The organism is Sphingobium anseongense (assembly GCF_037725245.1).
Taxonomy (GTDB): Bacteria; Pseudomonadota; Alphaproteobacteria; order Sphingomonadales; family Sphingomonadaceae; genus Sphingobium.
Genome location: NZ_JBBJUL010000010.1, coordinates 57,523 through 113,617 on the forward strand (window position 1 = coordinate 57,523; position 56,095 = coordinate 113,617).

The window sequence follows — 56,095 nt, forward strand, 5'->3', positions numbered from 1 at the left end:
GATATGCTGGGCGTGGTGCTGTTCCGTCGCACCCCCAAGGGGCTGGAACTGACACCCGAAACGCAGGCGGGGCTGAACGCCCTGCGTGCCGGATTTCTGGAGTTCGAGGAAGCGGTGCGGGCGATGCAGGCGGGCCAGTCCAGCCTGTCGCTGACCATCGCCGCGCCGCGCGACATCACCTGCAAATGGCTCCAGCCGCGCCTGGCGGCCTATGCGTCGGGCCACCCCGGCCTGAAGCTGGCGCTGGTCGCGGCGGACGAGGCGATCGATTTCACCGAAGCCAATCTGGACATCGCGATCCGGCTGGCGAGCGATGCGGGCGAGCATGAGGGGGTTGCGCTGGGCGAGCCGCTGTTCGTGACCGTGGAAGCGGCGAATGGCGGGCCGGACCAGCGGATCGACTGGCCTGGATGCCCCTTGGGCGACAGCCCGGCGGTTTTGCGGGTGGCCGACGCAGGCCTTGCGATCGAAGCCGCCGCGACCGGCTTTGGCCGCGCCACCGTGCCGGCGATGCTGGTCGAAGCGGACTTGGCCGATCGCCGCGTCCGGGCCGTGGGCAATCCTGTCGCCGCCAGCCAATCCTATTGGCTGATCGCGCCGCTGCCGCAATGGCGCCAGAAGAAGGTCAAGACGCTGGTGGAGGCACTGACGGCATAAAGCATCGGCAAGGAGGCGTCAGACCGCCGCCACGCCGTCTGCTTCGACGACATCGTCACCGGCATAATAGCCGCGCACCCGCACCCGTTTTTCGACATGATCGACCGGAACGCGCAGCAGCACCAGTCGGAAACGGCCGCCATGGTCGCGCTGAAGGTAGAAGCCGGCGGCATCCCGCTGGAGCCTGCCGGTTTCATCCACTTGCGCGCCAATATCCATAGGCTTCAGTCTAGCCTGTTCTTGATCCCCTTGCCAGCCAGCACGCCTATCACCAGGAACAGGACGAACAGCGCAATGGCGATGAAGAACAGGATTTTGGCGATGCCCACGAACGTGCCCGCCGCGCCGCCGAAGCCGAGCAGCGCCAGCACGGCGGCGATGACAAGGGAAATGATGGCAAGCTTGATCATGACGGCCCCTTTACATTGGACAATAATATCCAAGCGTTTGCCGCGCCGGCTTGTTCCCATGGCGCCGGTGACCCTATGTGACGCAGATGAGTGAAGGACATGAGCGGAACGGCGAGTGGACGGTCAGTCGCCGCCAGTGGATAGCGGGCATGGCGGGCGCGTCGGCGGGGCTGATCCTGCCCGGCATAGCGCCCGGCTGGGCGCGCAGCGGATCAGCAGGTGTCGTGCCGGGCAGCGGCGACGCGCTGTCGGGCGAGGAGATCGCGCTGACCATCGGCCATTCGCCGTTTCGGATCGGCAAGCGTGTCGGCCATGCGGTGACGGTGAACGGATCGCTGCCCGCGCCGCTCATCCGGCTGCGCGAGGGGCAGCGCGCGCGAATCGCGGTGACCAACAGCCTGGCCGAGGACAGTTCGATCCATTGGCACGGCCTGTTGGTGCCATTTCAATATGACGGCGTGCCGGGCGTCAGCTTTCCCGGCATCGCGCCGGGCGCGACATTTACCTACGATTTTCCGGTGCGGCAGGCCGGCACCTACTGGTATCACAGCCACAGCAACATGCAGGAAGCGATGGGCCTGTATGGCGCCATCGTCATCGATCCTGCCGGGGGCGAGCGGGTGAGCGCGCAGCGCGAGCATATCCTGGTGCTGTCCGACTGGAGCTTTGCCCATCCGCACAGGCTGTTGCGGCGGCTCAAGCAGCAGGGCGGCTATTATAATCGCCAGCGGCAGACGGTTGGCGGATTGCTCGAAGGGCGGGACCAGCCGCTGGGGGAGCGGATCGACTGGGCGGCGATGCGGATGGACCCGACCGATATTTCGGACGTCACCGGCGCGGTCTACAGCTTCCTGGTCAACGGCCATGACAGCGCGGGCAACTGGACCGGGCTGTTCGCGCCGGGCGAGCGGGTGCGGCTGCGCATCGTCAATGCAAGCGCGATGACCAATTTCAACATCCGCCTGCCGGGGCTGGCGATGACGGTGGTGCAGGCCGACGGACAGGATGTCGCGCCGGTCGAGACCGACGAATTGCAGATCGCGATCGCCGAAACCTATGACGTCATCGTGCATCCGGTGGAGGATCGCGCCTATGCCCTTGTGGCCGAAGCGGTCGACCGGTCGGGACAGTGCCGCGCGACGCTGGCGCCGCGCATGGGGATGGCCGCGGCGGTGCCGCCGATCCGCAGGCGCCCGCTGTTGACGATGCGCGACATGGGCATGGATCATGCCGCTCCGGCGATGGACGGGATGGATCATGCCGCGATGGGTCACGCCGCCGCCGCGCCGATGGATCATGGCGCGATGACGATGCGCGATCCCGCCGCCGCGCCGCAGGTTCTGCTGGGGCCGGGGGTCGCCATGCTGTCGCCGATGCCGGTGGACCGCACCGGCGACCGGCCCACCGGCCTGGAGCAGGTGTCGCATCGGGTGCTGACCTATCGCGATCTGCGCGCGGCGACGCCCAATCCCGATGTCCGACGCCCCGCGCGAAAGATCGCGCTGCACCTGACGGCGAACATGGAACGCTATATGTGGTCGTTCGACGGCGTCAAATATAGCGACGGGGCAGAGCCGATCGCGATGCGGCTGGGCGAGCGGTTGCGCATGACGTTGATCAACGACACGATGATGCCGCACCCCATCCACCTGCACGGCCATTTTTTCGAACTGGTGACGGGGGCGCAGGACGATGCGGCCAAGCCGCGCAAGCATACGGTCAATGTGCTGCCGGGGGGGAAGGTCAGTTTCGACCTGACCGCCGACGCGCCGGGCGACTGGGCGTTCCACTGCCACATGCTGTTGCACATGCATTCGGGCATGTTCCGGGTCGTAACCGTGCGCGGGGATGCGGCATGAGGCGCGCGCTGATCGCGCTGACGCTGGCGGGCGCGCCGATGCCGGCGGCGGCCCAGCACGACCATGGCGCGCCGCCGGCCGCTCAGCCGGATCATTCGGGCCATCAGGACCATGCCATGCTGCCCGCGCCGCCCGCGCCGCCATCGCCGGGCGATCATGCCGCCGACGCGATATTCGGCGGCGCCGCCATGGCGCGGGCGCGGGCGTCGCTGGCGCGCGAAAGCGGCGGTATGGCCCATGCGATGCTGCTGATCGACCGGCTGGAGTGGCAGGCGCGCAAGGGCGCGGACGGCTATACCTGGGAAGCCGAGATGTGGGTCGGCGGCGATATCGACCGGCTGACGATCAAGAGCGAGGGCGAGGGCATCGCCGGCGGTCCGCTGGACGACGCCGAGGTGCAGGCGCTGTGGAGCCACGCGGTCGACCCCTGGTGGAACCTGCAACTGGGCGTGCGGCAGGATATCCGGCCGGCCCCGGCGCGCAGTTATGTCGCGGCGGGGATCGAGGGGCTGGCGCCCTATTGGTTCAAGGTGACGGCGACCGCTTTCCTGTCCGACAAGGGCGATCTGATGGGCAGGGTAGAGGCGAGCCATGATGTGCGGCTGACGCAGCGGGTGATTGCGACACCGCGCATCGAAGCGCGATTTTCAGCGCAGGATGTGGCCGAACAGGGGATCGGCGCGGGCTTGTCCGAACTGGAGCTGGGGTTGCGGCTCCATTATGCGTTCAGCCCGCGCCTGGCGCCCTATGTCGGGGTCGAATGGGCAGGCGCGCTGGGCGACAGCGCGCGCTATGCCCGCGCGGCGGGGGACGATGCGCGGCGGACGAGCATGGTGACTGGCGTCAGGCTATGGTTTTGAGGACCGGGGTTCTGAGGACTGGGGTTCTGAGGACTGGGGTTCTGAAGATCGGGGTTTTGGGGGCGGCGCTTCGGCGAGCAGGTTGAGCATGCGCGTTACCAGCGCCACGAAACGGCCCTCGTCCACCAGTGCGGCGGGGTTGTTCCAGCTGGCGCTGAGCGCGATCCATTCCCCGTCCTGCCGCTGGCCGAGCAGGTTCATCGCGATCACGCCCGGCTCCGATCCGCCCTTGTAGCCAAGATAGCGCCAGCGCGCCGCATCGGCGGGGGCGATGCCGGGATTGACCGCCATGATCGGCAGCGCCTCGCCGCCCCGAACGCGCAGCCAGTCGAGCAGGCGAACCATGTCCATCGGCGCGGCGAACCATTCGATGCTGTCGATCGCGGTCGGCGTTTCGGCGACCTGGCCGACGTCGATGCTGGCGGCGGTGAGCGTATCGGCGTTGGCGCGGATCAGGTCGGCGCGCGCCTGCGGGGTGGCGGCGGCGTAGGTGGCGCGCAGGGCCGCCTGCGCCGGCATCTTGAGCGCGAACGCTTCGGCGGTGGTTAGCAGCGGCAGAGCAGCGTCTGGCGCGGCATGGCCGGTGGCGCGCAGCATCGCGTCCACCCGGTCGCGCCCCAGCGCGCGCAGCAGCGTATCGCTGGCGCTGTTGTCGCTTTCCGCGATCATCGCCAGCGCCAGGCTGTGCAGCGTCATCGGCGCGCCCTGCGGATAGGTGGACAGCCGCCCGGAAAAGCTTTTGGGGCCAAGCGGCGTCACGTCGCTCCACGCCCGTTCGCCCGCCGCCGTCGCGCGCGCAAGTTCGGCAAGGACATAAAGCTTGAAGGAGGAACCGGTCGCCATCTGCCCGTCGGGCGCGATGACATGGATCGGCACCGGGCCGCTGTCTGTGAGCCGCATCGCCGCCAGCGCCACGCCACCGGGCAGCGCGTTGAGTTCTGCCATGACCTCCCCGGCACTGTCGCCCGACCGCTTCACGCCGACAAGGCGCAGGCCGATGACGCGATGCGGCGCGCGCGGCGCGATGACGAGCTGAAAGCCGAGCGTCGCGCGGGCGTAGCGGACCTCAACCGCGCCGATGGTCGCGCTTTCCATCCGCACATGCGCTAGGCTTTGCGGCGCCCCGTGCGCCGCCCGCCATTGCGCGGCCAGCGCGCGCCATTGCGCGACGGGCACGGCGCTGAGGAATATGGGCGAGAAGAGCTGGTCTTCCCTGCCGGGCGCCGCGAGAACATCCACCAGTTGCGCCGCGCGGGCGCGATAGTCGGGCGGGGGCTGGGCGTGGGCGGGGAGGAAGGTGAGGATTACCGCATAGAGGATCGCGATCAGGGTGAGGGTTTTCCCGAGCTTTCCGAACGCGGGCGGGGACGGCGCGCAAACCACCACCGTCACCCTGACGTCGTTTCAGGGTTCATTTCACCTTTCGGGCCGCCGCTCCCTGAGCACCATGGATGCTGAAGCGCGTTCGGCATGACGGAGTGAAGAGGAACCCGTGCCGCGCACATCATGCGTCGATCGCTTCTTCATCCACCGCCGCCGCATTTTCCTGAATGAAGGCGAAGCGATGCGCGGGGTTGTTGCCCATCAGCCGGTCGACCAGGTCGCGCACGGCCGCGCGATCCTCGACATCGGGGGGCAGGGTGATGCGGATCATGCTGCGGGTCTTGGGATCCATGGTGGTTTCGCGCAGCTGCATCGGGTTCATTTCGCCAAGCCCCTTGAAGCGGCTGACCTCGACCTTCTTGCCCTTGAAATCGGAGGCCATCAGCGCCTCGCGATGCGCATCGTCCCTGGCATAGACGCTCTTGCCGCCCGAAACGATGCGGTAGAGCGGCGGCTGGGCGAGGTAGAGATGGCCGCGCCGCACCAGTTCGGGCATTTCCTGGAAGAAAAAGGTCATGAGCAGCGTCGCGATATGCGCGCCGTCGACATCGGCGTCGGTCATGATGACGATGCGTTCGTAGCGCAGGCTGTCAGGGTTGCAATCCTTGCGCGTGCCACAGCCGAGCGCCAGGATCATGTCGGCAATTTCCTGGTTCGCCAGTATCTTGGCGTTGTTCGCTGAGGCGACGTTGAGGATCTTGCCACGCAGCGGCAGGATCGCCTGGGTCTTGCGGTCGCGCGCCTGCTTGGCCGAGCCGCCGGCGCTGTCGCCTTCGACCAGGAAAATCTCCGTGCCTTCGGGGTCGTCGGTCGAACAGTCGGTTAGCTTGCCCGGCAGCCGCAGCTTGCGCGCGCTGGTCGCGGTCTTGCGCTTGACCTCCTTTTCCTGCTTGCGCTTGAGGCGTTCGTCCATGCGGTCGAGCACATAGGCGAGCAGCGCCTTGCCCCGGTCCATATTGTCCGACAGGAAATGGTCGAAATGGTCGCGCACCGCATTTTCGACGAGGCGCGCGGCTTCGGGGCTGGTCAGCCGATCCTTGGTCTGGCTCTGGAACTGGGGATCGCGGATGAAGACCGACAGCATGATCTCCGAAGAGGTCATGATATCCTCGGCGGTGATGTCCTTGGCCTTTTTCTGGCCGACCAGATCGGCAAAGGCGCGGATGCCCTTGACCAGCGCGGCGCGCATCCCGGCTTCATGGGTGCCGCCGTCGGGGGTGGGGATGGTGTTGCAATACCAGCTATAGCTGCCGTCCGACCATAGCGGCCAGGCGACCGCCCATTCGACCCGCCCGGCGGTGCCGGGAAAATCCTGGGAACCGGTGAAGAATTTGGAGGTGGCGCATTCGCGGGTCCCCACCTGTTCCTTCAGATGATCGGCAAGGCCGCCGGGAAACTGGAACACCGCTTCGGTCGGCGTGTCGTCCGTGATGAGTTCGGCCGCACATTTCCAGCGAATCTCGACGCCCGCGAACAGATAGGCCTTGGACCGGGCGAGGCGATGAAGCCGGGCGGGCTTGAACCTCTGTTCGCCGAAAATCTCCGTGTCGGGGATGAAGGTGACCGAGGTCCCCCGGCGATTGGGTGCGGCGCCCACCCGTTCGAGCGGAGCGAGCGGGAGGCCTTGCGAAAAACCCTGGCGGAACAGGTCCTTGTTGCGCGCGACTTCCACCACCGTACTGCTCGACAGGGCGTTGACGACGCTGATGCCCACGCCATGCAGGCCGCCGGACGTCGCATAGGCCTTGTCGCTGAACTTGCCGCCCGAATGGAGCGTGGTCATGATGACCTCCAGCGCCGACTTGCCCGGAAATTTGGGATGCGGGTCGACCGGGATGCCCCGGCCATTGTCGGTGATCGTCAGGCGATTGCCCGGCTCCAGCGTCACTTCGATCCGCGTCGCATGGCCAGCCACCGCTTCATCCATGCTGTTGTCGAGCACCTCGCTCGCGAGGTGATGCAATGCGCGCTCGTCGGTGCCGCCGATATACATGCCGGGACGACGGCGCACCGGCTCCAGCCCCTCCAGCACCTCGATGGCGGATGCGTCATAGCCGGTGGAAGGGGTTTGCGGGCTGGCGAAAAGGTCGTCGGGCATGGCCCAAGCTATAGGGTCGGCTGTGGCATATAGGCAACCTCAGGTTGAAAACTGCGGCCTCCACCCATCGCGAATGAAACAAAATCGCGCGGCCCATCGTTACCCGCCCGATTTACGTCACCATCCCAGGAGGAGAAGCCCATGAAATCACTCGCTCTCGCATCGTTCGGCGCGATCATTGCCCTGGCCAGCCCGGCCATGGCACAGGACGGCACGGACCATTTCAGCGGTCCCTATGTCGGCGCGTCGCTCGGCTATAACTGGCTGCCCAACAATACGGCCAATGACGTCGAAACGCTGGCATATGACACCAACGGCGACGGCAATTTCAACGACCAGCCGCGCAATGCCGTGACCGGCGCCAATGCGTTCGTGGGATATTGCGACGGCCGACCGCGCCAGCGCCCCAACGGCACGGTCGCCGACGGATGCACCAGCGACAGGGACGGCAAGTTCGCCTATTCGGGCATGCTCGGCTATGACATGCAGATGGGCAATGTCGTGATCGGCGCGGTGGTCGAGGGCGGCCAGTCCTATGGCAGCAACTATGTCACCGGGTTCAGCTCGACCCCGGCGAACTACACTTTTTCGCGCAGGCTCGACTGGGAAGCGGCGGCCCGCCTGCGCGCCGGTTTCGCGTTCGACCGCACGCTGGTCTATGCCACGGGCGGCCTCGCCTATGGCAAGTTCAAGAATAATTTCACCACGAACAACGGCGCAAACACCTTCACCGAAAGCAACCGGACGGAAGATGATTGGGGATACACCTTTGGCGGCGGCATCGAACATAAGGTCGACGACCATTTTTCGGTCGGCGTGCTGTATCGCTATACCCGGTTCAATCCGAACGATTATCGCGTGACCGTAGGCCAGGGCACGGCGCCCGCCGGCAATCCGTTCATCAACGGGCTGACCAACGGGTCGACGGTGATCATGCGGACCAACGAGCAATATACGACGCAGAGCGTCCGCTTCACGGCGGCATATCGCTTCTGACGAAATGCCGTCAGGCAGTGAAAGAAAAGGGCCGGAAGCAAAATGCTTCCGGCCCTTTCTTGTGAAATAACATCAACGCACGCGCGGACCGCCAAAGGGCAGGGGCGGCGGCGGGCGGCGGGTGCCGCGCGGCAATTGCGCCTGATAGGCGCGGCCGCAATGTTCGACGCAATAGGGGAAGCCCGGATTGACGGCGACGCCGCAAAAATGGAAATCCGCTTCGCCCGGATGGCCCATCGGCCATTTGCAGATCCGTTCGGTCAGGTCGAGCAGGCTGGTCTTGCCCGCCATTTCGGGGCTGGGCTTGGCCGGAACCAGCCGGCGCGGCGGCGCGGGCGGGATCGGCGCCTGCTGATCGCCGGGGCCCTGGCGCAGGAAGCCGCCGGGGCCGACCGACACGATGCGCGGCTGGGGCGGCGGGGCAGGGGCTTCGACCGGCGGGGCAGCCGTGGCGGCAGCGGTTGCGGCGACGGGTTCGGGCGCGGGGGGCGCGGGCCGTTGCGGCGCAGGCGTCGCCACCGGCGCGGCGGCGCGAACCGCTTCGGCCTCGGGCGCGGATGGCTTGCGCGGCGCGGCGGCAGCGGGTTTCTTGGCCGTGTCGTTCGCCTTCACCGGCGAGGGGCGCGATTGCAGCCCCAGCCGATGGGCCTTGCCGATCACGGCATTGCGGCTGACCCCGCCCAGTTCATCGGCAATCTGACTGGCGGTCAGGCCCTTTTCCCACATCGCCTTGAGCAGGTCGATACGCTCGTCGGTCCAGGACAATGAATGACTCCTCACAATCGCTAAGATGCACCCCTATATGGGGACGGGGCGGCGCGGGTTCAAATTCGCGACGACGCCCTTGCAGCATGAACCCCCAGCCGATAGTCGATCCCACCATGAACGACCAGTCCAAAATTGCGGCCACCAGCGCGGACCGCGCCTCATTTCCCGAACCGGGGGTCGCCATGATCCGCAACGTCAACTGGCCGGGCACCCGCGCGCTCTATGCCAAGGAAGTGCGCCGCTTCATGAAAGTGCAGTTGCAGACGATCTGGGCGCCGGCGGCGACGACGCTGATGTTCCTCATCATCTTCACCATTGCGCTGGGCGGCGGCGAAGGCGGGGCGGGCCGCCAGGTTCTGGGCGTGCCGTTCGCCGATTTCATCGCGCCGGGCCTGATGGTCATGGGCATGATGAACAGCAGCTTCGCCAACGCCAGCTTTTCGCTGCTGGTGGGCAAGATCCAGGGCACGCTGATCGACTATCTGATGCCGCCGATATCCACGGGCGAAATGCTGTTCGCGCTGGTTGCGGCATCGGTGACGCGGGCGTGCGCCGTGGGCGGAGCGTTGTGGATCGCCATGGCGCTGTGGCCGGGCGTGCATGTCGCGCCGGCCCATCTGTGGGCGATCGTGTGGTTCGGGATGGCCGGGTCGACCTTCGTCGCGTTCATCGGCGTGCTGACGTCGATCTGGGCGGACAAGTTCGATCATGCCGCCGCCGTCACCAATTTCGTCATCGGGCCGATGACGCTGTTGTCGGGCACATTCTATTCGATCGACCGGCTGTCGCCATTTTTCCAGACGATCAGCCATGCCAACCCGTTCTTCTACGCGATTTCGGGTTTTCGCTACGGCTTCGTCGCGGCGGCGGATACCGATGTGGCGACGGGCAGCCTGGTGCTGCTGACGCTCAACGTCGCGCTGGCGATCCTGTGCTATGCGCTGTTGCGCCGGGGCTGGAAGATCAAGGCCTGACCGTTCTCAGGTCAGTCCCGCGACCACCGGTACGACCAGCATCAGCAGGGTCAGCATGCCCGCCGCCAGCAACCAGTGGCGCAGGCGCGGGCGATCCGCACCCATGATCAGCCGGCGCTGCCCGCGCCGCCGACGCGGGTCAGCGCAAAGCCTGCCGCTGCCGCTTCGGCCGGCGGATAGATGTTGCGCAGGTCGACCAGCACCGGCTGCGCCATCGACTGGGCAAGGCGCTTCAAGTCGAGCGCACGGAAAATATCCCATTCGGTGACCAGCACCAGCGCGTCGGCGCCCTGCGCCGCGGCATAGGCGTCGCTTGCCATGGTTACGCCCGCCATCATCGGCGCGGCGACGGCCATGCCTTCGGGATCATAGGCGACGACGTTCGCGCCCGCATCCTCCAGCGCCTGGACGATCGCCAGGCTGGGGGCGTCGCGCATGTCGTCGGTATTGGGCTTGAAGGTCAGGCCAAGCAGCGCGACCGTCCTGCCGCGCGCGTCGCCGCCCATCGCCTTGACGATCTTGCGCCCCATCGCCCGCTTGCGCAGGTCATTGACCTGCACCACCGTTTCGACGATTCGCAGCGGCGCGTCATAATCCTGCCCGGTCTTGACCAGCGCCAGCGTATCCTTGGGAAAGCAGGAGCCGCCATAGCCGGGACCGGCATGGAGGAATTTGGAGCCGATGCGGTTGTCGAGGCCGATGCCGCGCGACACTTCCTGCACCTCCGCGCCGACCGCTTCGCACAGGTCCGCCAGTTCGTTGATGAAGGTGATCTTGGTCGCCAGAAACGCATTGGCGGCATATTTGATCAGCTCGGCGGTGCGCCGCCCGGTGAACAGCAACGGCGCCTGGTTGAGGTAGAGCGGCCGATAGATTTGCCGCATCACCGCCATCGCGCGTTCATCCTCGGTGCCAACGACGATGCGGTCGGGCCGCTTGAAATCGCCGATTGCCGCGCCTTCGCGCAGGAATTCAGGGTTGGATACGACGGCGATGTCGATGTCGGGGCGCGCATGCCGCACGATTCGTTCGACTTCGTCGCCGGTGCCGACCGGCACGGTCGATTTGGTGACGATCACCGCCGGGCCGGCCAGCGCGCCCGCAATCTCCGTCGCGGCGGCATAGACGTAGGACAGGTCGGCATGGCCGTCGCCACGACGCGAAGGCGTGCCGACCGCGATGAAGATGGCGTCCGCGCCCTGCACCCCTTGGGCCAGATCGGTGGTGAAGGTCAGGCGCCCTGCGGCGGCATTGTTGCCCACGAGCTGGTCAAGCCCCGGTTCGAAGATCGGTATCCGTCCCGATTCGATTGCCGCGATCTTGCCCGCATCCTTGTCCACACAGACCACGTCATGGCCGAAATCGGCAAAGCAGGCCCCCGACACCAGGCCAACATAACCTGTGCCGATCATCGTGATCTTCATAACGTTCGTAATGCCTTTGCGCGGATGAAGCCGGGATCGAGCCTCTAGCATAGCCGCATAAGGTTGCAAAAGCGTGCGTAAAGCATGTTCGGGCGTGCGATCGTTCAGGGCATCGTTACCATTTGCTGGCATGTCGGCGGGCAAGAGCGGCAGAAACGAAGGATGACGATGAAGGTTGCGCTGGTGTTCGGGACGCGGCCCGAAGCGATCAAGATGTTCCCTGTCGTCCATGCGCTGCGCGCGCGGGCGGGGGTCGACGCACGCGTCATCGTGACCGCCCAGCATCGCGGCCTGCTCGACCAGGTGCTCAACATGGCCGGGATCGTCCCCGATATCGACCTTGACGTCATGACGCCCGACCAGACGCTCGACGGCCTGACCGCGACGCTGATCGTCGAACTGGGCAAGGCGTTCGACGCCGAACGGCCCGACCGCATCGTCGTCCACGGCGACACGCTGACCACCATGGTCGCGAGCCTTGCCGCCTATTATCGCAAGATTCCGGTCGCCCATGTCGAGGCGGGGCTGCGCAGCGGCGACATCCACCACCCATGGCCCGAAGAGGTCAACCGCCGCGTCGTCGCGTGCATCGCCGACATGAATTTCGCGCCGACGCAGGGGGCGGCCGATGCGCTGCTCGCCGAAAGCCGGGACGCGGCGGGCATCCATGTCACCGGCAACACCGTGATCGACGCGCTGTTGGCGACGCGCGACCGGGTTCGGGCCGACGCCTCGCTGGCGAGCGGGCTTGACGATCTCGCCGCGCGCTTTGCCGGCAAGCGGATCATCGCCGTCACCAGCCACAGGCGCGAAAATTTCGGCGGCGGCATGGAATCGATCGCCCGGTCGATCGCCGACATCGCCGCGCGGCCCGATGTCGCCGTGATCTTTCCGGTCCATCCCAACCCCAATGTCCGCCCGGTCATGGATGCGGTGCTGGGCGGGTTGCCGAACGTCGCGATGATCGACCCGCTCGACTATCCCCATTTCGTGCGGCTGCTCGACATGTGCCACCTGGTGCTGACCGACAGCGGCGGCGTGCAGGAAGAGGCGCCCTCGCTCGGCAAGCCGGTGCTGGTGATGCGCGAAACCACCGAGCGGCCCGAAGGCGTGGCGGCGGGGACGGCGAAGCTGGTCGGCGCGGACAGGGCGCGGATCGTCGCTAAGACGCTGGCGCTGCTGGACGATGACGCGGCCTATGCGGCGATGGCGCGGGCGCACAACCCCTTCGGCGACGGCAAGGCGGCGGAGCGGATCGCCGATATCATCGCGGCGGGCTAGGGCGATTACGAGGGATTAGTCGGGGAGGCGTTCGAAGCCAGGCCGCATGCGAAACATGGGTCCCCGCCTGCGCGGGGACGACGGGGATTACAGCTCGGCGTCCATCAGCTTGGGAAAGAAGCCTTCGTGCGCGGCGCGCAGGTCGGTGAGGGGAACGCCGGCAACGGCAGATCCGCCGACCGTGCCGATGCGGACCGCATGTGCAGGGGCGCTGCCTGCTGGGCCGGTCAGGACGTATCGGCCCTGATCTTCGCCAAAAGCCTTGGCCGCATCCAGCGACGCGGTCAGTTCGCAGCCGATATTGCCGGCCAGAGCCATTTCGGCGAGCGCGACGATCAACCCGCCATCGCTGATGTCATGCACGGCGGTGACGGCGCCCGCCGCCACCAGGGCGCGAACGGCATCTGCATTGGCGCGTTCGGCGGCCAGGTCGACCCTGGGCGCATCGCCGGCTTCGCGGCCCGCGATTTCGCGCAGCCAGATCGACTGGCCAAGATGCGTGCCTTCGCCGCCGATCAGCCAGATGGCGTCGCCTTCATTCCTGAAGGCAACCGTCGCCATCCTGTCCACGTCGGCCAGCAAGCCGATGCCGCCGATTGCCGGGGTCGGCAGAATCGCGCTGCCGCCGCCGGTCGCCTTGCTCTCATTGTAAAGCGACACGTTGCCGCTCACGATCGGGAAGTCGAGCGCGCGGCAGGCGTCGCCCATGCCTTCGAGGCAGCCGGTCAGCTGGGCCATGATTTCGGGCCGCTGGGGATTGGCGAAGTTGAGGCAGTTGGTGACGGCGAGCGGGGTCGCGCCGACGGCGCTCAGGTTGCGATAACATTCGGCGATCGCCTGCTTGCCGCCTTCATAGGGGTCGGCATAGCAATAGCGCGGGGTGCAATCGGTGCTGATCGCCAGTCCCCTGCTCGATCCATGGACCCGGACCACCGCCGCGTCGCCGCCGGGGCGCTGGACGGTGTCGGCGCCGACCATGTGATCATATTGTTCCCAGATCCAGCGGCGGCTGGCGATGTCGGGGCTGCCCATCAGCTTGATGAGGTCCGCGCCAATATCGGTCGATTGGGGGATGTCGCCCAGCGGCGCGACATTGGCCCATGCCCGGTAATCATCCCTGCTGGCGGCGGGTCGATCATAGAGCGGGGCATCGTCGGCAAGCGGGGCGAGGGGAATGTCGCACACGGTTTCGCCATGGTGGACGAGGACCATGCGGCCTGTATCGGTGACTTCGCCGATCACCGCGAAATCCAGTTCCCATTTATGGAAAATGGCCTCGGCAAAGGCTTCGCGGCCGGGCTTGAGAACCATCAACATGCGCTCCTGCGATTCGGAGAGCATCATTTCATAGGCGGTCATGCCGCTTTCGCGCTGGGGCACGGCGTCCATGTTGAGGAGGAGGCCGACGCCGCCCTTGGACGCCATCTCGACGCTGGAGGAGGTCAGGCCCGCCGCGCCCATATCCTGAATCGCGACGATCGCGTCGGACGCCATGAGTTCCAGGCACGCCTCGATCAGCAGCTTTTCGGTGAAGGGATCTCCGACCTGAACCGTGGGGCGCTTGGCGTCGCTGTCCTCGCCGAAATCGGCGCTGGCCATGGTCGCGCCATGGATGCCGTCGCGGCCGGTCTTTGATCCGACATAGACGATGGAGTTGCCAACGCCCGACGCCGCCGAATAGAAAATCTTGTCGGTGTCGGCGATGCCCACGGTCATGGCATTGACCAGGATGTTGCCGTCATAGGCGGGGTGGAAATTCACCTCGCCGCCCACGGTCGGCACGCCGACGCAATTGCCATAGCCGCCGATGCCGCGCACCACGCCGCTGATCAGGTGGCGCATCCTGGGGTGATCGGGCCGGCCAAAGCGCAGTGCGTTCATATTGGCGATGGGACGCGCGCCCATGGTGAACACGTCGCGCAAAATGCCGCCGACGCCGGTTGCCGCACCCTGATAGGGTTCGATATAGCTGGGGTGGTTGTGGCTTTCCATCTTGAAGATCGCCGCCTGCCCGTCACCGATATCGACGACGCCGGCATTTTCGCCGGGGCCGCAAATGACCTGCGGACCGGTGGTCGGCAGCTTCATCAGGTGGATCTTGGAGGATTTATACGAACAATGTTCCGACCACATGACCGAAAATATGCCCAATTCCGTCAAGTTCGGCTCTCGCCCCAAGGCGTGCAGGACGCGGTCATATTCTTCCGTGGAAAGGCCGTGCTCGGCGACGATTTCCGGGGTGATGGGGCTGGTGGTGCTGGACATGCCCGCGCCTTTAGCGAGGCGGCTCGATTTGGGCAATGATCACGTCGATGCGGATATCCTGATCATGCAAGCGGGTTAGACTTTCCCCGTCCGTCGAGGTCCGGCATAGATGCACGCCATGAATCCGCTTCTTGCCGCTGTCCTGCTCCTGTCAACCAGCCTTGCGGCAGGGGGGCAGTTGCTATTTCGGCACGGCGCGCGCGGCAGAATTGAACTGGTCGATTTCGTCAGTTGGACCGTTGTGAGCGGTCTGTTTTGCTACGGATTGAGCACCTTGCTTTGGATATGGGCGCTTTCGCGCGCGTCGCTGGTGACAGTCTATCCCTTCACCATGCTGACTTTCGCTTTCGTCTATCTCGGCTCGGCATTGCTGCTGAAGGAACAGATGCCGCCGCAGGCGATCCTGGGCGCATTGTTGATCGCTGCCGGACTGTTCGCCATCGTGCAGAGCGCGGCGGCGAACTGAGCGCCGCCGCGCCGATCCTCATCGCTTGTTAACCATCCTTCGGCATGTCGGCTGGGCGGGCGAGGGCGTCCGGGAGCAATGCGAATGCAGATGAAGCCGTGCGCCGAATTCAAATCGATCAGCCTGGTCATTCCGGTCTATAACGAGGAAGCGGTGCTGCAACGCCTGTTCGGGCGGCTGGACCGCCTGATGGATCAGATAGAAGGCCCGGTCGAAGTGCTGATGGTGGACGATGGCAGCCGGGATTCATCGGCGGCCATGATCTGCGCCAAGGCAGCCACGGACGCTCGCTATCGCTATATCGGCCTGTCGCGAAATTTCGGGCATCAGAGCGCGATCACGGCAGGCATGGAGCTGGCTGGCGGTAGCGCTGTGATTGTGATGGATGCCGATCTTCAGGATCCGCCGGAACTGGTTCATGATCTGATCGATCAATGGCAGCAGGGTTTCGACATCGTCCATGCCCGCAGGCGGTCACGTCAAGGTGAAACCCGCTTCAAAAGACTATCGGCAAATCTGTTCTACCGATTGCTCAACCGTTTGTCCGACATAGATATTCCCGTCGACGTCGGCGATTTTCGGTTGATCGATCGTCGGGCGATAGAAACGTTCAGGGCTATGCCCGAACAGGATCGCTACGTCAGGGGCATGTTCGGCTGGATGGGCTATCGGCAGACAATCGTCGAATTCATGCGCGACGAGCGGGCCGCGGGCAAGACCAAATATTCGCTGTTCAAAATGCTCCGTCTTGCGCTGGACGGGATCATCGGGTTTTCGGACGCGCCTTTGCGATGGGCGTTATGGGCGGGCGCGGGCGTATCGCTCGCCGCGATTCTCTACGGAACTTATGTTTTGACGATTGCTCTTCTGGGCGTGCGGCTGGTCAGCGGCTGGGCTTCGCTCGCAGTGCTGACATCGCTGCTGTCGGGGCTCAATCTGTTGATGATCGGCACCGTGGGTCTCTATGTTGGCAGGATACACCGGGAAACCAAGGGTCGGCCGCTTTACATCGTGGCGCGTGATACCGGTCGGCCCTTCGCTTCTACACGTGCGGACGATCCAGTCAGCGTCGCCGACGCGTCGCCGCACGCGCGCTTGTGGCCATGACGTCGAAGGTCAGGCGAGAGGAGACGATCGCCGTTGCTCGAACCAGTTTGATCGCGGTCGGCGGCCTGCTGGCTTACCAGCTTATTTTCAACATCGCTGCCGCTTGCCTTGGCTGGCCACGACCCTTCGCCAATTTTCTGTGCTGCCAAGGGGATTATTTTGCCGACTATTTCAAGTTCGTCCTGTCCTATCCTGGCGGCAGCGCCGTGGAACTGCCCGATTGGTGGATCGTGCGCGAACAGATCGCCCCGTACCTGATCGATAATCCCTATCGCGGGGCGCAAGGGCTGGGAGGGCCGTATATTACCCATCTGCATGTGCCCCCTTTGTCGACGCTATATTCGCTGGCCAACCTGTGGGCGATGCGATGGGTCGATCCGCTGCTGCTGTTCTGCATCCAGCTGATCGGTATCCTGTGCTATTGGTGGCATATCGTGCATGGCGCGGTCGCCGTTAGGCGCGCGGCGCTGCTGTGGTTCATATTCGGGCTGATCAGCTATCCAGCACTCATGATGGTGGCTCGAGGCAATTTATTCGCGGCTTTCGCCGGCCTCGCCATCATTCATGCACTGGCGTTGGCCTTGCAGGGACGGGGACGCGTCGCCGGCGCGCTTCTGCTGGCTGTTGCCATCAATATCCGCCCCAATGCCGCAATTTTTGCGCTCATTTTCCTGTTGCTGCATTGGCCAAGGCGCAATCAGGCGATGCTCGTGGGGGCGACCGCCACGATGGGCCTCTTCACGGTATGCATGTTTCTGTCGGGCTGGATTTATCCCGACTATGATTTGCCGCATTTTTTCGGTGGGCTCCAAAATTATTACCAGAGATATGTCGTCGAAGGCGGGGGCGTCGCGTACGGATCTTCGTTGTCCGGCGCATTGGCATTCTTGTTTTCGCATCGACCAGGGCTGGATCGATTGGCTCTGCTTCTGTCGGTTGCGCCCTTTCTGATCGTTCTGGCTGAACATGTTCGCCATCGAGTCGATCCGGCGATCCTGCTGTTCGCGAGCTGTGCGACCTATGCCCTCGCTTCCACCGTTTTCGCCGATTACCATCTGCTACCATTCCTGCTGGTCCCGATCGCAATCACGCTGGCGCCGGCCAACGATGGCGCCATGCTACCCCGACGCGAATTTGACCGGACGGTCGCGCTCGTGGCATCGCTGCTCGTACTCAGCCCCAAAAACTATCTTTTCGACGGCGTTTTGTCCTGGCAGGTCATGCTCAATCCGGCGATACTCCTGACGGCGATGCTCCTTTTATGCGGGTCGGCGCTTTTCCAGTTCCGCGTCGGTCGGCACGCCATGGAAAAAGGGCCGGGCGTCGTGTGACGTCCGGCCCCGGAACAGGAAAGACGGTAGGGATCAGGCCTTGCAGCTCAGGGCCGGCTTGCCTGCGACGGCGGCGGTGATCTGCTTGCCGTTGCCGGTCACTTCATAACCGCCCTCGGCGGTGAAGGGCTTGCCGGGTTCGGCGGCGGTCAGGCGGGTCGGCGTGCCCGACTTTTCGGTCCGCAGCAGCGCCGTCTTGTCATCGCTCATGAAGTCGATGAACAGCAGGCTGTTGTCCTTGCAGCGATACTGGAAGCTGTTCTTGACCGAAGGCGGCAGTTCGACCGCGGCGGCGTTCGCCAGTTCCTTGGCCATCGGGTCGGCGGGGCCGCCCACGACTTCGGGTTCGTCATTGGAAGAGCCGCAGGCGGACAAGAGGCCGAGCGATGCGGCGGCGAGCATGGGGAGACAATATTTCATAGCGGTCCTTCTATGTGCATGTGCAGCATGACGCGTCAATGGTTAACTGCGCCTGACTTTGCCTTGCGGCGTGCCATCAGCGTGTGACGATCCTGTGTCGCACAATCCGCCGTACGCCGCGCGTCCCGGCTTGACCGGGGCAGCCACCGGGGCCAATGCAGGCATTAATGACCGACCAACCGACACCCAGCGCCGATGGTGCCGCTCCCGATCTGGCCACCCTGTCGTTCGAGGATGCGCTGCGCGCGCTCGAAACCATCGTGCGGCGGCTGGAAAGCGGCGATGTGCCGCTCGATGAATCGATCAGCCTCTATGCGGAGGGCGAAGCGCTGCGCAAGCAATGCGCCCAGCGGCTGGCGGATGCCGAGGCGCGGATCGCCAAGCTGACCATCGACGCCAGCGGCGCGATCAGCGGCACGCAGCCGTTCGGCGTGGACTGAGGCGCATGAAGGGACAAGGCACGGCAAGCGCGCTGGTAGGCAAGCGTGCCGGGGCCACCGCGGCGGCGATCGACCGTGCCTTTGCCGACCTGTTGCCGCTTCCCGACGACCCGCGCCGCCGCCTGTATGAAGCGATGCGTCATGCGGCGATGGGCGGCGGCAAGCGGCTGCGCCCCCTGCTGGTCGAAGCGACCGCCGAATTGTTCAACATCGCGGAGGAATCGGCGTTGCGCGTCGGCCTCGCGGTCGAATGCATCCACGTCTATTCGCTGGTGCATGACGACCTACCCGCGATGGACGATGACGACATGCGCCGGGGCAAGCCGACCGTTCACAAGGCGTTCGACGAAGCCACCGCGATCCTGGCCGGCGATTGCCTGCACGACCTGGCGTTCGAGATATTGGTGGACGAAGCGACCCATGGCGACCCGTTCGTCCGATGCGACCTGGTCCGCGCGCTGGCCGCCGCCAGCGGCCCGGCGGGCATGGCCGGCGGGCAGATGATGGACCTGGAAGCAGGAAAGGCGAGCTTCGACCTGGCCACCGTCACGCGGCTGCAACAGCTCAAGACCGGCGCGCTGATCGGCTTTTGCATCGAGGCGGGCGCGATCCTGGCGCGGATCCCGCCCGAGGCGCGCACCGGCCTGCACGGCTATGCCCGCGATATCGGCCTTGCCTTCCAGATCGCCGACGACCTGCTGGACGTGGAGGGGGACGCCGCGCTCGCGGGCAAGGCGCTGGGCAAGGATGCGGACGCGGGCAAGGAAACATTCGTGTCGCTGCTCGGGGCGGAGCGCGCACGCGAACAGGCGCTGCTGCTGGTCGACCAGGCCAAGGCGCACCTGCACGGCTTTGGCGCGGAAGCGGACCTGTTGCGCGCGATCGCCGACTATATCGTGGAGAGGGACCGCTGATCATGGGGGAAGTCAAGGCGCGCATAGGTGTCTATCCAGGCACGTTCGATCCGATAACGCTCGGCCATATGGACATCATCCGGCGCGGCGCGAAGCTGGTCGACAAGCTGGTGATCGGGGTCACCACCAACATCGCCAAATCGCCGATGTTCAGCGATGAAGAGCGGCTGGAGATGGTAAGGCGCGAATGCGCCGGGATCGACGCCGAGATCGTCGTCACCGGCTTCAATTCGCTGTTGATGGATTTTGCCGAGGCGCAGGGGGCCAGCATCATCGTTCGCGGCCTGCGCGCGGTCGCCGACTTCGAATATGAATATCAGATGGCGGGCATGAACCAGCAGATCAACGGCCGGGTCGAAACCGTCTTCCTGATGGCGGACGTGTGCCTGCAACCGATCGCCAGCCGGCTGGTCAAGGAAATCGCCCTGTATGGCGGGCCGATCGACAAGTTCGTCGGGCCTATGGTGCGCGATGAAGTCGTGGCGCGGGTCGAGAAACTGGGCCGCAAGGGCGGTTGACCGCGCCGCTCATCCCCGGTTCAGTTGCCAATCGCGAAGAGCACGCTATCAGGGCATTCCGCTTGTCGGACGACATTTGGTAAAAGGCGATCAGTTTATGGGTTTGACTTCGGCGCTGAAGGCTTTGGCGATCGGTTGCGCGATGATGGCCGCGGCCGGGCCGGCGATGGCCCAGGGCGGCAAGGGCGAAGACCTTAAAAAGGCAGAAGCCGCCGCGCGCGCCGAGGAAACGGCCAAGGCGCTGAGCGGCGACACCGCTGCCAAGCTGCCGCCCGCCACCGTGCCGATCGACCCCGCCAATGTGTGGGACCTGGACCTGTCGACCGGCGGGCGCGTGCGCATCCAGTTGCGTCCCGACGTCGCGCCCGCGCATGTCGACCGGATCAAGGAACTGACGCGCCAGGGATTTTACAATGGCCTGAAATTCCATCGTGTCATCCCCGGTTTCATGGCGCAGGGCGGCGACCCCAAGGGCGATGGCACCGGCGGTTCGCCGCTGCCCGACCTCAAGGCCGAATTCAACCAGTTGCCGCATCTGCGCGGCACGCTGTCGATGGCGCGCGCGGCGGGCGAGGACAGTGCTAACAGCCAGTTCTTCATCGTGCTGTTGCCGCGTATGCAGCTCGACAAGAAATATACCGTGCTGGGCCGGGTGATCGAAGGCATGGCCTATGTCGATGCCATCGCGCCGGGTGAGCCGCCAGCCAACCCGACGACCATCGTGCGCGCGTCGATCGAATCGGACGGCGTGGCCGGCATCGTCCCGCCGGTCGCCGACTCTGCGCCCGTCGCGGAACCCGCGCCGGCGCCCGAATCCGCGCCGGCGCAATAGGACCCGATCCCCGGCGACGGGGCCGCCGTCATGCGCGTTGACCTGTTCGATTTCGACCTGCCGCCCGAGCGGATCGCGTTGCGCCCCGCGTCGCCGCGCGATAGCGCACGGTTGCTGCTGGTCGCGGGCGATGCGCAGCTTGAGGACCGCATCGTCAGCGATCTGCCGTCGCTGCTGCGCGCCGGCGATTGCCTGATATTCAACGACACCCGCGTCATCCCCGCCCAGCTTGAGGGCCGGCGCGGCGACGCGCGCATCGGCGCAACGCTGCACAAGCGGCTTTCGCTGCGCGAATGGCAGGCGTTCCTGCGCAACGCCAAGCGGGTGCGCGCAGGCGACCGCATCGATTTCGGCGCCGACGTGACGGCCATTGCCGGACCGCGCGACGACGAGGGCGGCGTCACGCTGCGTTTCGAAGGCGACGAGCCGGTCGAACTGCTGTTGGAGCGGGCAGGGCGGATGCCGCTGCCGCCCTATATCGCCAGCAAGCGCGCGACCGACGCGCGCGACCGCACCGATTACCAGACGATGTTCGCGCGCGAGGACGGCGCGGTCGCCGCGCCCACCGCCGCGCTGCACTTCACGCCCGGACTGATCGCCGCGCTCGACGCGGCGGGCATCGGGCGCGAAACGCTGACGCTGCATGTCGGCGCGGGCACATTCCTGCCGGTCAAGGCCGAAGACACCGACGCGCACCGGATGCACGCCGAATGGGGCCGGATCGGATCGGCCGCCGCCGCGCGCCTCAACGCCGTGCGCGCCAATGGCGGCCGCCTGATCGCGGTCGGCACCACCAGCCTGCGCCTGCTCGAAAGCGCGGCGCGGGAGGATGGCGTCATCCAGCCGTTCGAGGACGAAACCCGCATCTTCATCACGCCCGGCTACCGCTTTCGCGCCATCGACGGGCTGATGACCAATTTTCACCTGCCCAAATCGACCCTGTTCATGCTGGTCAGCGCGCTGATGGGCACGGAAAAGATGCAGGCGGTCTACGCGCATGCGATCGCGCAGGATTATCGCTTCTACAGCTATGGCGATTCCTCGCTGCTGCTGCCCTGACGCGCCGTCCACCCACTGGCCTTTTGCTCCCGCACACTCTACATGCGCGCCGATGATGAGCCGCTTTTCCAAGATGCATGGGCTGGGCAACGACTTCGTGGTGATCGACGCGCGCGATGGCGCGGTCGAACTCACCAGCGGCCAGGTGCGGGCAATTGCCGATCGCCATGCCGGCATCGGCTGCGACCAGCTCATCCTGATCGGTCCTTCGGATCGCGCCGATGTGTCGATGCGGATTTTCAACGCCGACGGCAGCGAGGTCGAGGCGTGCGGCAACGCCACCCGCTGCGTGCCGCTGTTCGTCGGGCGCGACGTGCTGATCGAAACCCGCGCGGGGCTGCTCGACGCCAGGGCGGTCGATGGCGGGGCGAGCGTCGACATGGGCGCGCCGCGCTTTGGCTGGGACGAGATTCCGCTCGCCTATGCCATGGATACGCTGACGCTGCCGGTGGGTTGGGAAGATCTGCCCGCACCCGCCGCGGTCAATGTCGGCAACCCGCATGTCATCTTTTTCTGCGACGATCTGGATGGCTTCGACGCCGGGCGCCTTGGCCCGATGATCGAGCAGGACGCATTGTTCCCCGCGCGCGTGAACGTCAATTTCGCGCAGATCCTGGGGGACCATCATATCCGCCTGATCGTCTGGGAGCGCGGCGCGGGCCTTACGCGCGCCTGCGGCACCGGGGCATGCGCCACCGCGGTCGCCGCCGTCCGCCGGGGCCTGGTGGCCGGTCCCGTCACCGTCAGCCTGCCCGGAGGCGACCTGCTGATCGACTGGACGCCCGGCGGCCCCATCCGCATGACCGGCCCCGCCACCCATGTGTTCGATGGCGAGGCCGACTGGGCGCGCTTCTGACGATGCCGCCCGAGATCATCACCCTGGGCTGTCGCCTCAACATCGCCGAAAGCGCGGCGATCCGCGAGATGACGATGGACGCGCACGACCTGATCGTCGTCAACAGCTGCGCCGTCACCGCGCAGGCCGTGCGCCAGACCCGCCAGGCGATCCGCCGCGCGCGCCGCGCCCGGCCGGAGGCGCGCATCATGGTGACGGGCTGCGCCGCCCAGACCGACCCCGCCATGTTCGCGGAGATGCCCGAAGTCGATGCCGTGATCGGCAATCGCGAGAAGATGGAAGCGGCCTCCTACGGCGGCGAGGCGCGCGTGCGCGTCGCCGACATCATGGCCGTCCGGGACACAGCGCCCCACATGGCGAGCGCCTTTGCCGATCATGCCCGCGCCTTTGTCGAGGTGCAAAATGGCTGCGACCATCGCTGCACCTTCTGCGTCATTCCCTATGGCCGGGGCAACAGCCGATCGGTGCCCGCAGGAGCGGTGGTGGACAAGGTGCGTGAACTGGTCGATGCGGGGTATCGCGAGGTCGTGCTGACCGGCGTCGACGTCACCAGCTATGGTCCCGATCTGCCCGGCCAGCCCAGCCTGGGCCTGCTGATCCAACGCATATTGAAGGGCGCGCCCGCCCTGCCGCGCCTGCGCCTGTCATCGCTCGACAGTGTCGAGATCGATGAGCGGATGTTCGACCTGATCGCCCACGAACCGCGCCTGATGCCGCATCTGCACCTGTCGCTCCAGTCGGGCGACGACATGATCCTCAAGCGGATGATGCGCCGCCACACCCGCGCCGACGCGGTGCGGATCGTCGAGCGGTTGCGAGCGGCGCGCCCGGACATCAGCATCGGCGCGGACATCATCGCCGGCTTTCCGACCGAGGACGAGGCGATGTTCGCGCGCAGCGTGGCGCTGGTCGCCGACTGCGCGATCGTCCACGGCCATGTCTTTCCCTATTCGCCGCGTGCCGGCACGCCCGCCGCGCGCATGCCGCAGGTCGACAGTGCGACGATCAAGGCCCGCGCCGCCCGCCTGCGTGCCGCCTGCGAAGCGAGCCGTGCCGCCTGGCTCGCCAGCCTGATTGGCACCGTCCAGTCGGTGCTGGTCGAACGCGACGGCATGAACGGCCATGCCGAAAATTTCGCGCCCGTGCGCTTTGCCGCGCCGCAGCGCGCGTCAACCATCGCCTCCGCCCGCATCACGGGCCTTGAGAATGGCACGCTGATCGCGCAAGAGGCTGGCCATGAGTGAAATCTCCTGGCGCGACCGCCTGTTCGGCGGGCTTCGGCGCACATCCGACAAATTGGGCGAAAACCTGACCGGCCTGTTCGGCAAGGCCGCGCTCGACGACCAGACGCTGGACGAGATCGAGGAGGCGTTGATCGTCAGCGACCTTGGCCCCGCCATGGCCGCGCGCATCCGCCAGCGCCTGGCCGAAGGGCGGTTCAACAAGGAACTGACCGAGGAATATCTGCGCGAGATCATCGCCGAGGAGATCGAAAAGACGCTCGCCCCGGTCGCCCGCCCGCTGGAGATCGAAGCCTTTCCCCGGCCCCAGGTGATATTGGTGATCGGCGTCAACGGCTCTGGCAAGACGACGACCATCGCCAAGCTCGCCCATAATTTCCTGGAACAGGATTATGGCGTGATGCTGGCGGCGGGCGACACATTCCGCGCCGCCGCCATCGGCCAGCTCAAGATCTGGGCCGAGCGGCTGGGCGTGCCGATCGTGTCGGGCAAGGAAGGGGGCGATGCCGCCGGCATCGTCTATGAGGCGGTCAAGCAGGCGACCGCCACCGGCATCGACGTGCTGATCGTCGATACCGCCGGGCGCTTGCAGAACCGCACCGAATTGATGGACGAGCTTGCCAAGATCCGCCGCGTGCTTGGGCGATTGAACCCGGCGGCCCCGCACGACGTTGTGCTGGTGCTGGATGCCACCACGGGACAGAATGGCTTGTCGCAGATCGAAGTGTTCAAGGATGTCGCGCAGGTCACCGGCCTTGTCATGACCAAGCTGGACGGCACCGCGCGCGGCGGCGTGCTGGTCGCGGCGGCGGAAAAATACCGCCTGCCGATCCACGCCATCGGCGTTGGCGAAAAGATCGAGGACCTGCGCCCCTTCGACGCGGGCGACATGGCCCGCGCCATCGCCGGAACCGCTTATGCGCGCTGATGCCCGTCGGCCCGCTGTTCCCCGACGCGCGGGCAAGACGGAGTGAACATGGCGCAAACCAAACCCGCCCATAACGGCACGCTCAGCCTGGCGCTCGATTTCGGGCCGCTGCTGGCGTTCTTCCTGTCCTATAAATTCCTTGGCATGATCGCGGGGACCGCGGTGTTCATGGCGGCCATCGCCGTTGCCGTCATCGTGTCGAAAGTGAAGCTTGGCAAGGTGTCGCCGATGCTGTGGCTTTCGGCCATGCTGGTGCTGTTCTTCGGCAGCCTGACCATCTATTTCCGCGACGAAAAATTCATCCAGCTCAAGCCCACGATCATCTACAGCTTCTTCGCGCTGATGCTGTTCGCCGGGCTGCTGCGCGGCAAGTCTTTGCTCAAATATCTGTTGCAGGCCGCCTATGACGGGCTGACCGATGAAGGCTGGCGCAAGCTGTCGCGCAACTGGGCGGTGTTTTTTCTGTTCATGGCCATCGCCAACGAAGCCATGCGCGCCACGATGACCTTCGACACCTGGCTTGCGATCAAGGTGTGGGGTGTAACGATCGTGTCGGTCCTTTTCGCCGCGGCCAATATCCCGATGCTGATGCGTCACGGGCTAGACATCGGCGCAAAGCTCGACAGCGAGGAAATCGGCGAAACCACGCCGCCGCAGGGGTAGGGGGCAAGGCGCGGTCAGGGGCTGTAAAAGGGGCAGCGTTGAGCCACGGCGCGCTTCGCCATTGTCAGCGGCTCGCCTGTCGTTTGCGATAGGCGCCAACTTGCCGTTGGCTTTGGTTCTGACGATAGAATATCATAATAGTCTCAGGAGAATTGGATGACCTGCGAGCCCGACAGTCGGCTGGTCCCGGTCAATGGCATGGTTGCTGATTTGGCACGCATGGCCGGTCAGGCGCCGCCGCGGATGGCAATGCCGCACCGGCTGATGCGAACAGCCTTTGGAGCGGATTCATGAAGCGCTTTATCAATCATGTCGATCATGTCGCGTATATTTCCAGATGGGAAACGGTCGAAGCAAATGCGGCTCGACTGGAGGCGCTCACGGATGCGAAGTTGCAGCGTACCGATCGACCTCATGTGGGGGTCGTATTGTACATTGACTGGTCCGCCGGTCTGGAAATCGTCGCGCCCATGCCCGAGCGGACCGAACAGAATGAAAGCCTGCACGACCTGCTCGACAACCGTGGGGAAGGGGTGCTTGCCGTCATTTACGGTGTGGAGGATCTCGATGCGCATAAAGAAAAACTGGAAGCGAAGGGTTTTGAGATCAGCCCGCTGTGGGAGTCCGTTCATCCGGCCGGCTCATGGTCAGAACGTCTGCTGGTACGGGAGCGCCATGGGCCGGTGTTCATGAACACCTGGCTGATCTATAGCCAGATTGATTATCGCGACGGCGAGATTCGTTTCATCGAGGTGGAGCAGGAAACAGCCCACCCCTGACAGGTACGCACATCCCGTTCGGGTCGGCGGCAGGCGCTTGGGATTTCTGGCGCCGACACGATATCGGCAGCGGTTGCGCGCCGCGCGCGCCCCTATTCCTCGCCGAACTTTTCCTCGACCAGGGCGACCAGCTGGCCGACCGCATGTTCGGCTTCGGGGCCTTTGGCGCTGATGGTGATATGGTCCCCCATTGCCGCGCCCAGCATCATCAGGCCCATGATCGACGTGCCGGTGACTTCCGATCCGTCCTTGCGCACGGTGACCTGCGCGGGCAGGCCGCTTGCCAGCGTAACGAATTTCGCGCTGGCGCGGGCATGCAGGCCGCGCTTGTTGCTGATCCGTACTTCCCGACTGATATCCGTCATGGGGTGCTGCCCAATAATTCCGATGCGACGCTGATATATTTCTGCCCTGCTTCGCGCGCTGCTGCAACCGCCGCACGCACGTCCATCACCTTGCGCGCGCTTTCCAGGCGGATCAGCATCGGCAGGTTGATGCCCGCGATCACTTCGATCTCGCCGGCCTTGAGCAGCGATATGGCAAGGTTGGACGGCGTGCCGCCGAACAGGTCGGTCAGGAGGATCACGCCCGACCCGTCATTGACCCGCTCCACCGCCGCCGCGATGTCGGCGCGGCGCAGTTCCATATCGTCTTCGGGACCGATACAGATGGTCGCGATCGCCTGTTGCGGCCCGACGACATGCTCCATCGCCACGACGAATTCCGTCGCCAGCGACCCATGGGTGACAAGGACTAGTCCGATCATCTGCGTGTCTGGCCCACCTGCTTCATGATATTGCTTTTCGGGCCTCCCGGTCGCGCTTCTCCAGGGCGTCCTGCGGCGCTGATTCCATATTGCGGTGCGATACCGTGGGCGAAAAGCCGGCGCCTTGCAAGCGTTTGGCGACACGTTCGGCAACATGTACCGAACGATGCCGCCCGCCGGTGCAACCGAACGCCACGGTGATATAGGCCTTGCCGGCTTCCGCATAGCGCGGCACCAGCGAAACGAGCAGTTCCTCGATCTTGCCGACCGCGTCCTCATAGGCCGGATCGAGCGCGATATAGGCCGCGACGCGCGGGTCCTGCCCGGTCAGCGGCCGCAGCGCATCGTCCCAGTGCGGATTGCGCAGGAAGCGCATGTCGAACATCAGGTCGGCATTGCGCGGCACCCCGCGCGAAAAGCCGAAGGACAGGATCGTCAGCACCGGATCGGACAGGCGTTCGCGCGAAAAGCGGCCGCGAATTTCCTGTTGCAGCGCATTGCTCGAAAAGCTGGTGGTATCGACGATATGGCTGGCCCAGCGCCGCAACGGTTCGGTCATTTCCCGTTCGCGGGCGATGCCGTCGGCCGCCGGGCGATCCATCGCCAGCGGATGCCGCCGCCGCGTTTCGGCAAAGCGCCGCTCCAGTTCGGCACCCGCGCAATCGAGGAACAGCGTGTCGATATCATGCCCGTGCGTTTCGCGCAGCGCCTTGATCCGCTGAACGATGGCATTGGCGTCGAACCCCCGCGTCCGCGCGTCGATGCCCAGCGCCAGAGGCCGCTCGTCGTCGCCCGCATGCCCGGCCGGCAGGGGGCTGTGCAGCAATCGGTCGAGCAGCATCAGCGGCAGGTTGTCCACCACTTCCCAGCCCATATCCTCCAGCGTCTTGAGCGCCGTCGTCTTGCCAGCGCCCGACAGGCCCGACACCAGCAATATCGTCTTGGGCGCGATCTCGCTCATGACTGGCCGGCAGTCCCGTCGACGACACGCAACGCCAGTTCGACCTTGATCGGCGCGGACGGTTCGCGCGGGGCGAGCTTGATCACCGGCACATCGACCCCCGCCAGCGTGCGCCACAGCGGTTCTTGCGGCATCCGGTCGACGATGTCGAACAGGTCGATCAACAGCGCGACCGGTACGTCGCTGACATGGGCGAGGGTGACAAGGCCGATGCCGCGCACCTCCATCCGCCCGGCGATGGTGTCGGGCGCTGTCGCGACGAGCACGCCGTCCTGCCGCTTGAGCAGGGTATAATCGTCGCTGATCAGTTGCGCGCCCCGATCAATGAGCCGCAGCCCCAGGTCGGACTTGCCAGCGCCGCTCGGACCCGCGAGCAGCACCGCGCGCCCGCCGATCGCCACCGCCGTCGCATGAACCGTCTCCGATGATAGTGCGCGCGCCATGCTCGTTCCCCGAACGCTCTTACTTAGACCTTATCTGGCACAGGTGAAACGATATTACGCGCCCCGCCCCGCCGATCACTCCGACGCGATGCCGGGGTCCTTTTCCACCGCCATCGGCAGGCGGACGACGAAGCAGGCGCCGCTTTGCGCGTCCTGTCGGTCGCCGATGCTGATCCGTCCCTGATGCCCCTCGACGATCGACCGCGCGATCGCGAGGCCAAGACCCGAATGCTTGCCGAACGCCTCGCCCTCGGGCCGGACGCTGTGAAAGCGGCGGAACACATGCTCGCGCTCGGATTCGGGCACGCCTGGCCCTTCATCCTCGACGCTGACCAGCACTTCATTTTGCGCGACGGTCGCCACCACCTGCACCAGTCCGTCGTCGGGCGAGAAAGAAATCGCGTTGTCGATCAGGTTTTCGAGCACGCGCACCAGCCGCTGTTCCTCGCCCAGCACCACCGCCACGTCCTTGCGCGGGCGGGCGAATGCGAGCCGCACCCCGCGCGCCACCCCACGCGCCTCACGCGCGACGATCAGTCGCTCGATCAGCTGGCCAAGGTCGATCGGTTCGAACCGGGTGCGCGAAAGCTGCGCGTCGATGCGCGATGCTTCGGCGATGTCGGTGACCAGCCGGTCGAGCCGGCGCACATCGTCGCGAGCGATGGCCATGAGCTGATCGCGCAGATCGGGCCGGGCGACCGCGTCGATGCGTTCGAGCGAATCGAGCGCCGAGCGGAGCGACGCGATCGGGTTCTTGAGTTCGTGGCTCACATCGGCGGCAAAGGCGTCGGTCGCGTCGATACGCTGGCGCAGCGCATGGCTCATGTCCGACAGCGCCCGCGCCAGCATCCCGATTTCATCGCGCCGTTCGGGCAGGCGCGGCACGGTGACCTCCCGCGCGCGGCCAAGGCGCACGCGCACCGCCGCCCGTGCGAGTCGCTGGAGCGGAAGAACGATGGTGCGGGCCAGGAACAGCGATAGCAGCACCGACGCCATCACCGCCACGCCCAGCACCAGGCCCAGGCGCAGCCGTTCGGCGCGGACGATGCGCGTGATGTCGCGCGCATTTTCGGTCGCCAGCAACATATCGCCATCGGCCAGCGGCGTGGCGGAGGAGATGACCAGCGTGCGATCCGGCGCATAACGGCTCATCGACTGCGGCGCGTTGGTGCGGCGCGCCGCCATGATTTCGGGCCAGGCTTCGGCGCGGTCCACCGTCGGTTCGGCGAAATCGGGTGGACGGTCAGCCGAAACGATGCGGTCGACGGCCTTGTCGAGGAAGCGCGCGACATGCCGCCGCCAGCCTTCTTCCGAAGGCTGGCGCAGCCGGTAACGCGGCGCATCCATGGTGAAACTGTCGCTCATGAGCCGGCCATCGCGGTGATAGCGGCGGACGCGATCGCCGGTGCGCCGCGCATAGGCAGCGATCAGCGCGTCCCGCCCGTCGCTATGGGCGTGCTGGAGGCCAACGGCCAGCAGCGACAATTCGCGTGCCGACTGTTCCAACCGGGCATCGACGATGCGGGTACGATAACTGTCGAGATAGAAGAATCCGCCGGCCAGCAAGGCGAGCGCGAAGACGTTGACCGCCAGGATGCGCGGCGTCAGGCTGACCCGGCCCGACCATTGCAGGCCCGGCTCGTCGCCGCCCTCACGCTTCGGAAAAACGGTAGCCAGCGCCATAGAGCGTATCGATCGCATTGAATTCGGGATCAACCTCGCGGAACTTGCGGCGCAGGCGCTTGATGTGGCTGTCGATGGTGCGATCATCGACATAGACGTCGTCCTGATAGGCGGCGTCCATCAGCTGGTTGCGGCTTTTGACGACATCGGGCCGGATAGCGAGCGTTTCGAGAATCAGGAATTCGGTTACGGTCAGCGTCACGTCCTGCCCGTTCCATTTGACGCGATGGCGCGCCGGGTCCATTTCCAGCCGCCCGCGCAGGATCGGCTCGGCGGCCGGCTCGTCGGCGGTCGCCGGAGTGCGACTCGCTTCGGCGCGACGCAATATCGCGCGGATGCGCGCGATCAGCAGGCGCTGCGAAAATGGCTTGGCGATATAATCGTCCGCGCCCATCGCCAGGCCCAGCGCTTCGTCCAGCTCGTCCGCCTTGGATGTCAGGAAAATGACCGGCATCTGCGTCTTTTCGCGCAGGCGGCGCAGCAGTTCGATGCCGTCCATGCGGGGCATCTTGATATCGAAAACGGCCAGGTCGGCGGGATTGTCGAGCAGCGCCTTCAATGCAGCATCGGGATCGGAATAGATGCGCGTGATGAAGCCTTCGGCCTGAAGCGCGATCGACACCGATGTCAGGATGTTCTTGTCGTCGTCCACCAGCGCGATGGTTGCGGTCATGCGATCATCCATGTCGTCGGAAGCTGTCGTGCCTAGACCAACCTTCTCGCGCTCGCAAGCAATCGCATCGCCATCGTCGAGGGCAAAGCGGGCCTGGAAGCGGCGCAAGTCACAGCGAAGCGGGACCAATTTGACGTTTTGGCCGCGAATGCTTATGCGCGGCATGTCTGCAGCAATCGATGTCGCCCGCACGAAAGGAGCGACACGTAGGGGCGGATCGGTCGCCAGCGACCCGAATTTTTATCAGGAGTTATGTGCGTGCAGGCCCAATCTTCAATCACCCTGGACCAACAGGGTATATCCACCACCGCGACCCAACACTGGAATCTGGGCACCGCGCCGCTGGTCGAAGCATCGCTCGCCAATGGCGAAGGCATGCTGGCCAAGGACGGTCCGCTGGTCGTCCAGACCGGCAAGCACACGGGCCGGTCGGCGAATGACAAGTTCATCGTCAAGGATGCCGAGACCGAAAACACGGTCTGGTGGGGCAAGACCAACGTTCCCATGACGCCGGAGCATTTCGCCAATCTGAAGGCTGATTTCTTCGCGGCCCTGGGGCAGAAGGACACGCTCTATGTCGCCGACCTGTTCGGCGGATCGCAGCCCGAACATCGCGTCCGCGTGCGCGTGATCAACGAACTGGCCTGGCACAATCTGTTCATCCGCACGCTGCTGGTGCGGCCCAAGGCGGAAGAACTGGCCGACTTTGCGCCCGAATATACGATCGTCGACCTGCCCAGCTTCCGTGCCGATCCGGCGCGCCATGGCAGCCGTTCGGAAACCGTGGTGGCGGTGAATTTCTCGGAAAAGCTGATCCTGATCGGCGGCACCGCCTATGCCGGCGAAATGAAGAAGTCGGTATTCGGCATCCTCAACTATCTGTTGCCGACCAAGGGCGTGATGCCGATGCATTGCTCCGCCAATATCGGCCCCAACGGCGACACCGCCGTCTTCTTCGGCCTGTCGGGCACGGGCAAGACCACGCTGTCGGCCGACGCCAGCCGCACGCTGATCGGCGACGATGAACATGGCTGGTCGGACACCGCGGTCTTCAATTTCGAAGGCGGCTGCTACGCCAAGATGATCAACCTGTCGGCCGAGGCGGAACCGGAAATTTTCGCCACCACCAAGCGTTTCGGCACGGTGCTGGAAAATGTGGTGATCGATCCGGTCACGCGCGAGATCGACCTCGACGATAACAGCCTCGCGGAAAACAGCCGCGGTTCCTATCCGATCGAGTTCATCCCCAATGCATCGGAAAAGAATCTGGGTCCGGTGCCCAAGAACATCATTTTCCTGACCGCCGACGCCTATGGCGTGCTGCCCCCGATCTCGCGGCTGACCCCCGACCAGGCCATGTATCATTTCCTGTCGGGCTATACCGCGCGCGTCGCGGGCACGGAAATCGGCGTAACCGAACCGACCGCCACCTTCTCCACCTGTTTTGGCGCGCCCTTCATGCCGCGTCATCCCAGCGTCTATGGCAATCTGTTGAAAGAGCGGATCGCCAAGGGCGGCGTGACCTGCTGGCTGGTCAACACCGGCTGGACCGGCGGCAAATATGGCGTGGGCAAGCGCATGCCGATCAAGGCGACTCGCGCGCTGCTCAATGCCGCGCTGGACGGCAGCCTCAACAGCGCGACGTTCCGCACCGATCCCAATTTCGGCTTCGAAGTCCCGACCGCGGTCAGCGGCGTCGATGCCACCATTCTGGATCCGCGCGCGACCTGGGCCGACAAGGCCGACTATGACGCCACGGCGGCGAAGCTGGTCAAGCAGTTCGTCGACAATTTCGCCCAGTTCGAGGAGCATGTCGACGCTTCGGTCCGCCAGGCCGCGCTCACCGCCGCCTGATCGACGCACATATCGGCAAAAGGGGCCGGGCAGGGGACTGCCCGGCCCCTTTTCGTTTCGCGCGCGCACGATGCGGTGTTATCCTGTGGCCAGTGATTGAACGATGATCGAAAGGCGCGGCATGGGCATGTTCGACGAACTATTGGGCAATGCGGGCGGTTTGGCCGACATTGCCGCCAGGCTCGGCGTATCGCCGGAACAGATGCAGGGCCTGATGACGGAAATCGGCCGTCGCATCGCGCATGGCGAAACCGATATTTCCGCGCTGGCGGCGACGGCCGCCGAATATGGCGTGTCGGCCGACAGCCTTCAGGAAATGATGGGGCAGTTTGGTGGCCCCGAAGCGATCATGAGCAAGATCGGCGGCATGTTCGACCGCGACGGCGACGGCAATCCGCTGGGTGAACTGGGCGCGATCGCCAAGGGGTTGTTCGGCTAGGCCACGCCGTCGGCGGCTATTGTCAAAAAACGGTCGTGGTTGCATCGGTCATACCCCCTGCGGGGTATGTAATTTCCCCCTGCATCTCTAATTCTTTCGCGCTGGCCTGGGGAGGCCGGTCAACGCATTGAATTAAGACGCATTTGGGGGAATTATGAACAGGTTGATTTTGCGCGGCGCCGCGCTGTGCGCTTTCGCCGCGACGGGGACGGCAGCCCTTGCGCAGGTCGATGACGTGAACGCGCCCAACGGGCCGGGCCGCGTCTATGTCCGCATGGCTTTCAGCAACGCAAACGATACGGCGCTTCTCAATCTGCCGCTCGACAGCAGCTTCGTCCAGCGTGACGCGGGTTTGGACCTCTTCCACCTGCGCGAGATCCCGGATCGTTATGGCTTTGACGGCGTCAACGATACCGGCAGCTTCGGCCTGGTAACGGCCACGTCGAACATTCTGGGAACCCAGGTGCTCGCGCGCTTTTTCGAAAATAACGGTGTGGGCCGGCTCACTGTCACGCTGCCGTGCCGTAGCGAAGGGGCAACCAGCATCCGGCAGAATGTCGGCGGGCTTTCAGTCGTCAATTTCGAAGGCAATCTGATCCAGGGCTCGCAATATGCGCCCGCGCCCGATGGCATCAGCGACGCCGCCTTCGACAATATCGAAACCCGGTATCAAAATCCCTATGCGGTGCGATTTACCGGCGTCGATCCCAATTTTGCCGCCGATGAGGCCTTTGCCGCTTACGACCAGTTTCTGGAAGGCGAAACCACCAACGGACCCTGGCAATATACCGGGTCCGAACGCTTCACCGCCAACGAGTTTCTCGGCGCGGTCTATGGCTGTTCGGTCAACGGCGCGGGCGTCAATCCGCTGGTCGGCAATGCCCAGAGCCTTCAGCACCAGATGGTCGAATCCGGGCTTGATTTCACGCAGCCGATGTTCGGCCCGGACGAAGCGCCCTGGGGCATCGGCCTGCGCATCGGCCGCACCAACCGCCAGGGCGCGGTGGGCACCACCTATGAAGCGCGCATCAGCCGTGCGTTCCGGTTGAGCGAGGGCAGCCGCAATCTGCTGATCGTCGACCTGCCAGTCAGCTATGAAGATGTGAAGGGCGTGCGGACGCTGCGCGCAAACGCTGCCGTCGCCGCACGCATCGGCCTGTCGCGGCAGTGGAGCATCGAGCCGCGCGTGTCCTACGGCTATGTCTATGCCCATGATCAGGGGCTGAAGGGCCAGCTCGCCATGGGATCGGTCGCCAGCCTGCTGATGCTCGACAATATCGGGCCGGGCGCGCTGACCATCGGCAACATGATCGGCTATACCAAGGTGTTGAAGGCGCAGCTGTACGATTATGATGTCGGCAACCGGACCGACAATGTCGTTCTGCGCAATGGCCTGGCCTATGAACTGCCGCTGTCGGGCCGCACCCTGGGTCGGCAGGCGTCGGTTCGCACCAGCTATGCGATGACCAACTATCTGGGCGACGATCTTTATACGCAAACGCTGCACGAGGCCACGCTGTCGCTGGGCGTGCGGACGCGCGGCAGCGATATCCGCAACAGCTATGAAGTGATCCGCGTCGGACTGATCGGCAAGCTGGGCGATCATTACAAGAGCGGCCACCTGTTCATAGGCTATCGCTTCTGAACGATCAGGCAGGGCGGCGACAGGCGCGCCGATCTTTCCCGATCAAGGGCGACGGCGGGCATGTCCCGCCGTCAGCTTTTGGGCAGGATAGATTTTTTGGCCTTGCCTTCATCAGGGTGAAGGGCCATTCGCGCCAGCATATTGCGGACGTTGCGCAATGGGCGATGAGGGAAATGCACTTGAACGACGTGTCGATCAAACGTGCCGATGAAGAGGCCGTGTTGGAACCCACCGGCGCGTTGTCGGTGGAAACCGTTCTGTCGGTGAGGCATTGGAACGAACATCTGTTCAGCTTCCGCATCACGCGCCCCGCCAGCTTCCGCTTCCGGTCGGGCGAGTTCGTCATGATCGGCCTCAAAGGCGACAACGGCAAGCCGCTGCTGCGCGCCTATTCGGTCGCCAGCCCCGCATGGGACGAAGAACTGGAGTTCCTGTCGATCAAGGTGCAGGACGGCCCGCTTACCAGCAAGTTGCAGCTGATCCAGCCGGGCGACCAGATCTATCTTGGCCGCAAGCCCACCGGCACGCTCGTCACCGACGCGCTGTTGCCGGGCAAGCGGCTGTTCATGCTGTCCACCGGCACGGGCCTTGCACCGTTCCTCAGCCTGGCCCGCGACCCCGACGTGTATGAATTTTACGAGCAGGTCGTCGTGGTGCATTCGGTGCGCCGGGTCAGCGACCTTGCGTTCCACGACGAGCTTGAATCCAAGCTGGCCGACGATCCGTTGGTCGCCGAGCAGGCGGCGACGCAATTTCATTATGTGCCCACGGTCACGCGCGAACCCTTTCGCACCAACCGCCGCATCGACAAGCTGATCGGGGACGGGTCGCTGTTCGAAGGCATTCCGGGTCCGGCGAAATTCGATCCCGAAACCGACCGGATCATGATGTGCGGCAGCATGGACATGATCAAGCAGTTCGGCGCGCTGTTCGAAGGCAGCGGGTTTCCCGAAGGATCGAACGCCGCGCCCGGCGCTTTCGTGATCGAGCGCGCCTTCGTCGGCTGAGCCGGGCCGTCCGTGCGGCCTATTTCGGTATGCGTCGCGCGCTGGCGACATGATGGGCATGGGTGATCGCCACCGCCAGCGCATCGGCGGCGTCCGCGCCCGCGATCTTCGCGCCGGGCAGCAGCCGCGCGACCATGGCGTGAACCTGCTCCTTGGACGCATTGCCGACGCCCACCACCGATTTCTTGACCAGGCGCGCGGCATATTCGCCGACGTCGATCCCTGATCGCGCGGCGTTGAGCAGCACCACGCCGCGCGCCTGCCCCAGCTTGAGCGTCGATTGCGGATTGACGTTGACGAACACTTCCTCGACCGCCGCGCCACCGGGGCGATATTCCAGGATCAGGTCAGTGAGCGCGGCGTCGAGCGCGAGCAGCCGCGCGCCCAGCGGCATCGTCGTCTGCGTCCTGATCTGCCCGTTGGCGAGGTGGCTGAGGCGATTGCCGTCCGCCGCGATCAGGCCCCAGCCGGTGGTGGCCAGGCCAGGATCAAGGCCCAGGATGATCATCTGCCCGCCCCCCGGCTTCGCCCAAGGCGAAAGATGCGTCGCCGCCTAACCCAGCTTCTCCATCACATCGTCGGACACGTCGTAATTGCCCCACACCGTCTGGACGTCGTCATCGTCCTCCAGCGTGTCGACCAGCTTCATCAGCGTCGCGGCATTGGCCTCGTCGACCTCGACCGTGGTCTGCGGCTTCCAGGCAAGCTTGGCGCCTTCTGCCGGACCCAGCCTGGCTTCGAGCGTTTTGGCTACTTCGTGCAGCGCGTCCATCGCCGTCCAGATCTCATGCTCGTCTTCGCTCGACGATACATCCTCGGCGCCCGCGTCGAGCGCCGCTTCGAAGATGGCGTCGGGGTCGCCGGCGGCGGCGGGATAGGTGATCAGCCCCATGCGGTCGAAGCCGTGGCTGACCGCCCCGCTCGCGCCCAGATTGCCGCCATTCTTGGAGAAAGCGGTTCGCACATTGGTCGCGGTGCGGTTGCGATTGTCGGTCAGCGCCTCGACGATGATGGCGATGCCGCCGGGACCATAGCCCTCATAGCGCACCTCTTCGTAATTTTCGCCGTCGCCCTTCGACGCCTTGTCGATCGCGCGCTGGATATTGTCCTTGGGCATCGACTGCGCCTTGGCGGCGTTGACGGCCAGGCGCAGGCGCGGATTCATGTCCGGGTCGGGCATGCCCATCTTTGCCGCCACGGTGATTTCGCGGCTGAGCTTGGAGAACATGGACGAGCGCTTTTTGTCCTGCGCGCCCTTGCGATGCATGATGTTCTTGAATTTGCTATGGCCGGCCACGGCCTGCTCCTGACATGATAGTGGAAAGGCAAGCGCGCTCTCTAGCGACCGCTCGCCTTTCCTGCAACTAGACGAGAATTGCGGTGCCCGACGCCGACACCATCAGCATCGACCCGTTGGATCCCAGCACCTCATAGTCGAGGTCGACGCCAACGATGGCGTTCGCGCCCAGCGTCGCCGCGCGCATCCGCATTTCTCCGATCGCCTGGTCTCGCGCGCGCTGGAGCACATCCTCATAGGCGCCCGACCGGCCACCGACGATATCGCGCACGCTGGCGAACAGATCGCGGAACAGGTTGGCCCCCACGATCACTTCGCCGGTGACGATACCAAGATATTCCTTGGCGGGGCGGCCCTCCAGCCGGCTGGTGGTGCTGACGATGATTTCGGACATGATGGCGTTCCTTTCCGGGTCATGGGCAGTCAGGCGAACGCTTCGGCCTACTCCATCCCCAGCGCGGACAGGTAGGTCTGGAGGATCGCCTCCATTTCCTGCCGGTCGTGCGGCTGCATCTTCCGCAGGCGGACGATCTGGCGCATGATCTTGGGATCGTAACCGGTCGCCTTGGCTTCCAGATAGACGTCCTTGATGTCGTCGCCGATGCCCTTTTTCTCTTCTTCGAGCCGTTCGATGCGCTCGATGAGAAGGCGTAGCTGATCGGCGGCGACGTTGCCCTCGCTCATGATAATCTCCAGTCTGTGAATCGGGTTGGCGACGCTCCTAGTGGCTGTCGGCGTTCTTCGCCACACTCTCTTTCATCCGGGCGATCTGTTGCGGGCTCGCTTCGCCCTGATAGCGCGCCTTCCAGTCGGCAAAGGGCATGCCATGGATGATCTCGCGCGCTTGATCGCGGGTCATCGTGCCGTCCGCCTCGGCAATCCAGTCGGCCAGGCAATTACGGCAAAAGCCCGCCAGCCCCATCAGGTCGATATTCTCGACATCGGTGCGATGCTGCAAATGGGCGACAAGCCGACGGAAGGCGATTGCGGCGACCGCGTCGTCGACTATGCTGTTGGCCATGGGTGATCCTCTCGCATTTATACATGATCCTGACGTGTATCATCGATAATTGAAATCGAAGCCCAGGCAAGCCAGCCCCTGCTGCCCGGCGCATTCCTACTGCCAGGAGATGGTGATGACGAAGATAACGCCGCGTTCGCGCAAGGTCCGCATATTGGCGACGCTGGGGCCAGCGAGCGACACGGTCGAAATGATCCGCAAGCTCTACCTTGCGGGCGCGGACGCATTCCGCATCAACCTGAGCCATGGCACGCATGAGGATCATGCGGCGCGGGTGGCCGCGATCCGGGGGCTGGAAAAGGAATTCGGGCGGCCGATGACGATATTGGGCGACCTCCAGGGCCCCAAGCTGCGCGTTGGCACCTTTGCGCAAGGGCTGGCGGTGCTCGAAACCGGGGCGTCCTTCATGCTGGATCGCGACGAAGCGCCCGGCGACGCGACGCGCGTCAATCTGCCCCACCCCGAAATCTATCAGGCGCTGGTGCCGGGCGCGCGCCTGCTGCTCGACGATGGCAAGCTGGTGCTCAGGGTGATGAACGTGGCCGAGGACCGGATCGACACGGTGGTCGAGGTCGGCGGCACGCTGTCCAACCGCAAGGGTGTCAACGTCCCCGACGTGGTGGTGCCGATGGCGGCGCTGACGCAAAAGGACCGGCGCGACCTCAGCTTCGCCATGCAGCAGGGCATGGACTGGATCGCGCTCAGCTTCGTCCAGCGGCCCGAGGATCTGGCCGAGGCGCGCAAGCTGATGGGCGGCTATGGCGCGTTGATGGCCAAGATCGAAAAGCCATCGGCGGTCGAGCGGCTGGAGGAGATACTCGAACTGGCCGACGCGGTGATGGTGGCGCGCGGTGACCTGGGCGTCGAATTGCCGCCGCATACGGTGCCACCGCTGCAAAAGCAGATCGTGGAGACGGCGCGGCGCATGGGGCGCCCGGTGGTGGTGGCGACGCAGATGCTCGAATCGATGATCAAGGCACCCACGCCGACGCGAGCCGAAGTGTCCGATGTCGCGACCGCGGTCTATGACGGCGCCGACGCGATCATGCTGTCGGCCGAAACCGCGGCCGGCGACTGGCCCGAACAGGCGGTGGCGATGATGGACAGCATCGCCCAGAGCGTCGAGCGCGATCCGGGCTATCTCGGCCGGTTGCACTTCACCCAGACCGATCCCGATTCCACCACCGCCGATGCGCTGGCCGAGGCGGCGGCGGGCATCGTTCCGGTGGTCGGGGCCAGCACGATCACCTGCTTCACATCATCGGGCAGCACGGTTCGCCGGGTGGCGCGAGAGCGGCCGAGCGCGCCGATCCTGGCGCTGACCCCCCGGCAGGACACCGCGCGCAGGCTGGGCCTGACCTGGGGCGTCCATGCCGTTCGCACCAAGGATATCGGGACGTTCGAAGAAATGGTGGGCAAGGCGCGGCGGATGGCGCTGCGCCATCATCTGACCGAAAAGGGGCGCAAGATCGTGGTGCTGGCGGGGGTGCCGTTTGGCACGCCCGGTTCGACCAATGTGCTGCATGTCGCCGCCATCCGTGGCGACGAGCTGAAAGGACGCGAGTAGATCAGGCGAGCAGGCCGAGCGATTCCAGTTCGGCCCGCAGCGTGGGGGCGTCGGTAAAGACATGCCCCCGCATGCCGACAGCCCGCGCGCCATCCACATTATCGGCGCGGTCGTCGATGAATATCGCTTCCTTCGCGGTCAGGCCGAAGCGATCCAGCGCGAGGTGAAAGATCGCCGGATCGGGCTTGGCCAGCCGTTCCACGCCGGACACGACGATATCGCGGAACGGCGCGAACATCGCTGCCTCCCGCTCCACGAAGGGCGGCCAGAATTCATGGCTGTAATTGGTGATGGCAAACAGCGGGACGCCGGCGTCGTCGAGGTCCGCCACCAGGTCGGCCATGCCGTCGATCGCCGGACCCACGCTGTCGTTGAACCGTTGCCCCCACAGCCGGATCAGGGGGGCGTCATCGGGGAAGCGGGCGATCAGTTCTGCGCTGGTGTCGCTGAACGGCCGGCCCAGATCATGCTGGAAATGCCATTGTTCGCTGACAACATCGCGCAGGAACGCATCGAGCGCCTGATCGTCAGGGATCAGGCGCTCGTAGAGAATCCGGGGATTCCAGTGATACAGGACCCGGCCGACGTCGAATATGACGGCGGCGATACCTGTCACGCTGACTTCAGCCCTGGCGGGCCTTGAAGCGGCGATTGGTCTTGTTGATCACATAGGTGCGGCCGCGACGACGGATCACGCGATTGTCCCGGTGACGGTCCTTGAGCGACTTGAGCGAGTTGCGGATCTTCATGGCTTAGCCCTTGGTGAATTGTCTGCTTTGGTCGGAAAATCGAAGCGCTGCCCCTATGGGCGGCGTGGTCGAAAGTCAAGGCCGGGAAACCGGGCGCCGGCCATTCATTCGGTGTGCAGCAAAAGCATGGCTCCATGCGTTTGTTGGACTAGGCTGTACGCTGAACCCTATGGCGGCACGGGTTGCAAATGCGAAAACGGCCGATTCGGGAGAAGAGATCATGTTGAAGCACGTCATCGCCATCGCCTTGTCCACGGCCGCCCTTTCCGCCTGCGCGACGGCGGTGCCGCCGGTCGAAGTGACGCGCTTTCATCTGGGCGATCCCGCGCGCACCGGCACGGTCGCGGTGCGCGAAATGCCCGACAATCCCGATGTCGGCCTTGAATTTCGGACCTATGCGAACGCGGTCGCCCGTGAACTTCAGGGGGTCGGCTTCACCGAAGCGCCGGATGCCGCGAGCGCCTATGTCGCCTATGTCGGTTTTCGGCGCGGCTTCCGGCCGGGCGGGCAGGGGACCGACCGGCCCGTCAGCGTCGGCGTAGGCGGCGGAGTGGGCAGCGGCGGCTTTTCTGGCGCGGGCGTGGGCATCGGCATCAACCTGTCGGGCAGGCCCAAGGACATCGTGACGACCCAATTGCACGTCCAGATCCGCCGGCGCAGCGATTCGGCGACGATATGGGAAGGGCGCGCCATCGGCGAGGCGCGCGAGGGCACGCCCGCCGCGCAGCCGGGTATTGCCGCCGCCAAACTGGCGAGCGCGCTGATCGGGGGCTATCCGGGGGAATCGGGGCGCACTATAACGGTGCGATGACCATTTCGATCACCAGCGCTTTCGACAGCGGCAATATCCGCGTTCTTTCCACAACCGACACGCCAGCGGGCTTCCGCGCGGAGCTGGAGATCATCGAGGATCACGCCAGCGAATTTTTTCAATGGTTTCATTTTCGCATCGCCGGCGCCGCGGGGCGACAGGTGGAACTGGCGATCGTCAACGCCGGGGCGTCGGCCTATCCGGCCGGTTGGCCGGGCTACAGCGCGCGAATCAGCGAGGACCGCGACGCCTGGCTGCTGGCCGATACGGACTATGCCGACGGAACGCTGACCATCCGGGTCGAACCGCAAGGCAATGCGCTGTGGGTCGCGTATTTCGCGCCCTATTCGATGGAGCGGCACCATGACCTGATCGCATGGGCCGCGAGCCAGCCGGGCGTCGCCAGCCGCGAACTGGGTCTGACGCTCGATGGCCAGCCCATCGACCTGCTGACGATCGGCGACGGGGACAAGCAGGTGTGGCTCTATGCGCGCCAGCATCCGGGCGAAAGCATGGCGCAATGGTGGGCCGAAGGCGCGCTGGAGCGGCTGACCGACGAAGAGGATGCGGTTGCGCGCCTGCTGCGCCAGAAGGCGACGTTCCACATCGTGCCCAATATGAACCCGGACGGCAGCCGCCGCGGGCACCTGCGCACCAACGCCGTGGGCGTGAACCTCAACCGCGAATGGCATGCGCCGTCGATGGAGCGCAGTCCTGAAGTCTTCCTGGTCCGGGCGGCGATGGATGAAAGCGGCGTCGATTTCGCCATCGACGTCCATGGCGACGAATCGATCCCGGCGGTGTTCATGGCAGGCTTCGAGGGCATTCCTTCGCTGGCGGATCGACAACTGGCGCTGTATCGGCGGTATTGCGACACGCTGGCAGCGCGCACGCCCGATTTCCAGACGCGGCTCGGCTATCCCGTCTCCGCGCCCGGCAAGGCCAATCTGTCCATGTCCACCGCGCAACTGGCGGAACGTTATGGCGCGGTTTCGATGACGCTGGAAATGCCGTTCAAGGATAATGACGACCTGCCCGACGCGGACTTCGGCTGGTCGCCCGCCCGTTCCAAGCAGCTTGCGAAAGACTGCCTGGGGGTGCTGGCCGAAATCATCGACGATCTTTGACCTGACGCCGGCGGTCGCGGATCAACCGAACAATTCGTCCAGAAAATCGACCATGGCGTTCCAGCTGCGCCGGTCGGCGCGCGCATCATAGGCCATGCCGCGTTCGGGCATGGCGACCGTCACATCGGTAAAGGCGTGCCCGGTGCCGCCATAGGCATGGATTTGCCAGTCGCACCCCGCCCGGGTGAGTTCGTCCGCCAGCGCGACCGTGGCTTCGGGCGGGGCGATGGGATCGTCCCAGCCATGGCAGATCAGCAGCTTTGCGCCGATCGTCGCACTGGCGAACGGCGGCGGGTCGTAAACGCCGTGGAAGCTGACGCCACCGGCAAGGTCCGCGCCCGATCGCGCCAGATCGAGCATGCATTTGCCGCCAAAGCAGTAGCCGATGGCCGCCGTCCGCGCGGCGTCGACTTCCGGCAGGGCCTTGAGCGCCGCGTGCGCGCCCAGCAATCGTTCGCGCATCATAAGGCGGTCGCCGTTCAATTCTGCCATGTAGCGGCCCATTTCGGGGTCTTCGCGCGTGGTGCGCTTGCCCGCGCCATAGACATCGGCGACCAGCACGGCATAGCCAAGCGCGGCGACCCGTTCGGCGCGGACGAAGTCCTGTTCCTTGGTTCCAAGCACGTTGGGGAACAATATTATCCCGGGCAGGGGGCAGGCAGCGCTGACGTCAACCACCGCCAGGCTGTCGAAGCCATCGTGAAGCACCGGGCGGCGCGAGATCGTCACGAGCGCTCCTCCTGGCTACCAGCTGCCATAGCCGGGCGCTTCGCCGCGGCTGTCGACATTCCAGCGGCGCGGGCGGCGCCAGCCGATGCGCGGCCGCTTGCGCAGGCGCAGGCACGGCCACTGACCGGTATCGATCCGTTCGGCAAGGCGCATGCCCTGCGCCCGATAGGCGGCCAGTACCCGGTCGGCCTGATCGTCCAGAAGCCCGGCGAGAATGATCGTCCCGCCATCTTCCACGCAGGCGCACAAGGACGGCGCAAGCTCGATCAGCGGCCCGGCGAGGATGTTGGCGATGAGAAGGTCATAAGGTGCGCGACCCAGCAGGCCCGGATGATCGACCCCGGCCGCCGCGAACAGGGCGAGCGATCCGGTGCCGCCGCCGGTCGGGACATCGTTGATCACCGCATTCGCCGCCGTCACGTCGACCGATACGGGGTCGATATCAGATGCGGTGGCGCGGGCGCGCGGCCACAGGTGCAGGGCGGCAAAGGCAAGCAGCCCTGTCCCCGTGCCGATATCGGCGATATTGCAAAAGCGCATTCCCGCCGTGCGCATCCGGTCGAGCATTTCCAGGCAGCCGGACGTCGTTTCATGCTGCCCGGTGCCAAAGGCGCGGCCCGCCCCGATCAGAAAATTGCGATAGCCCGGTTGGACCGGATCGCTTTCAAGATTGCGGATATGGAAACGGCCCGCCGTCACCGGCACCAGCCCCTGCTGGCTCACCGTCACCCAGTCCTGAGCCTGTAGCGCCTGCACGACCGGTTTGGCGGTGGCGGCGCTGGGCACCAGCGCCTTCAGAAGGCGCAGCGCGGCAGCGCCGGGCTTGCCCTCGAAATAGGCGTCCAGCCGCCAAGCGTCGTCATCGTCCGGTTCGGTTTCGCTGGTCATCAACACGGGCGGACGGTCGAGCAGCGCGAAGGCGGCAATGTCGCCGTCCAGCGCTTCGGCTTCTGCGCGCGTGCAGGGAAGCGTCACTTTCCAGCTTTCAGGTGCGGTCGTGGCGGGGTCTGTCATGATCCCGCCTTATAGCGGCGGGATGCACGAGGAAAAGGCCGTTGGGGTCAGGCGACCTGCCGGCCGAAGTCGGATGAGGCGTGGCGCAGGCTGGCAAGCTTGCCTTCGACGCTCATGAAGCCGCGTTCGAGCTGGTCGATTTCCGACGCGACGATTTCGGTGTCCTGGCGGATCGCCGAGATGGTGGTCGACATCGAATCGGCGGCCAGCGCCGTCTGGTCGACGGCGGCGGTGATCATCGTGACGGTTTGCGCCTGCGCGTCCATTGCGTGGCGAATCCGATCGGCGCTCGCCTGAACCTCGCCCACCGTGTCGCGGATGCGCTCGTTGGTCTGAACGGACTGGCGGGTGGACGCCTGGATATCGGCGATCTTGCCGGCAATCTCATCGGTGGCGCGCGCCGTCTGGTTGGCCAGGCTTTTCACCTCCTGCGCCACGACGGCGAAGCCGCGGCCGGCATCGCCCGCGCGCGCCGCTTCGATGGTGGCGTTGAGCGCGAGCAGATTGGTTTGCCCGGCAATGTCGCGAATGAGGCCGAGGATCGATTCGATCGACTTGGCATGGTCGGACAGGGTGGCGGACATGGAAACGGCGTCGCCGGACTGGTCGGCGGCCCGCTGGGCTACCTCGGCGGCGCTTTCAACCTCTGTCCGGGCGTCTTCGATGGCGCGGATCAGGCCGGCGGAGGTCCGCGCGGCTTCGCGCATTGCGAGCGCGGACTGTTCCGCCGCCGCCGCGACTTCCGATGCCTTGCCCAGCATGCCGCGAGTCGCGGCAGAGGCGTCCTTGGCCTGCTCCCGCAGGGATTCGCCCAATTGCGAGGCACCGTCGATCTCGCCGACGATTCGCTGCTCGAACAACTGGCCAAATTGCTGGCGTTCGATTCTCCGCTGCTCGGCATTGTCGTTCGCAACGACGCTGCTCATTATCGCGGCATCCAGCATCGATATCTTCATCATCATGCCGATCATGTTGCGCAGGGCCACCGGATCGGCGCAGCGATCCCAGATCAGCGTCGTCAGTTCCTGATTGGATTTGCTGACCGCCTTGAGCACGGCTTCGACCGGGACGCCATGCTTGCGGGCATGACGAACGCAGTCGGTTGCGGCTTCGATCCAGATGCCGGCGCTGAAATTCTTCAGCTTTTCGCGAATATAGCGGCGGCTGTCTTCATCGATTCGGGCGATGATGTTCGCATCCAGCTTGGTGCGCAGTCCCGTGTCATCCATATATCGGTCGAAAAACGCGCGTGCGGCGATGGATGACTCATCGCCCAGCAGCATTCCGATCTCCAGCGCGCCCGCCGCAATCTCTCCCTGCGGATCGCAGCACCGAAGAGCGTCGATCATCATATTGTTGCTGTCTTGGGAGGTCATGGTCGGACAGGCCCTTCTTTGCTGGCTCGTACTTCTTCAGGACCTCTATAGTGCGGCTTGGTTAACCAGTTCTTATGCGCGCGCTCGACGATATGACCGCAATTGACGGCTCCGCGTCGCTTGCCCTCGACCATTTTCGATCCTAAGGGGAGCGGAATCACAGATTATTCCAGGGACGGAGACACAATGGCGCGATCCAAAAGCCGGCCGCTCTCGCCGCATTTGACGATCTGGAAATGGGGGCCGCACATGGCGATCTCCATTCTTCATCGCGTCACCGGAAACGGCCTCGCCACCGCTGGCGCGCTGGGCCTCGTCTGGTGGCTGATGGCGGCTGCCAGCGGGCCGGATGCCTATGCAACTTTCGTCGCGTGCGCGACTCATCCCCTTGGCTATCTGGTGATGATCGGCCTGAGCTGGTTCTTCTTCCAGCATATGACGTCGGGCCTGCGCCATTTCGTTCTGGACATGGGCGCGGGATATGAGCTGGCCACGAACAAGCGCTGGTCGCTGATCGTGCCGGTCATCTCCACCGCGCTGACGATTGCTTTTTGGCTCTTTATCTTTGGAAAGACAGTCTGATGGGCAACGGTACTGGTATCGGCCGCGTCCGGGGCCTGGGCTCTGCCAAGCACGGCGCGCATCACTGGCTGGCGCAACGCTATACGGCGGTGGGCAACCTGCTGCTGGTGCTGTGGCTGCTGTTCAGCCTGGTGAGCTTGCCCGGCCTCGACCATGAAAGCGTTGTGACCTGGGTCGCGCAGCCGCTGGTCGCCGTTCCGCTGATGCTCATGATCGTCAGCATTTTCTGGCACCTGCGCCTGGGCATGCAGGTGATGTTGGAAGATTATGTCCATGACAAGGGACTGGCCTTCCTCTCGATCCTGCTTCTGAACTTCTACGCCATCGGTGGCGCGGCCGCCGGTATCTTTGCGATCGCGAAGATCGCATTCATGGGGGCCGCTGACTGATGTCGACCGAAGCATATAAGATCATCGATCACACCTATGACACGGTGGTCGTGGGTGCCGGCGGATCTGGCCTGCGCGCGACCATGGGCAGCGCCGAAGCGGGCCTCAAGACCGCGTGCATCACCAAGGTGTTTCCGACCCGGTCGCACACCGTTGCCGCGCAGGGCGGCATCGCCGCGTCGCTTGGCAATAATTCGCCCGATCACTGGACCTGGCACATGTACGACACCGTCAAGGGGTCGGACTGGCTGGGCGACCAGGATGCGATCGAATATATGGTGCGCGAGGCGCCGGCGGCGGTTTACGAGCTGGAACATGCCGGCGTGCCGTTCAGCCGCAATGCCGAAGGGACAATCTATCAGCGGCCGTTCGGCGGCCATATGCAGAATATGGGCGCCGGCCCGCCGGTGCAGCGCACCTGCGCCGCCGCCGACCGCACCGGCCACGCCATGCTGCACGCGCTCTATCAGCAGTCGCTGAAATATGACGCGGACTTCTACATCGAATATTTCGCCATCGACCTGATCATGGAAAATGGCGAATGCCGTGGCGTGATCGCCATCTGCATGGAAGACGGATCGATCCACCGCTTCCGCAGCCATGCCGTCGTGCTGGCGACGGGTGGCTATGGTCGTGCCTATTTCTCGGCGACGTCGGCGCACACCTGCACCGGCGACGGCGGCGGCATGGTGCTGCGCGCGGGCCTGCCGTTGCAGGACCTGGAATTCGTGCAGTTCCACCCGACCGGCATCTATGGCGCGGGCGTGCTCATCACCGAAGGCGCGCGCGGCGAGGGCGGCTACCTCACCAATTCCGAAGGCGAGCGTTTCATGGAACGCTATGCCCCGTCCGCCAAGGACCTGGCGTCGCGCGACGTCGTGTCGCGTTCGATGGCGATGGAAATGCGCGAAGGGCGTGGCGTTGGCGAGCACAAGGATCATATCTTCCTGCACCTCGACCATATCGATCCCAAGGTGCTGGCCGAGCGCCTGCCCGGCATTACCGAAAGCGGCAAGATCTTCGCGGGCGTCGACCTGACCCGCCAGCCGCTGCCCGTCACGCCGACCGTCCATTATAATATGGGCGGCGTCCCCTGTAACTATCATGGCCAGGTCGTGACCAAGGTCGGCGACGATCCCGAAGTCATCGTACCCGGCCTGTTCGCGGTGGGCGAAGCGGCGTGCGTGTCGGTCCATGGCGCCAACCGTCTCGGTTCCAACTCGCTGATCGACCTCGTCGTCTTCGGTCGCGCCACCGGCCTGTTCCTCAAGGACAATGTGAAGCCCAACAGCTCGCACAAGGCGTTGCCCAAGGATTCGGCCGATCTCGCGCTTGGCCGGCTCGACCATTATCGCAACGCCAAGGGTGGCACGCCGACGGCGGAAATCCGGCTCGACATGCAGCGCACGATGCAGAAGCACGCCGCGGTGTTCCGCGACAGCGCCTTGCTGGCCGAGGGTGTCGAGCGGATGCAGGTCGTCAACAAGCGGTTGCAGGACGTCAAGGTGACCGATCGTTCGCTGATCTGGAACACCGACCTTATCGAGACGCTGGAACTCGACAACCTCATGTCGCAGGCGATCTGCACGATGGAAGGCGCGCACGCGCGCAAGGAATCGCGCGGCGCGCACGCGCACGAGGATTTCCCCGACCGCGACGACGTCAACTGGATGAAGCACACCGTCAGCTGGTTCGAAGGCTGGGGTGGATCGGGCGGCAAGGTCAGCCTGGATTACCGGCCGGTGCATGACTATACGATGACCGATGAGGCAGAATATATAAAGCCCAAGGCGCGGGTATATTGAACGCGCGATCGGAATGATTCGAAAAGGGCTCCCCCAGGGGAGCCCTTTTTTGTTAACATCGGCCGATCAGGTAAAATGGGGGCGGAACGTGGCGGCCAAAAGCAGAACAGCGGGCGGAAAACTTCTGTTCTGCATTCTTATCGGGCTGATGCTCTCCATTCCGCTGTTCGCGGTTTACCTGCTGGTCTGGGAGCGCCAATCGCAATCGAGCGCCGCCCGAGCATCCATCGCGCAGGGATGGGGCGGGCCGCAGGTGATCGCCGGCCCGGTTCTCGTCATTCCCTACACCCGGCCAGAAACGGAAACCGTCACCGAGAACGGGCGGCAGATCAGCCGGATGACCAATGTGGAGCGCGAACTGTTCCTGTCGCCCACGACCAATGCGGTCGACACGGCGATCATGCCCGAGCGGCGTCGCAAGGCGATCTATGAGACCGTGCTGTTCGAAGCGCGCATATCGGGCCGCGCCGCCTTCATCCTGCCAACCGACCTTGCCCGTCATGGCGTGACCCCGGATCAGCTTCACCTGGACCGGGCAGAAATCCGCATGGGGGTTTCCGACCCGCGCGGCCTGTTGTCGCGCAACATGCTCAAGGTGAATGGCCGCGCCATATCGCTTCAGCCCGGCAAGGGTCTGCTCGCCACCGGCAATAACGGCTTTTTCGCCTTTATCGACTGGACCGCTGCATCCGCCCTGACGATCGATTATGCCTATGCGGTGCGCGGCAATGGCCAGGTCAGCCTGGTGCCGCGCGGCGGCCGCACCGACTGGTCGGTAACGTCATCCTGGCCGCATCCCGGCTTTGGTGGCGATTTCCTGCCCACCGATCGCGATGTCACGGACAAGGGCTTCAGCGCGCGCTATTCCATCAGCAACCTGGCGCTGGGAGAGGCGCTGGTGCTGACCGAGGACAGACGTGCGCCGATGATCGCCACCGAGCCCTATGGCGGACCGGCGGTCACATCGGACGGCGGGTCCACGGCAGCGACAATCGGCCTTGTCGAACTGGTCGATCCCTATGCACAGGTCAATCGGGCCATCAAATATGGCTTCCTGTTCGTCGGCTTCACCTTCCTCGCCTTCCTGATGTTCGACATTGTCGGCGGCGCGCGCGTGGCGAGCGCGGAATATGTGCTGGCGGGCAGCGGGCTGATATTATTCTTCGTGCTGTTGCTCGCCTTTGCCGAGGTGATCGGATTTACCTGGTCCTATCTGCTGGCGGCGGGCGCGATCACCGCGTTGCTGACGGCCTATTCCGCCGCCGTGCTGAAAAGCTGGATGCGCGCCCGCATCATCGCCGGGCTGCTGGTTGGGCTGTACGCGACGCTGTTCGTCCTGCTCAATCTTGAGGCCTATTCGCTGCTGATCGGTTCGGTGCTGCTGTTCGTGGCGCTGGCGTCGGTGATGTGGGCGACCCGGCATATCGATTGGGCAGCCGTCGGGACGGCGAATGACGCAAAGGCGACGCCGGACGGCGATGCCGGCGTGTCCTGAGTCGACATGTCAGGCCCTGCGCTTCGCCTTTGGCCGGGAAGAGGCTGGTATTGATCGCCGGGGGCCGGTAGCACCGAAATCCGACAAAGGAGACCGACCCCATGACCACTGAAATTCAATCCATCCCGCTCAAGACGATCAAGGGCGCGGACACGAGCCTGGCGGATTATGCGGGCAAGGTCGTGCTGGCCGTCAACGTCGCGTCCAAATGCGGCCTGACCCCCCAATATGAGGGGCTGGAAAAGCTCTATGCCGACTATCGCGACAAGGGCCTGGTGGTCGCAGGCTTCCCGGCCAATGATTTCGGCGCGCAGGAACCGGGCGACAATGACGAGATCGCGGCGTTTTGCACCACCAATTTCGGCGTGGATTTCCCGATGTTCGAAAAAATCGTGGTGTCCGGCCCGGACAAGCATCCCTTGTATGCGGCGCTGACCAGCGCGGCGCCGCAAGCGAAGGGCGACGGCGCCGGCTTTCGCGAAAAGCTGGCCGGCTATGGCATGACGCCTAATCCCGAACCGGAAATATTGTGGAATTTCGAGAAATTCGTGATCGCCAGGGATGGCTCCGTCGCGGCTCGATTTGCCCCGACAACCGCGCCGGACGACGCCGAACTGATCGCGACGATCGAAGCCGAACTGGCGAAATAAGTCGCGCTTCGCGGCTATATCCGCCTGAAATCAGCGGCCGACGCCAGCGGGGACGTCGGCCGCAGCATGACGGCGGCGAGGGGGCGGAAGGGGCATTGTCATCGACCTGTCGCAAAGTCCGAATTTTCATGTTGCACCGCACAAAAAAATCTGGTCCCTTGTGAATGTTGACCGAACAAGCGCTTAAGCCTTTGGTAACCACGATGAGCGCATGTTAGTTTGATCGACGGCTAGTCGGAGGGCAAGATCATGGGCACGAGTGCAAAACCGGCGGACGGCGCCGTTACCTTTGCCGAACTACGTGAGTTCGCCAGTTTCCCTGCTGCCACGCAGCGCTATATCCGGCGCTCGCTCGACATCGGGCTTCATCGCCGCGACGCGATGAAATTATGGTCGCGCGACCTGGTGGAAGAAGCCAGCATCCGGGCGCAGGCGCGCATCTATGGCCGGCTCGACGAAATCAAGCTGCATGTGCCCGACGACAGCGGCCTGGAACAGGTGGAACCGTTCATGGCGCCTCTGGTGACGGTTTCCGCATTCGACCTCGGCCAGGACAGGCTTGGCACCTTTTCGGCCTATCGCTTCCTTTATGAGCGTTTGATCGGCGCGGGCGCGCGGCCGTGGCTACCCGGTGCATTTTGCGCGGCGGCGAGCCTTCCGCACCTTCATCCCGACAAGCGCCGGCTATTGTTGCAGTCGATCAGCGAAGCGGCGGCGACCGCGGCGGGCTGGTCCAATCGCGAGCCGACCTTCTACCCTGAGTGGGTGGACAAGGTCGATACCAGCAAGGCCGCCAATTGATCCGCTAGCCAGTTTACGGCTGGTTTGCGGGGAAGGGGACGTGATCCTGCGGTCGACAAGGCCGCAGCCACCTCCCAGCTATTGGCCAGCTATCGGCCAGCTATTGGCCAGCATCGGGAGGAAGGCGAGTTCAATGTCTTGCCCCACCCGGTCATCCCCCGCTTGAGTTTCGAGCCTCTCCTCATATCCGTTTGCCCTTAGCCCCTTCGACTGCCGGTCGCGGCGGAGGCTTGTTGAAGGGTTTCGCCCCGGCTCGGCCCGATCGGGCATGGGGTGATCCAGATGGATCGAACACTACTCCAAAAAACGACAGAATTTTGCGGCTATCGTCGGAAATGCGGCCGCCGTACATCTTAGTGGATATGGCAGGAGAAATTTCGGGAGGAGCGTAGCGCGTGGTGGGGTGCCGCAGCGATATCGTCGCTTGGGTCGGGAGCAATATCGTTCCCTACGAAGCCGAACTGCGCGCATGGCTCCGCCGACGATTGCTGCCTGCCCAGGATATAGACGACATCGTGCACGATTCCTATCTTTGCATCGCTCAACTATCGGGCGTGGGGCATATCCGAAACGGGCGCGCCTATCTGTTCACCACCGCGCGATCGGTGATGCTGCGGCGGGTTCGGCGCGATCGGATCGTTCGTATCGAAAGTCTGACCGAGATCGAGGCGATGACCCTTCAGGATGCCGACCCCGGCCCCGAACGGCGGGCAAGCGCGCGGCAGGAACTGGCGCGCATCCAGCGGCTGATCGCTTCGCTCCCCGATAGATGCCGGGAGGTTTTCCTGCTGCGCCGCATAGAAGGCGTGCCCCAGCGCGAGATCGCGGAACGTTTGGGTCTTGCGGAACATATTGTAGAGGCGCAGGCGGCACGCGGCCTTAAACTGATCATGAAAGCCATTGCGGAAGAAGACAAGGACGAAGGGGGTTGGGACCAACATCAGGGAAAGCGACATGAGCAACAGCCGGCCGCGCGCCGAGATGATTGACGACAGCGCGGCGCACTGGGCAACGAAGATCGACTTCGGCGCCCTTTCCGCCACGGAGGAAGCCGATCTGGCGACCTGGTTGGCGGCGGACCCGCTCCACCAGGGCGCGCTGTTGCGCGCGCAGGCGACGCTGGCCTATCTCGATCGCGGCCGCGCCCTGCTCGCCAATGGCGCATGCGCCGACGATCCTGCGCCGGTCGAAGCCGCGGCGGGTGCTGCTCGACGCCGGTTCCTGCAATTCGCGGTCGGCGGCACGGCGGTGCTGGCGGCGGGCCTGGGCACGATTTTCATTCTGCCGCGCTTCGGACGCGATGAAATCCGCACCGACATCGGCGAAGTGCGCCGGGTGCCGCTGGCCGACGGATCGGTCGCAGTCATCAACACCGCCAGCCGGATCGCCGTGGCGCTGCAGCCCGAGCAGCGCGCCATTCGCCTTGAGGAAGGGGAAGCCTGGTTCCAGGTGGCGCATGACAAGGCGCGCCCGTTCATTGTCGAAGCCGGCGCGGTGCGCGTGCGCGCGGTCGGCACCGCCTTCGCCGTGCGGCGGCGACCCGAGGGTGCGGACGTGCTGGTCACCGAAGGCGTGGTGGAAACATGGATCGAGGGGCGCGAGGGCAGCCTTCGCCGCCTGGTCGCGGGCACCCGATCCTATGTTTCGCCCGGATCGCAACCGCCCGCGTCGAGCGCCGAAAGCAAACCGCAGGATGTGGAACGCGCTTTGGCGTGGCGCGGCGGGGCAATCGTGCTCGACGGCCAGACGGTCGATTATGCGGTCGCCGAACTCAACCGCTATAACCGCCAGCGGATCGTCGTGGTCGATGAGGCGCTTGGGCAGGAACGGCTGGTCGGCTATTTCCGCACGAGCGATCCCGGCAGGTTCGCCCGCGCCGTGGCCGACATGACCGGCGCGCATGTCGCGGTGCAGGACGGCGAAATCCTGCTGATGCGATAGGGCGCGCCGCGCTGCCACCGCTCGCTTGCGCGAATTGTGTCATATCATCAGCGGGCCGGTGCTTATCGGCGCGCTGCGCCATGGCTGCCGCCCGAAAGACGCATCGAGGTGAAACGAATGCGGAGATAGCCATTCTTACAGAAAAATGAAAAAATATGGTTCCCCGCGTCGGAAAGGTCCGTGCCGTGCATCAAAACATTCAGGACGGGCGCGATCGCGCGCCGCCGACATGGGGGAAATTTATGATAGTCTCGACCGCGATTATTGCCGCCGTTTCCGCGCAGCCGGCGTTTGCCGAAGTCCGTCATTTCGCCATTCCGGCCCAGCCCGCCGAGTCCGCCATCGCCGTCTTCGCCAAGCAGTCGGGCCTTCAGATCCTTGCGAGCGAAAAGCTCGTTCGCGGCAAGCGCGCCAATGCCGTTATCGGCAGGCTGGATGTCGAGGATGCGCTCAAGCGGCTTTTGGCCGGCACGGGGCTTGTCGCCAGGCGTCCGAGCGACGCGAGCGAGATCATCACCATCAGGCGCGCATCGCCGCTTCCCGCGACCCAGGCTGCCCCTCCCGCGACGCTGAGCCAGGATGATTCGAGCAACGCCCCCGAAGGCGACATCGTCGTCACTGCCCGCCGCCGTAATGAAACCTCCATTTCCGTGCCGGTTGTCGTCACCGGGATCAGCGAAAGCGAAATCAAGCGCCGTTATCTGACGCGCATCGATCAGTTGAACAATGTCATCCCGCAACTTCAGATCGGGCAGGGGACGATCCAGGGCGGCAGCGTCGTCCTGCGCGGTATCGGTGCAAATGCCAACACCACCACCGCCGATCAGGGCGTCACCTTTAACGTTGACGGCGCGCAGGTCGCGCGGTCGAGCATTCGTCGCATCGGTCAGATGGATCTTGCCCAGATCGAAGTGCTCAAGGGGCCACAAGGGCTTTTCTTCGGCAAGAACAGCCCTGGCGGTGTGATTTCCATCCGCACGGCTGACCCCACGAGCCAGTTCGAGGCGAAAGCATCGGCTCTGTATGAATTTGTCGGACGGGAAGCGTCTTTCGACGGCTTCGTATCAGGCCCGATCACCGATACGCTGGGTGTCCGCGTCGCGGTCATGGGTTCGCACATGGAAGGCTGGGCCAAGAATATCTATCCTTCGGACCTGCGTTTCGGTTCCACGCGCGAGCGGTTGCCGCATGACCGGGAAATAGCGGGGCGGCTGACGCTCAAATTCGAGCCTTCCGAACAGTTCGATGCGCGGTTCAAGCTGAATTACGGCAAACTCAAAACGGCGGGTCCATCCGAAATCCGGCAATATATCTATTGCCCGCTCGGCGCCCCCCAGCTTCCCATTGGCGTGGGTGGTTCGGGTGAAAATTGCAAGGCGGACGACCGCTTGTCCTATTCGGGCTATGGACCGGATTTAAAGCAGTTCGGCCTGGGCATCCGCGACGGAGAACCCGATCTTCAGCAGGGTCAGCTTCTGTCATCGCTGGAAATGAATTTTCGTCCGACGGACACGATGACGCTGACGTCGCTCAGCAGCGTCTATAAAGTCGACCTAGACTGGACAGATCCCTACTTCAATACAACCGATCCAAACTTCATCATTGTCGGCGATTATCATTTCAACCTGACAGAACTGTCGCAGGAATTCCGGCTGGCCAGCAGTTGGGGCGGGCCGATCAATATGCTGGTCGGCACCTATCTGCAGGACAGCAAATTCGCATATGATACCCAGGATGTCGCATTTCCCGACAATCCGGTTCAGTTCGGTCGGGGCAAGCTGGCGCTTAAAGGCTCGCATCTTTCCCTGTTCGGGCAACTCCGCTTCAATCCGGTCGAAACGGTCGAACTGACCGCAGGCGGCCGCTATTCCTGGGAAAAGAAGGTTGCTTTCATCAAGAGCCTGATCGGGGCTACATCGCCCGCCAATCCCAATCAGAGCTGGAAGAATTTTTCGCCCGAGTTGACGGCGGCATGGCGGCCGTCGAGCAAATTGACGCTGTTCGGCAGCTACAAGCGCGGCTTCCTGAGCGGCGGCCTGACGCCCGGTGGTCGCATCTATGACCAGCAGATCACGAAGGGAGGCGAAGCCGGGGTCAAGGCCCTGTTGTTCAACAACAGCCTGCGCGCCAATATCAGCGCCTATAAATATGTGACCACAGGTCTTCAGGTAACTTTCGTCCAGGGAATACAGTTCGCCATCGACAATGCGGGCAAGGGAACGGTCAAAGGGATCGAGGCGGACTTCAACTGGCAGACGGGTATTGAAGGACTGACGCTGCGTGGCGCGCTGGGCTATAATGAGGCACGCTATAATATCTACACGGCGCAATGTTATCCGGGTCAGTCGATCGGCGCGGGCTGCAATGGTGGCGTTCTGCCCAGCGGTGTCTTCACGCTGCAAAATCTCAAAGGTCGCCCGTTCGCCAACGCGCCAGAATTGTCGGGCAATGTGGGCGCGAATTATGAACGCGAGGTCAGCGAGGATTGGCGGATCGGCCTGTCCGCCGATGCGAGCTACTCCAGCAGCTATTTCACCGAATCCAACCTAGCCCCCAGCAGCAAGCTCGATAGCTTCTGGATGCTCGATGCCAACCTTCGCCTCATCAGCGCGGACGATCGTTGGGAATTCGCGCTGCTTGGCCGCAACCTAACCAATGAATATCCATATCAGCTTTCCAACTCGGTTCTGTTCACCGGCGGTCCTTCGGGCACCAATGGACCGACCTTCGATGCCGATCGC

At 64.5% G+C, this 56,095-nt stretch carries 59 protein-coding genes (2 of these 59 running past the window's edge); 35 read left to right on the forward strand and 24 right to left on the reverse strand.

The features are described from left to right. A protein-coding gene (locus tag WG908_RS13505) for a LysR family transcriptional regulator (protein WP_340187117.1) crosses the window boundary here: on the forward strand, positions 1-657 show its 3' portion. 135 nt of this gene lie to the left of the window's left edge; the window shows 657 of its 792 coding nt (coding positions 136-792); its start codon lies off the left edge, out of view; its stop codon occupies positions 655-657. An 18-nt stretch (positions 658-675) separates the two neighbouring features. On the opposite strand, the gene WG908_RS13510 is transcribed toward WG908_RS13505, so the two are convergent. Both WG908_RS13510 and WG908_RS13515 read right to left on the reverse strand, forming a co-directional pair. Then, positions 676-876 (reverse strand): DUF5818 domain-containing protein, encoded by a 201-nt coding sequence (locus WG908_RS13510; protein WP_340187118.1) that lies wholly within the window; start codon positions 874-876, stop codon positions 676-678. A gap of 5 nt (positions 877-881) precedes the next feature. Next, the gene (locus WG908_RS13515) at positions 882-1,067 is read right to left on the reverse strand and encodes a DUF1328 domain-containing protein (protein WP_340187119.1); all 186 of its coding nucleotides are present in this window, start codon (positions 1,065-1,067) and stop codon (positions 882-884) included. Positions 1,068-1,153: 86 nt separating this feature from the next. On the opposite strand from WG908_RS13515, the gene WG908_RS13520 reads away from it, so the two are divergent. After that, complete coding sequence (locus WG908_RS13520) at positions 1,154-2,926, forward strand: copper resistance system multicopper oxidase (protein ID WP_340187120.1); 1,773 nt, start codon at positions 1,154-1,156, stop codon at positions 2,924-2,926. Next, positions 2,923-3,786, forward strand: a complete 864-nt coding sequence (locus tag WG908_RS13525; RefSeq protein WP_340187121.1) for a copper resistance protein B — start codon at positions 2,923-2,925, stop codon at positions 3,784-3,786. Before WG908_RS13520 ends, WG908_RS13525 begins: the two co-directional genes overlap by 4 nt. Here the strand turns inward: WG908_RS13525 and WG908_RS13530 are convergent. Both WG908_RS13530 and parE read right to left on the reverse strand, forming a co-directional pair. After that, on the reverse strand, positions 3,775-5,178 hold the full coding sequence (locus tag WG908_RS13530) for a serine hydrolase (protein ID WP_340187122.1): 1,404 nt from the start codon (positions 5,176-5,178) through the stop codon (positions 3,775-3,777). The two genes, WG908_RS13525 and WG908_RS13530, sit on opposite strands and share 12 nt — an antisense overlap. A gap of 112 nt (positions 5,179-5,290) precedes the next feature. Continuing rightward, positions 5,291-7,267, reverse strand: a complete 1,977-nt coding sequence (gene parE / locus WG908_RS13535) for a DNA topoisomerase IV subunit B (protein ID WP_340187123.1) — start codon at positions 7,265-7,267, stop codon at positions 5,291-5,293. Positions 7,268-7,408: 141 nt separating this feature from the next. Between parE and WG908_RS13540 the strand changes: the two genes are divergently transcribed. Continuing rightward, positions 7,409-8,263, forward strand: coding sequence for an outer membrane protein (locus WG908_RS13540; RefSeq protein WP_340187124.1), 855 nt, complete (start codon positions 7,409-7,411; stop codon positions 8,261-8,263). Positions 8,264-8,335: 72 nt separating this feature from the next. On the opposite strand, the gene WG908_RS13545 is transcribed toward WG908_RS13540, so the two are convergent. Beyond that, entirely contained in the window at positions 8,336-9,028 is a 693-nt protein-coding gene (locus WG908_RS13545) for a GcrA family cell cycle regulator (protein WP_340187125.1), read from the reverse strand. A 116-nt stretch (positions 9,029-9,144) separates the two neighbouring features. On the opposite strand from WG908_RS13545, the gene WG908_RS13550 reads away from it, so the two are divergent. Next, complete coding sequence (locus WG908_RS13550; protein ID WP_340187126.1) at positions 9,145-10,005, forward strand: ABC transporter permease; 861 nt, start codon at positions 9,145-9,147, stop codon at positions 10,003-10,005. 107 nt (positions 10,006-10,112) lie between these two features. On the opposite strand, the gene WG908_RS13555 is transcribed toward WG908_RS13550, so the two are convergent. Then, positions 10,113-11,429, reverse strand: coding sequence for a UDP-glucose dehydrogenase family protein (locus tag WG908_RS13555; RefSeq protein ID WP_340187127.1), 1,317 nt, complete (start codon positions 11,427-11,429; stop codon positions 10,113-10,115). A 168-nt stretch (positions 11,430-11,597) separates the two neighbouring features. On the opposite strand from WG908_RS13555, the gene wecB reads away from it, so the two are divergent. Next, the gene (gene wecB / locus WG908_RS13560; protein ID WP_340187181.1) at positions 11,598-12,710 is read left to right on the forward strand and encodes a non-hydrolyzing UDP-N-acetylglucosamine 2-epimerase; all 1,113 of its coding nucleotides are present in this window, start codon (positions 11,598-11,600) and stop codon (positions 12,708-12,710) included. Positions 12,711-12,797: 87 nt separating this feature from the next. Here the strand turns inward: wecB and purL are convergent, their stop codons facing one another. Further along, entirely contained in the window at positions 12,798-14,975 is a 2,178-nt protein-coding gene (gene purL, locus WG908_RS13565) for a phosphoribosylformylglycinamidine synthase subunit PurL (RefSeq protein ID WP_340187128.1), read from the reverse strand. Positions 14,976-15,093: 118 nt separating this feature from the next. Here purL and WG908_RS13570 point away from each other — a divergent pair, with 118 nt between their 5' ends. The 3 genes from WG908_RS13570 (at position 15,094) to WG908_RS13580 (ending at position 17,879) form a co-directional block, all read left to right on the forward strand. Then, positions 15,094-15,441, forward strand: coding sequence for an EamA family transporter (locus tag WG908_RS13570; protein ID WP_340187129.1), 348 nt, complete (start codon positions 15,094-15,096; stop codon positions 15,439-15,441). 84 nt (positions 15,442-15,525) lie between these two features. Next, a complete protein-coding gene (locus tag WG908_RS13575) occupies positions 15,526-16,548 on the forward strand; it encodes a glycosyltransferase family 2 protein (RefSeq protein WP_340187130.1) in 1,023 nt (340 codons plus the stop codon). Beyond that, a complete protein-coding gene (locus WG908_RS13580) occupies positions 16,545-17,879 on the forward strand; it encodes a hypothetical protein (RefSeq protein WP_340187131.1) in 1,335 nt (444 codons plus the stop codon). The genes WG908_RS13575 and WG908_RS13580 overlap by 4 nt, the downstream gene beginning before the upstream one ends. Before the next feature lie 33 nt (positions 17,880-17,912). Here WG908_RS13580 and WG908_RS13585 read toward each other — a convergent pair whose 3' ends face one another. After that, a complete protein-coding gene (locus WG908_RS13585) occupies positions 17,913-18,299 on the reverse strand; it encodes a hypothetical protein (protein WP_340187132.1) in 387 nt (128 codons plus the stop codon). Between the two features lie 167 nt (positions 18,300-18,466). On the opposite strand from WG908_RS13585, the gene WG908_RS13590 reads away from it, so the two are divergent. The 10 genes from WG908_RS13590 (at position 18,467) to WG908_RS13635 (ending at position 26,529) form a co-directional block, all read left to right on the forward strand. After that, complete coding sequence (locus WG908_RS13590; protein ID WP_340187133.1) at positions 18,467-18,739, forward strand: exodeoxyribonuclease VII small subunit; 273 nt, start codon at positions 18,467-18,469, stop codon at positions 18,737-18,739. A gap of 5 nt (positions 18,740-18,744) precedes the next feature. Then, complete coding sequence (locus tag WG908_RS13595; RefSeq protein ID WP_340187134.1) at positions 18,745-19,653, forward strand: polyprenyl synthetase family protein; 909 nt, start codon at positions 18,745-18,747, stop codon at positions 19,651-19,653. A 2-nt stretch (positions 19,654-19,655) separates the two neighbouring features. Beyond that, on the forward strand, positions 19,656-20,171 hold the full coding sequence (coaD, locus tag WG908_RS13600) for a pantetheine-phosphate adenylyltransferase (protein ID WP_340187135.1): 516 nt from the start codon (positions 19,656-19,658) through the stop codon (positions 20,169-20,171). 97 nt (positions 20,172-20,268) lie between these two features. After that, positions 20,269-21,003, forward strand: coding sequence for a peptidylprolyl isomerase (locus tag WG908_RS13605; RefSeq protein ID WP_340187136.1), 735 nt, complete (start codon positions 20,269-20,271; stop codon positions 21,001-21,003). Between the two features lie 30 nt (positions 21,004-21,033). Continuing rightward, complete coding sequence (gene queA / locus WG908_RS13610; RefSeq protein WP_340187137.1) at positions 21,034-22,062, forward strand: tRNA preQ1(34) S-adenosylmethionine ribosyltransferase-isomerase QueA; 1,029 nt, start codon at positions 21,034-21,036, stop codon at positions 22,060-22,062. A 52-nt stretch (positions 22,063-22,114) separates the two neighbouring features. Then, the gene (dapF, locus tag WG908_RS13615) at positions 22,115-22,918 is read left to right on the forward strand and encodes a diaminopimelate epimerase (protein WP_340187138.1); all 804 of its coding nucleotides are present in this window, start codon (positions 22,115-22,117) and stop codon (positions 22,916-22,918) included. A 2-nt stretch (positions 22,919-22,920) separates the two neighbouring features. Beyond that, a complete protein-coding gene (gene mtaB / locus WG908_RS13620; RefSeq protein WP_340187139.1) occupies positions 22,921-24,162 on the forward strand; it encodes a tRNA (N(6)-L-threonylcarbamoyladenosine(37)-C(2))-methylthiotransferase MtaB in 1,242 nt (413 codons plus the stop codon). Beyond that, positions 24,155-25,087, forward strand: coding sequence for a signal recognition particle-docking protein FtsY (gene ftsY, locus WG908_RS13625; protein ID WP_340187140.1), 933 nt, complete (start codon positions 24,155-24,157; stop codon positions 25,085-25,087). The genes mtaB and ftsY overlap by 8 nt, the downstream gene beginning before the upstream one ends. A gap of 48 nt (positions 25,088-25,135) precedes the next feature. After that, a complete protein-coding gene (gene ispZ / locus WG908_RS13630; RefSeq protein ID WP_340187141.1) occupies positions 25,136-25,750 on the forward strand; it encodes a septation protein IspZ in 615 nt (204 codons plus the stop codon). A gap of 290 nt (positions 25,751-26,040) precedes the next feature. Continuing rightward, entirely contained in the window at positions 26,041-26,529 is a 489-nt protein-coding gene (locus tag WG908_RS13635) for a VOC family protein (protein ID WP_340187142.1), read from the forward strand. Positions 26,530-26,621: 92 nt separating this feature from the next. On the opposite strand, the gene WG908_RS13640 is transcribed toward WG908_RS13635, so the two are convergent. From WG908_RS13640 to WG908_RS13665, 6 genes are all read right to left on the reverse strand, one after another. Beyond that, complete coding sequence (locus WG908_RS13640) at positions 26,622-26,894, reverse strand: HPr family phosphocarrier protein (RefSeq protein ID WP_340187143.1); 273 nt, start codon at positions 26,892-26,894, stop codon at positions 26,622-26,624. Further along, positions 26,891-27,295 carry a PTS sugar transporter subunit IIA gene (locus WG908_RS13645; RefSeq protein WP_340187144.1) on the reverse strand — a complete coding sequence of 135 codons (405 nt, stop codon included), beginning with the start codon at positions 27,293-27,295 and terminating at the stop codon, positions 26,891-26,893. Before WG908_RS13645 ends, WG908_RS13640 begins: the two co-directional genes overlap by 4 nt. Before the next feature lie 22 nt (positions 27,296-27,317). Beyond that, positions 27,318-28,256, reverse strand: coding sequence for an RNase adapter RapZ (gene rapZ / locus WG908_RS13650; RefSeq protein WP_340187145.1), 939 nt, complete (start codon positions 28,254-28,256; stop codon positions 27,318-27,320). After that, positions 28,253-28,699, reverse strand: a complete 447-nt coding sequence (locus WG908_RS13655; RefSeq protein ID WP_340187146.1) for an HPr kinase/phosphorylase — start codon at positions 28,697-28,699, stop codon at positions 28,253-28,255. Before WG908_RS13655 ends, rapZ begins: the two co-directional genes overlap by 4 nt. Positions 28,700-28,774: 75 nt before the next feature. Beyond that, complete coding sequence (locus WG908_RS13660) at positions 28,775-30,382, reverse strand: sensor histidine kinase (RefSeq protein ID WP_340187147.1); 1,608 nt, start codon at positions 30,380-30,382, stop codon at positions 28,775-28,777. Beyond that, positions 30,351-31,055: a response regulator gene (locus tag WG908_RS13665; protein ID WP_340187148.1), complete on the reverse strand. Its 705-nt coding sequence runs from the start codon at positions 31,053-31,055 to the stop codon at positions 30,351-30,353. The genes WG908_RS13660 and WG908_RS13665 overlap by 32 nt, the downstream gene beginning before the upstream one ends. 258 nt (positions 31,056-31,313) lie before the next feature. On the opposite strand from WG908_RS13665, the gene WG908_RS13670 reads away from it, so the two are divergent. The 4 genes from WG908_RS13670 to WG908_RS13685 all read left to right on the forward strand — a co-directional run bounded on the left by WG908_RS13670 (position 31,314) and on the right by WG908_RS13685 (position 36,000). Then, positions 31,314-32,909, forward strand: a complete 1,596-nt coding sequence (locus tag WG908_RS13670; protein ID WP_340187149.1) for a phosphoenolpyruvate carboxykinase — start codon at positions 31,314-31,316, stop codon at positions 32,907-32,909. Positions 32,910-33,030: 121 nt separating this feature from the next. Further along, positions 33,031-33,348 carry a hypothetical protein gene (locus WG908_RS13675; RefSeq protein WP_340187182.1) on the forward strand — a complete coding sequence of 106 codons (318 nt, stop codon included), beginning with the start codon at positions 33,031-33,033 and terminating at the stop codon, positions 33,346-33,348. Positions 33,349-33,502: 154 nt separating this feature from the next. Then, the gene (locus tag WG908_RS13680; RefSeq protein WP_340187150.1) at positions 33,503-34,993 is read left to right on the forward strand and encodes a hypothetical protein; all 1,491 of its coding nucleotides are present in this window, start codon (positions 33,503-33,505) and stop codon (positions 34,991-34,993) included. Positions 34,994-35,166: 173 nt separating this feature from the next. Continuing rightward, entirely contained in the window at positions 35,167-36,000 is an 834-nt protein-coding gene (locus WG908_RS13685) for a ferredoxin--NADP reductase (protein ID WP_340187183.1), read from the forward strand. A gap of 19 nt (positions 36,001-36,019) precedes the next feature. Here the strand turns inward: WG908_RS13685 and ruvC are convergent, their stop codons facing one another. From ruvC to WG908_RS13710, 5 genes are all read right to left on the reverse strand, one after another. Beyond that, positions 36,020-36,508: a crossover junction endodeoxyribonuclease RuvC gene (gene ruvC, locus WG908_RS13690; RefSeq protein ID WP_340187151.1), complete on the reverse strand. Its 489-nt coding sequence runs from the start codon at positions 36,506-36,508 to the stop codon at positions 36,020-36,022. Positions 36,509-36,553: 45 nt separating this feature from the next. Further along, positions 36,554-37,297 carry a YebC/PmpR family DNA-binding transcriptional regulator gene (locus tag WG908_RS13695; RefSeq protein WP_340187152.1) on the reverse strand — a complete coding sequence of 248 codons (744 nt, stop codon included), beginning with the start codon at positions 37,295-37,297 and terminating at the stop codon, positions 36,554-36,556. Positions 37,298-37,364: 67 nt separating this feature from the next. After that, entirely contained in the window at positions 37,365-37,691 is a 327-nt protein-coding gene (locus tag WG908_RS13700; protein WP_340187153.1) for a heavy metal-binding domain-containing protein, read from the reverse strand. Positions 37,692-37,738: 47 nt separating this feature from the next. After that, a complete protein-coding gene (locus WG908_RS13705) occupies positions 37,739-37,981 on the reverse strand; it encodes a DUF2312 domain-containing protein (RefSeq protein WP_340187154.1) in 243 nt (80 codons plus the stop codon). A gap of 37 nt (positions 37,982-38,018) precedes the next feature. Next, complete coding sequence (locus WG908_RS13710; protein ID WP_340187155.1) at positions 38,019-38,318, reverse strand: DUF1244 domain-containing protein; 300 nt, start codon at positions 38,316-38,318, stop codon at positions 38,019-38,021. A gap of 115 nt (positions 38,319-38,433) precedes the next feature. On the opposite strand from WG908_RS13710, the gene pyk reads away from it, so the two are divergent. Beyond that, positions 38,434-39,885, forward strand: coding sequence for a pyruvate kinase (gene pyk / locus WG908_RS13715; RefSeq protein ID WP_340187156.1), 1,452 nt, complete (start codon positions 38,434-38,436; stop codon positions 39,883-39,885). 1 nt (position 39,886) lies between these two features. Here pyk and WG908_RS13720 read toward each other — a convergent pair whose 3' ends face one another. After that, positions 39,887-40,501: an HAD family hydrolase gene (locus tag WG908_RS13720; protein ID WP_340187157.1), complete on the reverse strand. Its 615-nt coding sequence runs from the start codon at positions 40,499-40,501 to the stop codon at positions 39,887-39,889. Between the two features lie 7 nt (positions 40,502-40,508). Next, complete coding sequence (gene ykgO, locus WG908_RS13725) at positions 40,509-40,634, reverse strand: type B 50S ribosomal protein L36 (RefSeq protein WP_003046794.1); 126 nt, start codon at positions 40,632-40,634, stop codon at positions 40,509-40,511. Positions 40,635-40,854: 220 nt separating this feature from the next. Between ykgO and WG908_RS13730 the strand changes: the two genes are divergently transcribed. Next, positions 40,855-41,445, forward strand: a complete 591-nt coding sequence (locus WG908_RS13730; RefSeq protein ID WP_340187158.1) for a DUF4136 domain-containing protein — start codon at positions 40,855-40,857, stop codon at positions 41,443-41,445. Further along, positions 41,442-42,572, forward strand: a complete 1,131-nt coding sequence (locus tag WG908_RS13735) for a M14 family metallopeptidase (protein ID WP_340187159.1) — start codon at positions 41,442-41,444, stop codon at positions 42,570-42,572. Before WG908_RS13730 ends, WG908_RS13735 begins: the two co-directional genes overlap by 4 nt. A gap of 21 nt (positions 42,573-42,593) precedes the next feature. Here the strand turns inward: WG908_RS13735 and WG908_RS13740 are convergent, their stop codons facing one another. Genes WG908_RS13740 through WG908_RS13750 form a run of 3 tightly spaced genes read right to left on the reverse strand, consistent with a single transcriptional unit; the run spans position 42,594 to position 45,691 of the window. Then, entirely contained in the window at positions 42,594-43,301 is a 708-nt protein-coding gene (locus tag WG908_RS13740; protein WP_340187160.1) for a dienelactone hydrolase family protein, read from the reverse strand. Positions 43,302-43,316: 15 nt separating this feature from the next. Next, positions 43,317-44,315 carry a 50S ribosomal protein L11 methyltransferase gene (locus WG908_RS13745; protein WP_340187161.1) on the reverse strand — a complete coding sequence of 333 codons (999 nt, stop codon included), beginning with the start codon at positions 44,313-44,315 and terminating at the stop codon, positions 43,317-43,319. A 47-nt stretch (positions 44,316-44,362) separates the two neighbouring features. Next, the gene (locus WG908_RS13750) at positions 44,363-45,691 is read right to left on the reverse strand and encodes a methyl-accepting chemotaxis protein (RefSeq protein WP_445326725.1); all 1,329 of its coding nucleotides are present in this window, start codon (positions 45,689-45,691) and stop codon (positions 44,363-44,365) included. A gap of 186 nt (positions 45,692-45,877) precedes the next feature. On the opposite strand from WG908_RS13750, the gene sdhC reads away from it, so the two are divergent. The 9 genes from sdhC to WG908_RS13795 form a co-directional block, all read left to right on the forward strand. Beyond that, positions 45,878-46,273: a succinate dehydrogenase, cytochrome b556 subunit gene (gene sdhC, locus WG908_RS13755; RefSeq protein ID WP_340187162.1), complete on the forward strand. Its 396-nt coding sequence runs from the start codon at positions 45,878-45,880 to the stop codon at positions 46,271-46,273. Next, a complete protein-coding gene (gene sdhD / locus WG908_RS13760; protein ID WP_340187163.1) occupies positions 46,273-46,662 on the forward strand; it encodes a succinate dehydrogenase, hydrophobic membrane anchor protein in 390 nt (129 codons plus the stop codon). Before sdhC ends, sdhD begins: the two co-directional genes overlap by 1 nt. Further along, the gene (gene sdhA / locus WG908_RS13765) at positions 46,662-48,467 is read left to right on the forward strand and encodes a succinate dehydrogenase flavoprotein subunit (protein WP_340187164.1); all 1,806 of its coding nucleotides are present in this window, start codon (positions 46,662-46,664) and stop codon (positions 48,465-48,467) included. The genes sdhD and sdhA overlap by 1 nt, the downstream gene beginning before the upstream one ends. Positions 48,468-48,555: 88 nt before the next feature. Continuing rightward, positions 48,556-49,962 carry a cell envelope integrity protein CreD gene (gene creD, locus WG908_RS13770; protein WP_340187165.1) on the forward strand — a complete coding sequence of 469 codons (1,407 nt, stop codon included), beginning with the start codon at positions 48,556-48,558 and terminating at the stop codon, positions 49,960-49,962. Between the two features lie 101 nt (positions 49,963-50,063). Beyond that, positions 50,064-50,612, forward strand: coding sequence for a glutathione peroxidase (locus WG908_RS13775; RefSeq protein ID WP_340187166.1), 549 nt, complete (start codon positions 50,064-50,066; stop codon positions 50,610-50,612). 249 nt (positions 50,613-50,861) lie between these two features. Next, a complete protein-coding gene (locus tag WG908_RS13780) occupies positions 50,862-51,413 on the forward strand; it encodes a hypothetical protein (protein WP_340187167.1) in 552 nt (183 codons plus the stop codon). A 395-nt stretch (positions 51,414-51,808) separates the two neighbouring features. Further along, the gene (locus WG908_RS13785; protein WP_340187168.1) at positions 51,809-52,402 is read left to right on the forward strand and encodes an RNA polymerase sigma factor; all 594 of its coding nucleotides are present in this window, start codon (positions 51,809-51,811) and stop codon (positions 52,400-52,402) included. Then, the gene (locus WG908_RS13790; protein ID WP_340187169.1) at positions 52,368-53,354 is read left to right on the forward strand and encodes a FecR family protein; all 987 of its coding nucleotides are present in this window, start codon (positions 52,368-52,370) and stop codon (positions 53,352-53,354) included. The genes WG908_RS13785 and WG908_RS13790 overlap by 35 nt, the downstream gene beginning before the upstream one ends. Positions 53,355-53,596: 242 nt before the next feature. Then, positions 53,597-56,095 carry the 5' portion of a TonB-dependent receptor gene (locus WG908_RS13795; protein WP_340187170.1) on the forward strand. 66 nt of this gene lie beyond the right edge of the window, so the window shows 2,499 of its 2,565 coding nt (coding positions 1-2,499); it begins with the start codon at positions 53,597-53,599; its stop codon lies beyond the right edge, outside the window.

Bases quoted from the DNA above. Each gene is read 5' to 3' on its own strand.
- WG908_RS13510 (WP_340187118.1), bottom strand. From the start codon at position 876: ATGGATATTGGCGCGCAAGTGGATGAAACCGGCAGGCTCCAGCGGGAT.
- WG908_RS13515 (WP_340187119.1), bottom strand. From the start codon at position 1,067: ATGATCAAGCTTGCCATCATTTCCCTTGTCATCGCCGCCGTGCTGGCG.
- WG908_RS13520 (WP_340187120.1), top strand. From the start codon at position 1,154: ATGAGTGAAGGACATGAGCGGAACGGCGAGTGGACGGTCAGTCGCCGC.
- WG908_RS13525 (WP_340187121.1), top strand. From the start codon at position 2,923: ATGAGGCGCGCGCTGATCGCGCTGACGCTGGCGGGCGCGCCGATGCCG.
- parE (WP_340187123.1), bottom strand. From the start codon at position 7,267: ATGCCCGACGACCTTTTCGCCAGCCCGCAAACCCCTTCCACCGGCTAT.
- WG908_RS13540 (WP_340187124.1), top strand. From the start codon at position 7,409: ATGAAATCACTCGCTCTCGCATCGTTCGGCGCGATCATTGCCCTGGCC.
- WG908_RS13550 (WP_340187126.1), top strand. From the start codon at position 9,145: ATGAACGACCAGTCCAAAATTGCGGCCACCAGCGCGGACCGCGCCTCA.
- WG908_RS13555 (WP_340187127.1), bottom strand. From the start codon at position 11,429: ATGAAGATCACGATGATCGGCACAGGTTATGTTGGCCTGGTGTCGGGG.
- wecB (WP_340187181.1), top strand. From the start codon at position 11,598: ATGAAGGTTGCGCTGGTGTTCGGGACGCGGCCCGAAGCGATCAAGATG.
- purL (WP_340187128.1), bottom strand. From the start codon at position 14,975: ATGTCCAGCACCACCAGCCCCATCACCCCGGAAATCGTCGCCGAGCAC.
- WG908_RS13570 (WP_340187129.1), top strand. From the start codon at position 15,094: ATGAATCCGCTTCTTGCCGCTGTCCTGCTCCTGTCAACCAGCCTTGCG.
- WG908_RS13575 (WP_340187130.1), top strand. From the start codon at position 15,526: ATGCAGATGAAGCCGTGCGCCGAATTCAAATCGATCAGCCTGGTCATT.
- WG908_RS13580 (WP_340187131.1), top strand. From the start codon at position 16,545: ATGACGTCGAAGGTCAGGCGAGAGGAGACGATCGCCGTTGCTCGAACC.
- WG908_RS13585 (WP_340187132.1), bottom strand. From the start codon at position 18,299: ATGAAATATTGTCTCCCCATGCTCGCCGCCGCATCGCTCGGCCTCTTG.
- WG908_RS13590 (WP_340187133.1), top strand. From the start codon at position 18,467: ATGACCGACCAACCGACACCCAGCGCCGATGGTGCCGCTCCCGATCTG.
- WG908_RS13595 (WP_340187134.1), top strand. From the start codon at position 18,745: ATGAAGGGACAAGGCACGGCAAGCGCGCTGGTAGGCAAGCGTGCCGGG.
- coaD (WP_340187135.1), top strand. From the start codon at position 19,656: ATGGGGGAAGTCAAGGCGCGCATAGGTGTCTATCCAGGCACGTTCGAT.
- WG908_RS13605 (WP_340187136.1), top strand. From the start codon at position 20,269: ATGGGTTTGACTTCGGCGCTGAAGGCTTTGGCGATCGGTTGCGCGATG.
- queA (WP_340187137.1), top strand. From the start codon at position 21,034: ATGCGCGTTGACCTGTTCGATTTCGACCTGCCGCCCGAGCGGATCGCG.
- dapF (WP_340187138.1), top strand. From the start codon at position 22,115: ATGATGAGCCGCTTTTCCAAGATGCATGGGCTGGGCAACGACTTCGTG.
- mtaB (WP_340187139.1), top strand. From the start codon at position 22,921: ATGCCGCCCGAGATCATCACCCTGGGCTGTCGCCTCAACATCGCCGAA.
- ftsY (WP_340187140.1), top strand. From the start codon at position 24,155: ATGAGTGAAATCTCCTGGCGCGACCGCCTGTTCGGCGGGCTTCGGCGC.
- ispZ (WP_340187141.1), top strand. From the start codon at position 25,136: ATGGCGCAAACCAAACCCGCCCATAACGGCACGCTCAGCCTGGCGCTC.
- WG908_RS13635 (WP_340187142.1), top strand. From the start codon at position 26,041: ATGAAGCGCTTTATCAATCATGTCGATCATGTCGCGTATATTTCCAGA.
- WG908_RS13640 (WP_340187143.1), bottom strand. From the start codon at position 26,894: ATGACGGATATCAGTCGGGAAGTACGGATCAGCAACAAGCGCGGCCTG.
- WG908_RS13645 (WP_340187144.1), bottom strand. From the start codon at position 27,295: ATGATCGGACTAGTCCTTGTCACCCATGGGTCGCTGGCGACGGAATTC.
- rapZ (WP_340187145.1), bottom strand. From the start codon at position 28,256: ATGAGCGAGATCGCGCCCAAGACGATATTGCTGGTGTCGGGCCTGTCG.
- WG908_RS13655 (WP_340187146.1), bottom strand. From the start codon at position 28,699: ATGGCGCGCGCACTATCATCGGAGACGGTTCATGCGACGGCGGTGGCG.
- WG908_RS13660 (WP_340187147.1), bottom strand. From the start codon at position 30,382: ATGGCGCTGGCTACCGTTTTTCCGAAGCGTGAGGGCGGCGACGAGCCG.
- WG908_RS13665 (WP_340187148.1), bottom strand. From the start codon at position 31,055: ATGACCGCAACCATCGCGCTGGTGGACGACGACAAGAACATCCTGACA.
- WG908_RS13675 (WP_340187182.1), top strand. From the start codon at position 33,031: ATGGGCATGTTCGACGAACTATTGGGCAATGCGGGCGGTTTGGCCGAC.
- WG908_RS13680 (WP_340187150.1), top strand. From the start codon at position 33,503: ATGAACAGGTTGATTTTGCGCGGCGCCGCGCTGTGCGCTTTCGCCGCG.
- WG908_RS13685 (WP_340187183.1), top strand. From the start codon at position 35,167: ATGCACTTGAACGACGTGTCGATCAAACGTGCCGATGAAGAGGCCGTG.
- ruvC (WP_340187151.1), bottom strand. From the start codon at position 36,508: ATGATCATCCTGGGCCTTGATCCTGGCCTGGCCACCACCGGCTGGGGC.
- WG908_RS13700 (WP_340187153.1), bottom strand. From the start codon at position 37,691: ATGTCCGAAATCATCGTCAGCACCACCAGCCGGCTGGAGGGCCGCCCC.
- WG908_RS13705 (WP_340187154.1), bottom strand. From the start codon at position 37,981: ATGAGCGAGGGCAACGTCGCCGCCGATCAGCTACGCCTTCTCATCGAG.
- WG908_RS13710 (WP_340187155.1), bottom strand. From the start codon at position 38,318: ATGGCCAACAGCATAGTCGACGACGCGGTCGCCGCAATCGCCTTCCGT.
- pyk (WP_340187156.1), top strand. From the start codon at position 38,434: ATGACGAAGATAACGCCGCGTTCGCGCAAGGTCCGCATATTGGCGACG.
- ykgO (WP_003046794.1), bottom strand. From the start codon at position 40,634: ATGAAGATCCGCAACTCGCTCAAGTCGCTCAAGGACCGTCACCGGGAC.
- WG908_RS13730 (WP_340187158.1), top strand. From the start codon at position 40,855: ATGTTGAAGCACGTCATCGCCATCGCCTTGTCCACGGCCGCCCTTTCC.
- WG908_RS13735 (WP_340187159.1), top strand. From the start codon at position 41,442: ATGACCATTTCGATCACCAGCGCTTTCGACAGCGGCAATATCCGCGTT.
- WG908_RS13745 (WP_340187161.1), bottom strand. From the start codon at position 44,315: ATGACAGACCCCGCCACGACCGCACCTGAAAGCTGGAAAGTGACGCTT.
- WG908_RS13750 (WP_445326725.1), bottom strand. From the start codon at position 45,691: ATGACCTCCCAAGACAGCAACAATATGATGATCGACGCTCTTCGGTGC.
- sdhC (WP_340187162.1), top strand. From the start codon at position 45,878: ATGGCGCGATCCAAAAGCCGGCCGCTCTCGCCGCATTTGACGATCTGG.
- sdhD (WP_340187163.1), top strand. From the start codon at position 46,273: ATGGGCAACGGTACTGGTATCGGCCGCGTCCGGGGCCTGGGCTCTGCC.
- sdhA (WP_340187164.1), top strand. From the start codon at position 46,662: ATGTCGACCGAAGCATATAAGATCATCGATCACACCTATGACACGGTG.
- WG908_RS13775 (WP_340187166.1), top strand. From the start codon at position 50,064: ATGACCACTGAAATTCAATCCATCCCGCTCAAGACGATCAAGGGCGCG.
- WG908_RS13780 (WP_340187167.1), top strand. From the start codon at position 50,862: ATGGGCACGAGTGCAAAACCGGCGGACGGCGCCGTTACCTTTGCCGAA.
- WG908_RS13790 (WP_340187169.1), top strand. From the start codon at position 52,368: ATGAGCAACAGCCGGCCGCGCGCCGAGATGATTGACGACAGCGCGGCG.